The organism is Acidovorax sp. FG48, assembly GCF_057809085.1.
Genome location: NZ_JBMDJH010000007.1, coordinates 225,980 through 271,977 on the forward strand (window position 1 = coordinate 225,980; position 45,998 = coordinate 271,977).

The following is a 45,998-nucleotide window of genomic DNA, read 5'->3' on the forward strand; positions in this document are numbered from 1 at the left end:
GGCGGGGGCAATGGTGCCGCCCAGGTCTTCGTCTTCGGTGTTGAGCACCTGGTTGGCATAGGCCAGCGCACGCGCCACCACCTCCTCTTCACTCACTCCCTGGGTGGCCGCCAGATCCATGGCCACGCGGCGCATGGCGCGCTGCGACAGCATCCACATGGCACCGAATGAATCCCATGCGGCCGCCATCTCCTTGAACTTGTCGTGTTCGGCCAGGATGTCGTTGAGCGGCTTGGCCAGGATCTCCTGCAAGCCTTCCACCTGGGCCTTCAGGGCCTCGAACTGCGCTTCGCGCTGCAGGGCCTCAGCGGCCGCGTTGGCGGCGGCATCAGGCGCCTGGGGCACGGGCACGCTGCCGTCGGGGTTGAGCTGGGCAATGGTGAGATCAGACGATAGGGACATGGTGGCGGGACTATACGACCCTCGTCCTAAACTACACCGATGCAAATCTACATGGTGGGCGGCGCGGTCCGCGACAAGCTGCTGGGCCGGCCGGTGAATGACCACGACTGGGTGGTGGTGGGCGCCACGCCCGAGCAGATGCTGGCGCAGGGCTACCTGCCCGTGGGGCGCGACTTTCCCGTCTTTTTGCACCCCGAGACGCGCGAGGAATACGCCCTGGCCCGCACCGAGCGCAAGAGCGGGCGCGGCTACCGGGGTTTTGTGGTGCAGAGCTCGCCCGATGTGACGCTGGAGGAAGACCTCTCACGCCGCGATCTCACTATCAATTCAATAGCATCCAGCACAGATGAATCCGGCGCTACCCGCCTGTTTGATCCTTACCATGGCGAAAAAGACCTCCGTGCGCGGGTGCTGCGCCATGTCACGGATGCCTTCCGCGAAGACCCCGTGCGCATCCTGCGCGTGGCTCGGTTTGCGGCGCGCTTCACCGACTTCACGGTGGCGCCCGAGACGATGCAGCTGATGCGCGAGATGGTGGAGCACGGCGAGGTGGACCACCTGGTGCCCGAACGCGTATGGCAAGAGCTGGCGCGCGGGCTGATGGAAGAAAAGCCGTCCCGCATGTTCGAGGTGCTGCGCGAATGTGGCGCACTGCAGGTGCTGCTGCCCGAGGTGGCGCGCCTGTGGGGCGTGCCCCAGCGGGCCGACTACCACCCCGAGGTGGACACCGGCGTGCACCTGATGATGGTGCTGGACATGGCGGCGCGGCTGTCGGCGCCGCTCACCGTGCGCTTTGCCTGTCTGGCGCACGACCTGGGCAAGGGCACCACGCCCGCCGATGTGCTGCCGCGCCACATCGACCACGAAACCCGCAGCGCCGAGCTGCTGAAAGACGTGGCCGAGCGCCTGCGCGTGCCGGTGGACTGCCGCGAGACCGCCGATGTGGTGGCGCGTGAACATGGGCACATCCACCGCAGCCAGGACCTGTCGGCCGCCGCGCTGGTGCGCCTGCTGGAGCGCTGTGACGCCATCCGCAAGCCCGAGCGGTTTGCCGAGATCCTGCTGGCCTGCGAATGCGATGCGCGCGGGCGGCTGGGATTTGAAGAGTCTGCCTACCCGCAGCGCCCCCGCCTGCTGACCGTGCTGGCCGCCGTCCAGTCGGTCGTCACGCGCGAGATTGCTGCGCAGGCCGCCGCCAGGGGACAGAGCGGCCCGCAGGTGGGTGCGCTGATCCACCAGGCACGGGTCGAAGCCGTGGCACAGTGGCTGCAAACCCAGGCGCACGGCGCAACCACCTGACCCGGTGCGCTGCGTCGCAAAGATCGGTCCAACCCTCCCTACAATCCGCGTCCGCTCGCGCCCTGGGAAGGGTGCGCCTTTTGGCTATTTTGCGATCACGACGCCCCCATGACCTCTGTGCACATCCGCCCCGCCACCACGGCCGACGCCGACACCATCGCACCGCTGTTTGACGCCTACCGGCAGTTCTACGAGCAGGCGCCGGACCTGGCCGGAGCGCGGGCCTTCATCGCTGAGCGGTTGGAGCGGGAAGAGTCCGTGATCCTTCTGGCATTGGATGGGACGCAGACGGCCGTGGGCTTTTGCCAGCTCTACCCCACGTTCTGCTCGGTAGAGGCCGCGCCCATCTACACGCTGTACGACCTGTTCGTGGCGCCGTCCGCACGCAAGACAGGCGCCGGTCGCAGCTTGCTGCGGGCCGCAGAAGGCACCGCCCACGCCCACGGCAAGGTGCGCATGGACCTGACCACGGCCCACACCAACACCACGGCGCAAAAACTTTACGAGTCGCTGGGCTGGACGCTGGACACGGTGTTTCGCGCCTATAACAAACGCATCAGCGCCTGAACCGCCCTGCCCCTGGCTATCCCAATCGCTCTCACCAGCGCAGCAAGCGTGGCCCCAGCAGAGCCCCCAGCGCGGTCGGAATGGCCATGCCCACCACGTACCACACCGCCAAAAACGGGGTGGCCATCTCGGGGCAGTGCAGGGCGTACACCAATGCGCCCAGCGCACCTGCCAGCAAGCCAGCGCCCGCACCGGCCCACGCCAGTCGCGTCGGGGCGGCGCCCTTGAGCGCCCAGAAGCCCGCAACAAACGCCGGCACGGACAGTGCTGCGATATTGAACGGGCAAGTCCGCCAGGTGCTGCCCAAAATCAGCGGCACACGCTCGGCCGCAGGCACCTGCCACAGAGCGCCCAGCGCCATGGCCCACAGCACCAGCGGCGGCACCGCCAGCCACAGCACCGCATGGCCCAGCGGCATGCCCGGGCGGGCCATGCGGCGCAGCAGCGCCAGGCCGGCGGCTGCCAGCGCAGCGGCAAACACCAGCTTGCCCCAGAACATGGGCAGCGCCATGGTCGCCAGCAGATCAGGCCGCAGGCCGAACAGCGCTAGCATCAGGACCCCGGCGCCTGCAATGCCCGCAGCGCTGGCCACGGCAAACCGTTGCTCGATGGCGGTGCGCTGCACGGGCCGCTCATCCGCCGCCAGCAGGTGGATCAATTCATCGGTTTTCATGTCATTCCTCCTGGGACTTGCGCAAACCAGAATGCGACGCCGAGCCGCTGGATGGACCCGTCGATTTGTCTGAACCCTGTTTTGCGTAAGTCATGTCTCTGATCCTGGCAGCCAGGGCCTTGAGCCCCCGGTGTACGCCGACTTTGACGGCCGACTCCGACAGCCCCGTGAGGCGCGCCGTCTCGACCACCGACAAACCTTCCAGCTTCACATACTCAATCGGCAGGCGCTGCTTGTCCGGCAGGGTCTGCAGCAACTGCCCCAGATCGCGCCGCGCCTCTGCCGCCTCGCCGTCGCTGCTGGCGAACAGCTCGTCCGCATCGTCCAGCGGGTCGTTGCGCGCCTCCTTGGCGGCATGCGAGCGCAGCCAGTCGATGAGCTTGTAGCGCGCAATCGCATGCGCCCAGGCCGTCACCGGCATCTCGGGCCGGTACGTGTGGCGCTGGTTGTGCACGGCCAGCAGCGTCTCCTGCACCAAGTCTTCCACCTCGTCGGGCCGCTGCGCAAGGCGTCGGCGCAAGAAGGCGCGAAGGTGGGCGCTCAACTCCTTCAGGAAGCGCTGGTAGGCGGCTGCATCGGCATCCAGGCCCTGCAACAACAAGCCGCGCAAGCGCTCTTCCACTATCTCCATGGTGTCTCCCTGAAGGCAATTCGGATGCCGGGACGAATGGGTTACAGGCCGTGCAAAAAAATTTTGTGGTGCATGCCGCCCCATTTTTTTTGCGCAGCGCTGTAACCCGCTGGCTGCACAGCGCGAATTACAACGCAGATCGGGCCACGCAACGCAACTGCTGTGCTGTCACCCGGTCGGATTCAACCTTTATCAACCCTTGGAGAACCGCACCATGACCACCCGCACCCTCAGCCTCGGCGCCCTCGCCCTTGTGGCCCTGACCTCTGGCGCCGCCATGGCCCAAACCAGCGCCGCCCCCATGGACGGCGCCAAGCCCGCCATGGAGAAGTGCTACGGCGTCTCGATGGCCGGCAAGAACGACTGCGCCGCAGGCCCTGGCACCACCTGCGCAGGCACGTCCAAGATGGACTACCAGGGCAACGCCTGGAAGTTTGTGCCCGCAGGCACCTGCACCACGATCAAGACGCCCAAGGGCATGGGCATGCTGACGCCCATGAAGAGCTGACCATGGCACCCGCTCTCACCGCCGGCCTGGGCCTCAAGCCCCAGCACTACGACGAGGCGCTGCGGTGCACCGCCCCCGGCCTGTGGTGGGAGGTGCACCCCGAGAACTACCTAGCCTACGGCGGCCCGCGCCTGGCCTGGCTCGAGGCCATCCGCGCGCGCCACCCGGTGGCCCTGCACGGCGTGTCGCTGTCGCTCGCAGCCGATGCGCCGCCCGATACGGCCCACCTGGCGCGGCTGGCTGCCCTGGCAAGGCGGGTGGAGCCGGTCAACATCTCGGAGCACTTGGCATGGTCCACATGGCGCGGACAGTACCTGCCCGACCTGCTTCCGTTTCCGCGCACGCACGCGGCGCTGCAACGCATCGCAGACAACATCGCCCGCACGCAGGATGTGCTGCAACGCCCTATCGCCATCGAGAACCCCACGCACTATCTGCACATCGACGGCCACGACTGGCTAGAGACCGAATTTCTGGCCGAGCTGGTGCGGCGCACCGGCTGCGCACTGCTGCTGGACGTGAACAACGTGCACATCAGCGCCAACAACCTGGGCTTTGACGCACAGGCCTACCTCGACGCCTTCCCCCTGCACGCCGTGGCAGAGATCCACCTGGCGGGCCACCATGCGGACCCGGTGCATGGCGATACGCTGCTCATCGACAGCCACGATGCGCCCGTGGCGCCAGCCGTGTGGGCGCTCTACGCGCAGGTGATTGCACGCACCGGCCCTGTGCCCACCCTCATTGAGCGCGACGACCAGCTGCCCGCCTTCAGCGAACTGCTGGCAGAGCGCGACCAGGCCCACCGTGGGCTCACAGCCGTGCAGCCCGAGGAGGCCGCATGCAGCTGAGCGCCTTCCAGGACGGCTTCTCTGCCGCGCTGCTCGGCCCGGCGGCCGATGCGCCCTGGCTGTCTGCACTGGAGTCTCAACCGGGCTTTGCCGTGTACCGCAACACCGTGCTCAAGGGCTGCATTGATGCGCTGCAGGCCAACTACCCCACGGTGTGCCAACTGGTGGGTGACGACTGGTTCCGCGCCGCTGCAGCAGTGTTCGCCCGCACCCTGCCGCCGCGTGACGGCCTGCTGGTGAGCTATGGCGAAGGGTTTGCCGACTTTCTGGCCGGGTTTGCCCCGGCCGCCGAGCTGCCCTACCTGAGCGCCGTGGCGCGCCTGGACCGCTGCTGGACCGAATGCCACCTGGCGGAAGATGCCACCGCCGTGGACCGCCAATGGCTGACACAGCAAACCCCTGACACCTTGCCCCAAGCGTCACTGCGGCCCCACCCCGCTGCACGCTGGGCTTGGTGTGAAGAGCATCCGGCTTATGCCCTGTGGCAGAGCCACCGTGAAGGTCTGCATCCCAATGAGGCACTGGAGTGGACGGGCGATGGCGCCTTGCTGACCCGGCCGCATGCCGAGGTGGTGTGGCATCCCTTGTCGCGCGCAGGAGTGGTTTTTTTGGACGCCTGTGCCCAAGGCCATACGCTGGAAGCCGCCGCCACTTCGGCCCTGAATGCCGAACCCACCGCCGACTTCGCTGCCCTGATCAGCACCTTGCTGGACGCAGGCGCCCTGATACCCACCGATTTACCCACCGATTCACGCACAGGCTGAGGAGCCCTTCATGACCACCAGCACACACTTCCCCACGGCCCCTGCCAAAGGCCCACGCTTGCTCTTGGCGCGCCTGGCCGACTCCGCCACCTGGCTCACCCCGCACAGCCTGCTGGCCCTGGTCAACCGGGTGGCCATTGCAGGCATCTTCTGGCTGTCGGCACGCACCAAGGTCGAGGGCTGGTTCACCATCTCGGACAGCGCCTACGCGCTGTTCCGCGACGAATACAAGCTGCCCTTGCTGCCGCCCGAGCTGGCAGCGCAGATGGCTACCGTGGCCGAGCACCTATTCCCGGTGCTGCTGGTGCTCGGCCTGTTCACACGCCTGTCAGCCCTGGCGCTGCTGGGCATGACGCTGACGATTCAACTGTTTGTCTACCCGGACGCATGGCCCACCCATCTGTCGTGGGCGGGGTTGATGCTGTACCTGGTGGGGCGCGGTGCAGGCAACGTGTCGGTAGACCGCGTGCTGGGAATACGCTGACCGCAGCGCGTCAACCCACGGTGGTACGCACCCAGCGCACGATATCGGTCGCCCCCAGCGCGCCCGAAATACGCGCCACCTCACGCCCTTGCTGGAACAGGATCATGGTCGGGATGCTGCGGATGGCATAGCGCGCCGCGATGGCCTGTTGGTCTTCGGTATTGAGCTTGGCCAGGCGCACGCGGGGTTCCAGCTCGCGGGCAGCCTGCGCAAAGGCGGGCGCCATCTGGCGGCAAGGTCCACACCACGGGGCCCAGAAGTCCACCAGCACCGGGATGTGGCTGCGCGCCACATGCTTGTCAAAACTGGTCGCATCCAGCTCCAGCGGCGCCCCCGCAAACAGGGGCTGATGACATTGGCCGCAATCGGGCGCGCTGCCCAGGTCGGCGCTCTGCACGCGGTTGGTGGTGTGGCAATGGGGGCAGACGATGTGCAAGGCTTCGGTCATGGCGCGGCAAGGGTTGGAGGCAAAAAAGCTAGGGATGTCCTGCATAACCCTCGCGGGTCGGTGGTAGTGCGGATCGGGACAGGCCGCAAGGCGCCTTTTTGCATCCCATAGCGGGGCTATGGGCCAAAAAAGCAACGCAGCGGATGGCCCGAGACCGCGCCATCACAGACTGCAGGGAGTTATGCAGGACATTCCTTACTGATCACATGGCGCCGCAAGCGCTTCGTTTCAAGGCTCCGCGTTGCCATCTGGGGCCACCCCAGTTGCAATCGGTCGCAGACCTTGCGCGCGTTTACCAGCCCTGAATCCCCCTGGTGGCCGTGCCTGCATTGCAGCGTCTGCTATGGTTTCACGCATGCAGCTGCTCCCCACACTGACAACTGCCCATGCGCTTTTTCTGGATTTCGATGGCACGCTCACTGAGCTGGCGCCGCGCCCCGAAGCGGTGCGCATCGCATCGGGCCTGATTCCCACGCTGTCATCGCTGCACGCCCAGCTGGGTGGCGCGCTGGCCATCGTGACTGGCAGGCCCGAGGCCGACATCGACGGATTTCTGGCGCCACTGCGCCTGCCGCTGGCGAGCGAACATGGGGCCCAATACCGCCTCTTTGACACTTCGGTGCCCGCCACCGCAGCACCCGCCCTAGAGCCTGTCTTGCAGGTCGCACAGGCACTGGCCGCACGCCACCCCGGCCTGCTGGTGGAGACCAAACGCGTGAGCGTCGCCCTGCACTACCGCCTGGCGCCCCACCTCGAATCCCTGTGCCACGACACGTTGGTGTACGCCATGCGCGAGGTGGAAGGTGTGGAACTGCTGCGTGGCAAATGCGTCTTTGAAGTGAAACCCCGTGGCGTTCACAAGGGCCAGGCCATCATCGACTTCATGACGCAGCCCCCCTTTGAGGGCCGCACGCCGGTCTTTGTGGGCGATGACGTCACCGACGAAGCCGGCTTTGCCGCTGTGCAGTCGCTCGGCGGCTGGGGCATCAAGGTGGGCGAAGGGCCCACCATGGCACAACACCGCTGCATGACATCGGCCGCACTGCGGGGCTGGCTGTCGTCTGCACGCACAACGCTGGAGCGCGAACGATGAACTCCGCCGCCACCCACCCCCAAGCGGGCTCGCTCAACCTTGGGATGATCGGCAACTGCGCCATCAGCGCACTGATCGACGACCACGCCCGCATGGTGTGGTGCTGCCTGCCGCGCTTTGATGGCGACCCGGTGTTCAACGCCCTGCTGCAGCCCGGCGACGAGGGCAGCCACTTTGCGATCGAGCTGGAAGACCTGGCATCGGCCCACCAGTGGTACGAGCCCAACACCGCCATCCTGCGCACGCAGTTGTTCGACAAGGCGGGCCACGGCATCGAGATCACCGACTTTGCGCCACGCTTTTACAGCCGGTCACGCTACTTCCGGCCCATGACGCTGGTGCGCCGGGTGCGCCCCATCCAGGGCTCGCCGCGCATCCGGGTGGCGCTCAAGGTGCGCTACGACTGGGGCCAGACCACGCCCAAAATCACACGCGGCAGCAACCACATCCGCTATGTGGGCGAGAGCATGACGCTGCGCCTGTCCACCGATGCGCCGGTGTCGCATGTGCTCTCGGGCCAGGCGTTTGTGCTCACGCGCGAACACAACTTTCTGCTGGGCGCGGACGAGACGCTGGTGGACGGCATTGCCGACACCGCCCGCCACTTTGAGCAGGAGACCACGGCCTACTGGCGTAGCTGGAGCCGCGCGCTGGCCATTCCGCTGGAGTGGCAGGACGCAGTGATCCGCGCAGCCATCACGCTCAAGCTGTCGCTGTACGAAGAGACCGGCGCGATCGTGGCCGCCATGACTACCAGCATCCCCGAGTCCGCCCACAGCGGCCGCAACTGGGACTACCGCTACTGCTGGCTGCGCGATGCGTTTTTTGTGGTGCGCGCGCTCAACAGCATCTCCGAGGTGGGCACCATGGAGGACTACCTGCGCTGGCTGAGCAACGTGGTGGTCGAAGGCGGCGACGGCCACATCCAGCCGCTGTATGGCATCGGGCTGGAGAAAGACCTGCCCGAGAGTTTCGTACCCCAGCTGGCGGGCTACCGGGGCATGGGCCCGGTGCGCGTGGGCAACCAGGCGGCCGAGCATTTTCAGCACGACGTGTACGGCAACATCGTGCTGGGCGCGGCCCAGGCCTTCCACGACCACCGCCTGCTGCACCGCGCGGGCCTGGCCGAATTCAAACGGCTGGAACAGGTGGGCGACAACGCCGTGCGTGTGTATGGCCAGCCTGATGCGGGCATGTGGGAGCTGCGCACGCGCGCCCGGGTGCACACTTCGTCGGCCCTGATGAGCTGGGCCGCCTGCGACCGGCTGGCCAAGATCGCCGCCACGCTGCAGCTGGCCGACCGTGCCAGCCACTGGCAGCAACATGCCGACCGCATGCGCGCCGAGATCCTCGACAAGTCGTGGTGCGAAGAACGCCAGGCGTTCGCCGAGAGCTTTGGCGGACATGAGCTGGACGCCAGCGTGCTGCTGATGGCCGAGGTGGGCCTCATCGACCCGAAAGACCCGCGTTTTGTGAGCACCGTGGAGGCCATGGAAAAGAGCCTGTGCGATGGCCCCTACATGCGCCGCTACGAGGCGGCCGACGACTTCGGCAAGCCCGAGACGGCCTTCAACATCTGCACCTTCTGGCGCATTGACGCGCTGGCGCGCATTGGCCGCAAGGCCGAGGCGCGGGCCATCTTCGAGACCATGCTGGCCGCCCGCAACCCGCTGGGCCTGCTGTCGGAAGACACGCACCCCGACACCCGCGAGATGTGGGGCAACTTCCCGCAGACCTATTCGATGGTGGGCGTGATCAACGCCGCCGTGCGCCTGTCGGCGCCCTGGGACAGCGTGATTTGAGGCGCTGTCCGACAGCGGCCAGGGGCGGTCTGCACGGATGATTGCCCTCATGAGCCGTCTTGTCGTCATCTCCAACCGCCTTGCCGATCCCCGCAAACCCGCTGCAGGTGGCCTGGCCGTCGCCTTGGGCGAGGCCCTGAACCAGACCGGAGGACTCTGGTTTGGCTGGAGCGGTACCGTGGTCGAGGGCGGCACGCCCGGCGAGGGCGAACTGCACACCCGCCAGGCCGGCCCTGTCACCCTGGCCACCGTGGACCTGTGCCGCGAAGACCACGACAGCTACTACCACGGCTACAGCAACAGCGTGCTTTGGCCGGTGTTCCATTACCGGCTGGACCTGGCCGACTTCAATGCCAGCTACATCGCAGGCTACCGGCGCGTGAACCAGATGTTTGCGCGCAAGCTGCTGCCGCTGCTGCGCGACGACGATGTGATCTGGGTGCACGACTACCACCTGATCCCGCTGGCTGCCGAGCTGCGCGCCATGGGCTGCAAACAGCGCATCGGGTTCTTCCTGCACATCCCCATGCCGCCGCCGCTCATCATGGCGGCCATTCCGCAGCACGAGTGGCTGATGCGTTCGCTGTTTGCGTACGACCTGGTGGGACTGCAGAGCGAGGCCGATGTGGCGCATTTCACGCGCTATGTGCGCAACGAAGGCAGCGCCGAAGCGGTGGACGAAAAGCGCGTCCGCGCCTTCGGCGCCACGGTGGTGGTGCAGTCGTTTCCCATCGGCATCGACGTGGACGAGTTCACGCGCCTCACACACGCCCCCGACGCGGTGGAGACCTACGAGAACATGTGCGACGAGTATTCGCGCAGGCGCCTGCTGCTGGGCATTGACCGGCTCGACTACTCCAAGGGCATCCCGCACCGCGTGCGGGCCTTCCGCGAGCTGCTGGACCGCTACCCCGAAAACCGGGGCAGCGCGACGATGATCATGATTGCCTCGCCCAGCCGCGATGACGTGCACGCCTATGCTGACCTGCGCCAGGAGCTGGAGGGCCTGTGCGGCTCGGTCAACGGCGACTATGGTGAGCTGGACTGGATGCCCGTGCGCTATATCCACCGCATGGTGGCGCGCAAACGTGTGCCGGGCCTGTGCCGCGCCGCTGCCGTGGGGCTGGTCACACCGCTGCGCGACGGCATGAACCTGGTGGCCAAGGAATACGTGGTGGCGCAAGACCCAGACAACCCCGGCGTGCTGGTGCTGTCACGCTTTGCCGGTGCGGCAGAGCAGCTGAAAGAAGCGCTGCAGGTGAACCCCTACGACCCCCAGGGCATGGCCGACAGCATCCAGCAGGCGCTGCAGATGCCGCTGGCCGAGCGACAGGCGCGCCACCAGAAGCTCATGGCGCGCATCAAGGAGCACGACGTGCACTGGTGGCGCAAGGCGTTTCTGGATGCGCTGCAGACGGCGGGCTAACAGTCTTTAGATAGCAGGGTAGCAGCAGCTGCACTACAGCAGCTTGGTGATCAGGCTGACCACAAAGCTGAGCAGCAGCGTGGACGCCAGCGGCACGTCCCAGTCCCGCCCCAGCCACCGAAACCGAAAGTCCCCGGGCAACCGCCCAAAGCCCATGCGGCGCAGCAGCGGCGACAGCCAGCTGATGAACATCAGGGCCAGGAGGATGACGAGGAGCCAGCGAAACATGGGCAGAGCGGCAGAAGGCGGTCAGAGCCTGTGCGAACGGTCGCCGTGGCTGAACCCCAGCGGCTCCCACGGCTCGCCCGCACCCACGGCCAGCACCTTGAACAGCTCGCCCATCTCGTGTTCCATGATCAATTTGGCCGCTGTTGACCGCTGGGCTTGCGGCAACTGCTCCATTTTTGGAAGCAATCCACAGTTGATGAGGAAATGCGCCTGCGTGGTGTAGCCCAGCACGTTCAGGCCCGCCTCCTGCGCGGCCAGCGCCATGGCGGTGAAGTTGACGTGGGCGGTGATGTCCTTGCGGCCCACTTCGTCCAGCGGGTCGCCATCGGCCAGGTGGCCCTGGTGGCACATCACCGTGCCCATGTGGCGCTGGGGGTGGTAGTACTCGTCTTCGCCAAACCCATAGTCCAGCAAGAAAGCCGCGCCGCGCGTGAGCCGGTCGGCCAGCATGCGCATGAAGCCTTCGCCCTGCGCGTGAATTTCGGTCAGGTAGTCCTGCGGGCCTTCGATGGCGATGGGCGGGCGCAGGTCGGTGGGGCGGTCGGCCCAGGCAAAGCGACCGTCTTCGGCCACCACCACGCCGCGCTCATGCCACACACCGCCCTGCTGGCCGCCATGGCGCGCCAGCAGTTGCACGGGCATCGCGTCCAACACCTCGTTGCCCACCACCACGCCTTCGATGTGCTCGGGCAGCGCATCCACCCAGCGCAGCTTGGGCGCGTGGGCCACCAGCTTGGCCTGTTGGCGCGCGCGCAGGCTGCCCGACAGATCGACGATGGTGTAGCGCTGCACCTGGTCGCCCAGCGCATCCAGCAACTGCAGCGCCAGCGCACCCGAGCCTGCACCAAACTCCCATACCTCATCGGTCCCGGTATGCGCAAGCGCCTCGCCCACCTGCACGGCCAGCGCCTGGCCGAACAGGGGCGTGAGTTCAGGGGCGGTCACAAAGTCGCTGCCCGACTCGGGCATGGCACCGAATTTGGTGGAGTCGTTGGCGTAGTAGCCCAGGCCGGGCGTATACAACGCCAGGGCCATGAAGCGGTCAAAACCCAGCCATCCGCCCTCGGCGGCAATGGCCTGGGTGATGTGCTGGTGCAGGGCGGTCGTTAAACTGTCGGGTCTTTGGGTCACGGCCCGCATTGTCCCCCACATGTCCACCCCTTCCCTCCCCCATCGCCCCCGCACCGTGCTGGTGACCGGTGCCGCCAAGCGCCTGGGCCGCAGCGTTGCGCTGGCCCTGGCCGCCGGCGGCTGGCAGGTGGCGGTGCACTACCGCTCGTCAGCGCAAGACGCTATCAATACAGTAGCTGAATGCACAAGATTGACTAGTGCAAGCGCCCATTTTGAGGCCGATTTTGATGACGAGGCCTCCGTGCGCGGCCTGTTGCCCCGCGTGGTGGCGCACTTTGGCCGCGTGGACGCGGTGGTCAACAGCGCCTCGCTGTTCGAGCACGATGACGCCGCCACCTTCAGTTTTGCCGCACTCGAAAAGCACCTGCGCAGCAACACGGCGACGCCCGTGCTGCTGGCCCAGGCCCTGCACCAGCATGTGGCCGACCGTGTGGCGGCGGGAGAGGCCGACGCGCAGGGCGCCGTGGTCAACCTGCTGGACCAGAAGCTCTGGAACCAGAACCCCGACTTTGTGAGCTACACGCTGTCGAAAGCGGCACTGGAGGCCGCCGGCACCATGCTGGCCCTGGCCCTGGCGCCGCGAGTGCGCGTGGTGGGCGTGGCGCCCGGACTCACGCTGACCAGCCACATGCTGAGCGACGAAAAGTTCACCCAGCTGCACGCCTTGAGCCCCCTGGGCCGCTCGTCCACCCCCGAAGACGTGGCCGCCACGGTGAAGTTTGCGCTGGAGAACCGCTCGATCACCGGCACCACGCTGCTGGTCGATGGTGGGCAGCACCTGATGAAGTTTGACCGCGATTTCTCGCTGATGTGAGCCCAACGCCGGCGCACCCAACGAGCCCCCACCCCATGACACAGCCCCCTTCCCAGATGACTGGCACGCAGATCCTGACGCTCACCGGTTTGCGCTTTGATGCCAACCTGGGCATCCTCGACCACGAAAAGACCGACCCGCAGCCCATCCAGGTGGACGCCGAGCTGAGCCTGGGCGTGCAGCCGCTGGCCCCGCGCGACGACGACATCGGCCATGTGCTGGACTACCGCCGCGTGCGCCAGATCATCATCGACGAGTGCACCGCCGAGCACGTGAACTTGCTGGAGAGCCTGATCGGCAAGCTGGCCAACCGCCTGATGCAGCTGCCCGGCGTGCTGGGCGTGCGCGTGAAGATTGCCAAGCTGGAAATTTTTGACGACTGCGAAGTGGCGATTCGCATGGAAACGGGGCAGTGGTAAACCTATGAACGCAGTGATCAACAACCCCAATCCCACCCTCACCCAGGTACACACCGGCTGGACCGACGAGGCCGAAGCACCGCAAGAGCCCACGGCCAACGCAGCCCGCCTGAAAATCGAGCGCGAAACCCACAAGCTCGAAAAGCGCCTGTGCCGCGAGGTCGGCAAGGCCATTGTCGACTTCAACATGATTGAAGAAGGCGACAAGGTGATGGTGTGCATGTCCGGCGGCAAGGACAGCTACGCGCTGCTCGACATCCTGCTCAAGCTCAAGGCCCGCGCGCCCATCCACTTTGACCTGGTGGCGGTCAACCTGGACCAGAAGCAGCCTGGGTTCCCCGAGCATGTGCTGCCCGAATACCTGGCCAGCACCGGCGTGCCGTTCCACATCGAGAACGAAGACACCTACAGCATTGTCAAGAAGCTGATCCCCGAGGGCAAGACCACCTGCAGCCTGTGCAGCCGCCTGCGCCGGGGCATTCTGTACCGCGTGGCCGATGAGCTGGGCTGCACCAAGATCGCGCTGGGCCACCACCGCGACGACATCCTGCAGACGCTGCTGCTGAACATGTTCTTTGGCGGCAAGATGAAAAGCATGCCGCCGAAGCTGGTGAGCGACGACGGCAAGCATGTGGTGATCCGCCCGCTGGCCTACGTTGCCGAGAAGGACACCGCCCGCTGGGCCGCGCACCGCAACTTCCCCATCATCCCGTGCAACCTGTGCGGCAGCCAGGAGAACCTGCAGCGCAAGCAGGTGGGCGAGATGCTGCGCGAGTGGGAAAAGCGCTTTCCTGGCCGCGTGGAGAACATGTTCAACGCGCTGCAGAACGTGGTGCCCTCGCACCTGCTGGACGGCAGCCTGTACGACTTCAAGAACGCCAAGGCCACGGGCATCGCCAGCGAAGACGGCGACAAGGCGTTTGACAAGGAAGAGTTTGCGGCGCCATCGCCGTCGTTGCCGGGCGTGCAGGTGGTGCAGCTGTCGTGAACTGCCGGGGCCAGCGGCACTCTCATGGAGATCCTTGTTTCAGGACACTCTGACCATGACACAACGCCGATGGCTTCCCGCCCTGCTCCTGGGCCTCACCGTCACCCTGCTCGCAGGCTGCAGCACCACCCGCGTGGTCGAAGGCCAGGTGCAGAGCTTCTCAACGCTGGCGGCCATGCCCGCCCCTGCCACGTACCGGATTGAGCGCCTGCCCTCGCAGCAGGCCCCTTCGTTCGACCCCATTGCCACGCTGGCCGAGCAGGCCCTGGCCCGCGCAGGTCTGCAGCGCGACGATGCCGCGCCCCGCCTGCTGGTGCAGCTGGGTGTGCAGGCCGATGCCGTGCCGCGCTATGACCCCTTCCGCCCCTATGGCCCTTACGGGCCCGGCCCCTGGGGCATGGGCGGTTGGTATGGGCGGGGCTGGGGCGTGCATGGCGTGTGGCGCTTTGGCGAACCCACGCCCCTGCACCGCCGCGCAGTCAGCATCGTGATGCGCGACGCCAGCACCCAGGCCGTGGTGTACGAAACCTCGGCCGTGCACGAAGATGTGTGGGTGAGCGACCCGGCCGTCTATGGCGTGCTGTTCGATGCGGCCCTCAACGGCTTTCCCAAACCGCCCCAGGGGCCCCGCCAAGTGCGCATCCCCCTGGGACCTCCTGCCCCCTAGGGCGTCCCATCCTCAGTCACTCCGCCACTGCATGCAAGCCACCCGCATCGTTGCCATCCGCCACGGCGAAACCGCCTGGAACGTGGACACCCGCATCCAGGGCCACCTGGACATCCCGCTCAACGATACCGGCCTGTGGCAGGCCGCCCAGGTCGCCCAGGCCCTGGTGGGCGAGCCGATTGCCGCCATCTACTCCAGCGACCTGCAACGCGCGCATGCCACCGCCCAGGCCGTGGCCCGCACCACGGGCGCCCCGCTGAAGACCGAACCGGGCCTGCGCGAACGCAGCTTCGGGCACTTTCAGGGCCGCACGTTTGCCGAGATCGAGGCCGAGCTGCCCCAGGACGCCTTGCGCTGGCGCAAGCGCGACCCGCACTACACGCCCGAGGGCGGCGAGTCCCTCGTCACCTTGCGTGACCGCATCGAACGCACCGTGACCGCGCTCGCACAACAGCATGTGGGCGAGCAGGTGGTGATGGTGGCGCATGGCGGCGTGCTTGACGTGCTGTACCGCCTGGCCACGCGCCAGGACATCCAGGCGCCGCGCACCTGGCAACTCGCGAACGCCGCCATCAACCGCCTGCTGTGGACGCCTGACGGCCTCACCCTTGTCGGCTGGGCGGACACCCAACACCTTGACCAGATTGTCGTGCGCGATGAAAACCACGCCTGAAGCCTTGCAAACCACCGTCGGCCAACGCGTGGACCTGATCGACACGCCCGCCCTGGTGGTGGACCTGGACGCCATGGACCGCAACATCCAGCGCATGGCCGACTTCGCACGCAAGCACCAGGTGCGCTGGCGCCCCCATGCCAAGCTGCACAAAAGCGCCGAAATCGCGCTGCTGCAGCAACGCGCGGGTGCCCAGGGTGTGTGCGTGCAGAAGGTGGCCGAGGCCGAGGCGCTGGCTGCCGGTGGCGTCGATGACATCACCATCACCAACCAGGTCATCGCCATGCCCAAGCTGCACCGCGTGGCGCGGCTGGCCGCGCAGCTGGCGGCACGCGGCGGGCGCCTGGGTGTGGCGGTGGACCATGCCGATGGCATCGCCCGCCTGGCCGAAGCCATGGCCCAATCCGGCAGCGATGCGGGCATCGATGTGCTGGTCGAGATCGACGTGGGCCAGGGCCGCTGCGGCGTGCCACCGGGCGAGGCCGCCGTGCCCCTCGCACTGGCCGTGTCGCGCAGCCCCCGGCTGCGCTTTGCGGGCCTGCAGGCCTACCACGGCCGCGCGCAGCACCTGGCCAGTAGCGTGGGCCGCCGCGAGGCCATCGCCAAGGTGGTGGAGGCGGCCTATCACACGCGCCAACTCATTGAGGCCGAGGGCCTTGCCGTGCCCCTGATCACGGGCTCGGGCACTGGCACCCTGGTGCACGAGGCTGCCAGCGGCGTGTTTGGCGAGCTGCAGGCGGGCTCGTTCTTGTTCATGGACGCCGACTACGCCCGCAACGAACGCGACCCGGCCCAGCCAGCGTTTGAGCACGCGCTGTACGTCAAGACCCAGGTGGTGTCGGTGCGCGACACCCACGCGGTGTGCGACGCAGGCCACAAGAGCCATGCCATCGACTCGGGCCTGCCCACCGTGGCCCTGCTGCCCGCCGACCGCACCCTGCGCTACGCCAACGGGGGCGACGAACACGGTTTGCTTTACGCAGACGCTCCCGATGCCCGCCTGCCCAGTTTGGGGCACATGCTCTGGCTCATCCCCGGTCATTGCGATCCCACCGTCAACCTGTACGACTTTTTGATCGGCGTGCGCGGCGGGCTGATGGACGGGGTGGTGGAGCGGATCATCCGCGTGGATGCGCGGGGAGCGCTGACGTAGGCGCGGCCCTCTAAACACGGGCGCTATAGGGGTTCACCTGCCCCAGTGAGGGCTGGCTGCTGGACCACAATCCAGCAGCATGAGCCCCAGCCAGATCATCGTCCTTGCGACGCCCGTCTTCTTTGTGCTGATCGCCATTGAACTGGCCGTCGGCTTCAAGCGCCAACGCAACACCTACCGCCTGGCCGATGCGGTGAGCAGTATCAGCCTGGGCATGCTCAGCCAGACCAGCGCAGTCTTCACGCGCCTGCTGCGCATCGGCATCTACACCGCCCTGTTCGAGCATGTGGCACTGTGGCGCAACGATGCGTTCTGGACCAGCCTGCCCGGTTGGCTGCTGGCGTTGGTGTTCTACGACTTCTGCTACTACTGGCTGCACCGCATGGGGCACGAGTCGGCCGTGCTCTGGGCCGCGCACGCGGTGCACCACCAGAGCCAGGACTACAACCTCAGCACCGCGCTGCGCCAGACCAGTTCGGGCGCGCTGCTGGGCTGGATCTTTTACGTGCCCATGGCGCTGGCTGGCGTGCCGCCCCTGGTGTTCGGCGTGGTGGCGCTCATCGACCTGCTCTACCAGTTCTGGGTACACACCGAGCAGGTGGGGCGCCTGGGCTGGTTCGACCGCTGGTTCTGCAGCCCCAGCAACCACCGCGTGCACCATGCCGTCAACGACGCCTACCTGGACAAGAACTACGGCGGCATCCTGATCCTGTGGGACCGTATGTTCGGCACCTTCAAGGACGAAGACGCGCAGGAGAAATGTGTGTACGGCACGCGCGGCCTGCTCAACAGCTGGGATCCGCTGTGGGCCAACGCCCAGGTTTATGCGGGGCTGGCGCACGACAGCTGGCATGCGCGCAGCTGGGCAGACAAGCTCCGGGTGTGGATCAAGCCCCCAGGCTGGCGCCCGGCCGATGTGGCCGAGCGGTTTCCCAAGCCCGCGTTCAGCATGGCGCAGATGCAGCTCTATCACCCGCCCATGTCGCGCGCCGTGCAGTGGTTTGCGCTGGTGCAGTTTGCGCTGCTGCTCACGGGCGTGGCAGCCTTTTTGTGGCAGGCCGATGCAGCGCCGTTGGCGCACAACGCCATCTGGTTTGCCGTGCTGCTGACGGTGCAATGGTCGCTGGGCGCGGTGATGCAGGGGCGCATCGGCATGCTGATGGCGCTGATGCTGCAAAGCGCGGCGCTGGCCACGGCCACCAGTGCGCTGGGGCTCACGGCGTGGCATTGGCTGTTCAAGCCACTGACCATGGTAATCGCTATTATTTTGGTAGCTACCAGCGCATATTCGACTAGCGCAAGGGGCACACCGGGCTCCAATACGCCCTGGATCTTGCTGATGGCCGCCCTGGGCGGGTCCTTGGCGGGGGATGTGTTCCTCATGTTCCCGGGTTTCTTCATTCCCGGCCTGGTGAGCTTTCTGGTGGCGCACCTGTTCTATGTGACGCTGTTCAAAAGCGGGCAGACCTGGTTTCCGCACCGGGGTGCACTGGCGGCCACGCTGGGCATGGGCGTGGCGATGTATGCCTTTCTGTGGACAGGTGGCCTGCCGCCTGCACTGCGCGCGCCGGTCGCGGCCTATGTGCTGGTGATTGCGCTGATGGCGGCCCAGGCCATCGGCCGCGCCACCGTGCTGCGCGACGCCCCCTCGCTGTGGGTCGCCATCGGCGCCGGGTTCTTCATGCTCAGCGACTCGCTGCTGGCCACCAACCGGTTCGTGACACCCCTGCCCATGGCACAGATCTGGGTGCTGGCGACGTACTACGCGGCGCAGGCGATGATCGTGGCGGGCATGGTGCGGGGCGCAGCCCGCGCGGAGCCCAGCTCTGCCGCGCCCCTCACACCCCAAACAAATCTTGCCCGCTCGCCTTCGGCGGCGTAACCCCCAGGTGGCGGAACGCCGCCAGCGTGGCAATGCGCCCACGCGGCGTGCGCTGCAGGAAGCCCTGCTGGATCAGGTAGGGCTCGATCACATCCTCGATGGTGCCAGCCTCTTCCCCAATGCTGGCAGCGATGTTGTCGAGCCCCACGGGCCCGCCGTCAAAGCGGTGGATCACGGCTTCGAGCAGCTTGCGGTCCATCACATCAAAGCCCTGCGGGTCCACATCCAGCATGGCCAGCGCCTTGTCGGCAATGGACTTGGTGATGCGGCCATTGCCCTTGACCTCGGCATAGTCGCGCACCCGGCGCAACAGCCGGTTGGCAATGCGCGGTGTGCCACGCGAGCGCCGAGCGATCTCGAAGCCGCCGTCCTCGTCCATGGGCGCGTTGAGCAACCCGGCACTGCGCTGGACAATGCGCGCCAGCTCTTCGGCCGTATAGAACTCCAGCCGCGCCACGATGCCAAACCGGTCGCGCAGCGGGTTGGTCAGCATGCCCGCCCGGGTGGTCGCGCCCACCAGGGTGAAGGGCTGCAGGTCCAGCTTGATGCTGCGCGCCGCTGGGCCTTCGCCAATCATGATGTCGATCTGATAGTCCTCCAGCGCGGGGTAGAGGATTTCCTCCACCACGGGTGACAGGCGGTGGATTTCGTCGATGAAGAGAACGTCGTTCTTTTCCAGATTGGTCAGCAGCGCCGCCAGGTCCTTGGGTTTTTCCAGCACGGGTCCACTGGTCTGGCGCAGGTTCACCCCCAGCTCGGCCGCGATGATGTGCGAGAGCGTGGTCTTGCCCAGCCCAGGCGGGCCGAACAACAACACGTGATCCAGCGCCTCCTCACGCTTCCTCGCGGCGCCGATGAATATCTCCAGCTGCTCCCGCGCCTTGGCCTGGCCCACGTATTCCTGCAGGAGCTTGGGGCGCAGGGCGCGTTCGATGGCCTCCTCTTGGAGAGAGGCGGGGGCGGCAGAGATGACGCGTTTGGCGGGGGCGGGGGAGAAGTCGTCGGTCTGGATGGTCACGGCAGTTATGTCTGGGCGGCGAATGCCATGCTGGCATGCAATCTGCCACTATATCGCCCAAGCATTCCCCGGGGGTCAAGTAAGCGGGAACAGCGCCGATAGATGAACCAGACCATGACCAAGACGATGCCTGCGCCCCCTTGCCTAACCCGGCCACTTTTCCTCCACCAGCTGTCTGTGTTGGTTGCCTGTGGCGCTACCGCCCTCGCTGCGACCGGTCAGACTCCCCCACCCTCACCCGCCCGGTCCGCCAGCGGCTCCATCCGTATTGAGAACCCGCAGGAAAAGGCCGACTTGGCCACTCGGATCGACGAAGCCATCCAGCGCGCTAAAACGAAGAACGCGCCCACCACGTCGGCAGGTGCGCGTCGGCGGGCCGAGCCTATCCCCAGCGTGGAGGTGCGTATCCCGACCGAGCGCCCCAGCAAACCAGCCAAGACCATGGCCATCCCACAGGCCCCGGCCCGCCCTGCCGTTCAGGACCCTGAAGCCAGCCGGCGCTATATCCAGACACGGGCAGCGGAACTGGCGGCAGTTGCGCCACCTCCACCGCCCCCAGACCCACGCACGGTGCGCTGGGACTACGACAGTGGAGACCGGGGTCCCCAGGCCTGGGGCAGCCTGCACCCGGACTTTGCAACCTGCAGCAGGGGCATGCGGCAGTCGCCGATCCATATCAAAGCCCAAGACGTGGAGGTCGGTCCGGCGCCCCCTCTGCCCTTCAACCACCAGTTCTTCGGAGGCACGGTGTTGCACAGCGGGCATGGCTTGGAACTGAAAGTGGAAGGCGACAGCATCCTGACGCTGCGCGGAATGCCCTGGCGCCTGGTGCGCCTGCAGTTTCGCCACCCTGCTGAAGAGCGCGTGCATCAGCACAACTACCCGATGGCAACCGATCTGGTGTACCAGGGACCTGACGGTCAAACAGCGGTGGTGAGCGTGCCCATGCAGTTGGGAAGCACCAACGCCTTCATCACCCGCATCTGGACCCATATGCCCCTGGATGTGCAAGACAGCGTGCGTCTGCCGCAGCCGGTGCTTTCCGTGGACGAGCTGCTACCGCAGGACCGGCGCTATTACCAGTACGCAGGCTCCATCACCCAGCCGCCCTGCACCGAGGGCGTACTGCGCATTGTGATGAAGACCCCGGTCAATGTAGGGCCCGCACAGCTGCGCATGCTGCAGCGTGTATCGCCACCCAACGCACGTCCTGTGCAGGCCTCTAACGGACGCCTGGTTCGCGAGGCCCAATAAGCGCTTCACTTCGCCAGCGACTTGAGCGCCAGCTTGATCCCCTCACTCACCCCCACCTCCGCTGGCAGCGCCTTGAGCGCCGCAGCCGCCTCCTTGTCGCTGTAGCCCAAAGCCAACAGCGCCTGCAAAATGTCGGCTTGCGCATCGCTGTTGGCGGCGCCGCGCACAGCACCGATGTCAGCGCCCAGCTTGCCCTTGAGTTCCAGCAGCAAGCGCTCGGCTGTCTTCTTTCCGATGCCGGGCACCTTGACCAGCCGCCCCGCCTCCTGCAGCGAAATCGCCTGCGCCAGATCGCTCACGCCCATGCCACTCAGGATGGACAACGCCGTGCGCGGCCCCACGCCAGAAATCTTGATCAGCTCGCGAAACGCCTGGCGCTCGGAGGCGGTCGCAAAGCCGTACAGCAGCTGTGCATCCTCGCGCACGATGAACTGGGTCAGCAGGCTCACGCGCTCGCCCACGGCGGGCAGGTTGTAGAACGTGCTCATGGGCACATTCACCTCGTAGCCCACGCCGTGGCAGTCCAGCAGCACCTCGGGGGGATTCTTCTCCAGCAGGGTGCCGGTCAATTTGCCTATCATTGATGTCCTTTGGCGACGCGGGCATGACATGCCGCGCCGCCGTTCTTGCTGTTTTCCGTTGCCTGACTGGAATTATCCGCGTGATCCTGCGCCACACCTTCACCCCCCACAACAACACCCGGCTCACCCACCTGTGTGGCCCGGCCGATGCGCACCTGCGCACCATCGAGGTGGCCTTGCAGGTGAGCATTGCGCACCGGCACGAGCAATTCAAGGTCGACGGCCCCAAGGCCAAGGCCACGCAGGCGATGGAGCTGCTGCAGGCCCTGTATGAAATGGCCGAGCGGCCCATCGGCGAGGACTATATCCAGCTGATGCTCGCGGGCGACAGCGAGCTGCTGGAGGCCCCGGACGACGCCATCATCCTCAATACCCGCCGTGCCGACCTGCGCGGGCGCACCCCCACGCAGAACCTGTACCTGCAGAACATCGCCACGCACGACATTACCTTCGGCATCGGCCCTGCAGGCACCGGGAAGACGTATCTCGCCGTGGCCAGTGCGGTGGATGCGCTGGAGCGCAGCAGCGTACAGCGCATCGTGCTGACCCGCCCGGCGGTGGAGGCGGGCGAGCGCCTGGGTTTTCTGCCTGGCGACCTGGCGCAGAAGGTGGACCCGTACCTGCGCCCGCTGTACGACGCGCTGTACGAGCTGATGGGGCATGACAAGGTGCAAAAGGCGTTCGAGCGCAACGCCATCGAGATCGCGCCGCTGGCTTTCATGCGCGGGCGCACGCTGAACAATGCCTTTGTGATTTTGGACGAAGCGCAGAACACCACGCCCGAGCAGATGAAGATGTTCCTCACCCGCATTGGCTTTGGCGCCAAGGCCGTGGTGACGGGCGACGTGAGCCAGATCGATCTGCCCAAAGGGACGCTGAGCGGCCTGATCGATGCCGAACGGGTGTTGAGGCGCGTGAAGGGTATCTCGGTCACCCACTTCACCAGCGCCGACGTGGTGCGCCACCCGCTGGTCGCCCGCATCGTGGACGCCTACGACGCCCCCCGCCGCGCGGCCACTGCGCGTGCACGCGACTGAACTTCTAATTTGATAGCTGCTTGCGCTCACGCATCAAGCGCTAAATGCCAAAAGCAATACAAATGCCATTGAACCAACTCTCCCTGTCGCTGCAGTTCGGCACCTTTGACGGCGTGGCCGCCCACCGCGCCGTGCTGCCCCGCCACAAGGTCACACGCTGGATTCGCCACGCCCTGGCCACCGACGCCGAGATCACCGTGCGCATCGTGGGCGCCGAAGAGGGCCAGCAGCTCAACCGCGAGTACCGCAAGAAGGACTACGCCACCAACGTGCTCACCTTCGACTACACGCAAGAGCCCGTGGTGACCGCCGACCTGGTGCTCTGCGCCCCCGTGATTGAGCGGGAGGCCAAGGAGCAGAACAAGAGCCTGGAAGAGCACTACGCCCACATGCTGGTGCATGGCACGCTGCATGCCCAGGGCTGGGACCATGAAACGAGCGAGGCCGACGCCGAGGAGATGGAGGCGTACGAGACCGACATCCTGCAAGAGCTGGGCTTTGAAGACCCCTACGCCACCGAATAGCGCCCCCAAGAAGCGTCAAACACACAGAGCGCCTTGGACTTAGGGCAACACTGAAAAAGTCCCTGCTGGACGTGGTGACTGGGTAAATTAGTTGGTCATGAAGCAGCAAACTCTTGCCATGGCGGCCGACGCACAGTCGGGCTTTGAACAACACCGCAAACCCACGCGGCGCGACGAATTCCTCAAGACCATGGATGCGCTGCTGCCGTGGGCGGCGCTGTGCGATGAAATCGCACAGCACTACCCCAAGGCGGGCAATGGGCGTCCACCCATCGGACTGGAGCGCATGCTGCGCATCCATTTCATTCAGCACTGGTTCAATCTGGCCGACCTAGCCTGCGAGGAAGCCCTGTACGACAGTGCCAGCCTGCGTCGTTTCGTCGGCATCGACCTGGGTTGCGAGCCCGTGCCAGACGCCACCACCATGCTCAGGTTTCGCCGGCTGCTCAACGACAACCAGTTAGGTGAAGCCTTGTTCGCCCGTGTGGGCAAGGAACTGCAGGCGCGCGGCATCAGGGTCAATACCGGCACCATCGTGGACGCCACCATCATCGGCGCACCCAGCTCGACCAAGAACGCTGACAAAGCCAGAGACCCCGAGATGCACCAGACTCGCAAAGGGCAGCAGTGGTACTTCGGCATGAAGCTACACATTGGCGTGGACAGCCAAACGGGGCTGAGCCATAGCGCGGTTGTCACGGCGGCCAACGTGCATGACAAGCTCCCATTGCCTGATTTGCTGCACGGCAATGAGCAACGGGTCTATGGCGACTCGGCCTATGCCAGCCAGAAAGCGCTGATAGCGAGCAAGGCTCCAAAGGCCAAGGACTTCACCAACCAGCGCACGCGCTGCGCAGGCGAGGTAGACGAAGTGCAACGGGCCGAGAACCGCAACAAGTCGCGGGCGCGTGCTCGGGCCGAACACGTCTTTGCGGTGGTCAAGCGGCTGTGGGGATTTACCAAGGTTCGATACCGAGGCCTGCAGAAGAACGCCACGCGTGCGTTCACTGCGCTGGCATTGGCCAACATCTACCTGTGCCGAGGGCATCTTCAGGCAAAGGTGCGCCCGTAAGGGCACAGATTGGGCCTCAAGGCCCCGCAAATAGCCCAAAGGGCGCGGCTAAAGACCGCAAAACTGTGTCATCCCTCAGCGTATGAACGATTGCGGTGACTTATTCAGCGTTGCCTTAGCGCTGCACACCGGCCCTTCGCGGGCCACACGGCTCATTCCCTGCCCACAACGCTTCTCAAAGAGATCTGGAAACAAATCGTATCTCTTGATATTTCTTTTTTTACCAGATGGTATAAAAGTCCGATCTAGGAGAGGCCCAACGGATCACGCTCGGGATGTGCGTTTGCAGCGCCGCTTGGCCTCGGCTTCAGCACATCGGGGCACACCTCTGGCGGCGCTCCGTGGCATATCTGCCACTCCGTCATACCCGTCTTTATAGGCTCTTCTTCCACTTCACCGAACCTTGCCCATGGCCCGACACTCCACAACTCGCAGGACACTTCCTCCCTTGAGAACAGCTCGTCTGGCGCAAGCACTGCTAATGGCTACCCCTTTGGTTCTGACGGCCTGCGGCGGGTCAGGCTCGGACGCGCCGGCTCCAGGCATTGCAGCCCCGTCTGGTTTCGCCGTGGGCTATGGCATCAAGGGGTACACCTTCACGTGGACTGCCAGCGCGGGCGCCTCTCGTTATGAGCTGCTGGAAGACCCGGACGGCCCCGCCGGCCCCCTGCCTGAGGTGATCGCGGGCGGCACCAACGACGGCTCCCTCACCACATTCACCCACCAAGTGACATCAGCGCTGCTGCATGAGCGCGTGAACGCCACCTACCGTCTGCAGGCCTGCGACACTAGTGGCTGCGGAGCGCCTACAGCCGCCATCACACCCGATGTGACCCAGGCCATCGGCTACTTCAAGGCCAGCAACAGCGGACAGGGAGACACGTTTGGCAATGCTGTGGCGCTGTCATCCGATGGAATGACCATGGCCGTGGGGGCGCCTGCAGAGCGCAGCAAGGCAACGTGTATCACGGTCATCATCGACAACTCCGTTTGCGATCAAAGCGACGACAGCATCGCCAACGCAGGTGCGGTCTATGTCTTCAGCCGCGACAACAGGTTCAAGACCTGGGTACAGACAGCCTACCTCAAAGCCAGCAACAATCGTGCGTTCAACGTACCCACCTACATTGACAATGGCCCGCGCTTCGGCGCCAGCCTCGCCTTGTCAGCCGATGGAACCTTGCTGGTAGTCGGCGCCCCTGGTGAGACCAGCAGCGCCCGGGGCGTCAATGGCGATGCCACCGACACCCGTACCCAGGGCGCCGGTGCGGTGTATGTGTTCAAGAGCGTTTCAAGCGTGCCCAACAGGTTGTGGAAGCAAGAGGCCTACATCAAGGCCAGTAATACCCGACCCCAGGCCGAGTACAACGTGGACATCATCGGCTACTACGTGAACTACCCTCAGAACTTCGGCGCCACCGTGGCCCTGTCTGCCGACGGCAGCATGCTGGCCGTGAGCGCCCCGGGAGAAAGAAGCAAGGCCGCTGGCGTCAATGGCGATCAAAGCGACCATTCCATGCCCCAGGCGGGAGCGGTGTACACCTACACCCGCACCAACAATGGTGACGCCACGCCAGCCACTTGGGCTCACCAGGCCTACATCAAAGCAAGCAACCCCGCCGCCAGCGCACAGTTTGGCGCATCGCTGGCCATGGCTGCAGATGGCAGGACCCTGGCCGTTGGCGCATGGGGAGAGCGCAGCGCTTCAACTGGCATCAATGGAGACGCCACCGATACATCGCTGCCGAGTGCGGGCGCTGCCTATGTGTTCTCCCTGAATGGCTCGGGCCAATGGAGCCAGCAGGCCTACGTCAAAGCCAGCGCGCCAGGAAATCTCGACCGGTTTGGCCACGCTGTTGCGCTGTCCGCCGATGGCAACACCCTGGCCGTGGGGGCTATCGGAGAGTCGAGTGAGGCCACTGGCGTCACTAACACGGCCGGGGCCCGCTCGCTGGACCGCGCAGGCGCGGCCTATCTGTTCACCCGCAGCAACGCCACGTGGAGCCAGCAGGCCTACATCAAGCCCAGCAACACCCAAGCCAATGCGTGGTTCGGATGGAGTCTGGCTCTCTCTGCCGATGGCAGCACACTGGCTGTAGGGGCCATGGCAGAAGCCGGCAACGGCCGCGGATTCAACGCCAACCAGGCCGACCGCTCAGCGGGCGGCGCAGGCGCCGCATACCTGTTCCAGCGCAGCGGCAGCACCTGGGCCCAGAAGGCCTACCTAAAGGCTCCTAACGCCGATGCAGGCGATCTCTTCGGTGCCAGCATGGCTTTGTCTGGCGACGGAAAAACCCTCGCGATCGGAGCCACAGCCGAGAACAGCCTGGCGACAGGGCTGCAAGGCAATCAGGCCGACAACAGCGCACTTCCGGGAGTTCCTTCATACGGCGTTCCAACGGGCGTCGGGGCTGTGTACTTGTACTGACCATCGATCCCGGGGACTGCGGACCATTCCGCTCACCTCACCACGAACCCTCCAAGATCCACAACCATGCCCATCCGACACCTGAAACCCTTGCTCACTGCCGCACCACTGCTGTCAATGCTGATGCTGACAGCCTGTGGGGGAGGCTCCGAGAGCGCCGCCCTGTCAGCACCTTCGAATTTTGCTGTGGGCTATGCGGTCAAGGGCTACACCTTCAGCTGGGACGCCCGCGCTGGCGCCACCCGCTATGAACTGCTCGAAGACCCTGACGGACCGATAGGCCCACTGCCCGAAGCGCCGATCGGAGGCGCACTGAATGGCACCTCCTACGCGCGCAGCCTGGCTCCCCGGCTGCTGCATGAACGGGTGAATGCCACCTATCGGCTGCGCGCCTGCGACGCTAACAGCTGTGGAGCATGGACTGCAGCCCTGGTGCCCGACCTGGGCAAGGCCATCGGCTATTTCAAGGCCAGCAATACCGGTGCTGGTGACACATTTGGTAGCGCCGTAGCCCTTTCAGCCGATGGCCAGGTCATGGCTGTGGGCGCCAGTGGCGAACGCAGCAATGCCACGTGCGCCGACAATGCATCGCAGGGTGTTGTGTGCAATCAGGCGGACGACTCCGTGGAAGGGGCAGGCGCGGTTTACGTCTTTGCGCGCGATGTCTCCCGATGGAAGCAGGTGGCCTACATCAAGGCCAGCAACAACCGCGCCTCTCCGTTCACAGAATATGCCTACTCTGGAGGCCCAGCCTTTGGTACCAGTGTGGCGCTGTCTGCCGATGGCACGACACTGGCCGTGGGCGCTCCCAAAGAAACGAGCAACGCCCGGGGCGTCAATGGCGACCAGTCCAACACGTCGACGCCGGGCGCCGGTGCGGTCTACGTGTTCAAGAGCATCACCTCTGCGACAGGCACGCAGGGCTACGACAGCTGGCAGCAGGAGGCTTACATCAAGGCCACCAACACGCGGGCTGGGAAAGACAACACAAGCACGATCCCCGCTGTGGAATATCGGCGCAACAGCGCTCACTTTGGGCACAACGTGGCGCTGTCTGGCGATGGCAACCTACTCGCGGTGAGCGCGCCGGGTGAAACCAGCAATGCCACCGGCGTCAACGGAAACCAGGACGACAATTCCATCCCGTACGCAGGGGCCGTGTATACCTACACGCGCAGCGGCGATGCCCCCGGTGGCGGGGGTGTCTGGGCAGCACAGGCTTACCTGAAAGCCAGCAATACGCGCAGCCCCACGCTAGAAGGTCTCGATGAGCCCCGGTTTGGCGAAGGTCTGGCACTATCGAGTGACGGCACCACCTTGGCTGTGGGCGCACCTTATGAGAGCAGTGGCGCCAGAGGGATCAACGGAAACCAGCAGGACGACTCTGTGTGGGGGTCAGGCGCTGTGTATGTATTTACCCAAGGTGGTGGTGCCTGGAGCCAGCAGGCCTACGTCAAGGCCCACAACACGGCCGGTGGGCCCATGGTCAAGGCCGTTCAGTTCGGAGGGAATCTTGCGCTGTCGGCCGATGGCAACACCTTGGCAGTGGGGGCCCGTAGCGAGGACAACACGGGCGCCGGCATCAATCCGCCCGCAACCGAGCGTTCATTGTCCTTTTCCAGCGCAGGGGCTGCCTACGTTTTCGCACGCAGCAACGGCACCTGGAGCCAGCAGGTCTACCTGAAGGCCAGCAACGCGCGTCAAAACCAGAACTACGGCTCCAGCCTGGCCCTTTCAGCCGATGGCAATACGCTGGCGATTGGAGCGCTCAACGACACGGATGGCGGCGCCTCTGGCATGCCCGTGATCAGCACGGTCAATCCGAAGGGTTCCGTGCATCTTTACCAGCGCAGCACAACCACATGGAGCCAGCGTGCCTACCTCAAGACCCAGATCAACTGGAACCGCGGCATCGCTTTGTCAGGTGACGGCGCCACACTGGCGGTGGGCGCACCTGACGAACGCAGCCAATCCACTGGCATACAGGGCGATCCTGACTACCCCTCCGGGAATTACGGCCCTTTCAACGTCCCACCGACCTTTGGCGCTGTTTACCTGTTCTGACACACAGCGCGCAAAACACCTGCACCTGCCAGCGGTCCAATGGGCCGCACTGCAGCCCTTAGGATCGGACGCTGGAGTGCACCATGTTCGATACCACCTTGCTACTGACCGCCGCCTTTGTGGCGGGCGCCCTCAATGCCGTCGCGGGAGGCGGCAGCTTTCTGACATTGCCCGCGCTGGTGTTTACCGGTGTACCCCCCGTGGTGGCCAACGCCACGGGCACTGTAGCGCTGCTGCCCGGCTACATGGCCGGGGCGTGGGGGTTCCGCGAAGACACGGCACCGCCCCCCGGGCTGTCAATGCGGTTGCTGGTGGTGCTCTCGCTCATCGGTGGTGCGGCAGGCGCGGCGCTGCTGCTGGTCACGCCCGACGCCACCTTCCGCCGCGTGGTTCCCTGGCTGCTGCTGGCGGCCACGGCGCTGTTTGCATTCGGGCCGCAGCTGCGCCGGATGCTGGCGGGCGGCAAACCCTCCACCGCCAAGGCCACGGTGGGCGTGCTGGCGGTGGCTGCCTATGGCGGCTATTTCAACGGCGGGCTGGGCATCCTTCTGCTGGCGCTGTTCGGCCTGCTGGGGCAGACGAACCTGAACGCTATGAACGGCCTCAAGAACTGGGTGTCGGCCCTGCTTACCGCCATTGCCGTGCTCATCTATGCGGCAGGCGGCGTGGTGCTGTGGCCGCAGGCGCTGATGATGATGGTGGCCGCCACCGCAGGGGGCTACGGAGGGGCACGCTTGGCCCGCAAGCTGCCCCCGGCGGTGTTACGCTTGGGAGTCGTAGCCACCGGCCTGGCGATGTCGCTGGTTTTTTTTGCGCGGCAGTAAAAGTCGGACGTCCGCGCGGCAACGTGGTTGCTGCTGCCTCTACCGAGGCGCGAGCGGGGGCTCGTCAACACGGGCTTGCGCCGCACCGCCCCTTCAACGATGCATCCATCCGCCCAGGCAGTTATCCGCCCACTGAGGAGATCTCATGTCTAACGTCACACCTTTGCTCAGTTCCGTCACCGCCAACGCGGCCCTGCGCAGCCTCGGTGGCCTTGCCACGCCACGCTGGCGCGCGGCAGGCATCAGCACCAGCCTGATGTTGTCGCTGCTTCTTTCCGCCTGTGGCGGCGGCAGTGGAGACAACGCCAGCGAACCACCACCGCCTGCCCCTACACCTACCTCCGTGCCGGTTCCCGGGACGCCCAACGGAGCATTCGACACCATCGGCACAGCGGAATTCAGCCTGCGCTACGGGGTGGAGCGCTACGACTTCGTCTGGAGCCCCTCGGCCCCAGCCACGCACTACGAGCTCTGGGAGGACCCGGACGGCCTGGGTCCGCTGCCCGAGGCGCAGGCCGGCTCCGCGATCACCGGCACACGGCACACCTTTGAAATCAAGCAGCTGCACCAACGGGTAAACGCCACCTACCGGCTGCGCGAGTGCAATGGCACCAGCTGCTCCTTCCGGGCCACCACGCTCGCACCGGACGCGCTGCGCGCGCACTTCCTCTTTGACCGCCAAGGCAGCAGCGTGCTGGCGCCGTTCAACGCCACCGCTGGCACTCCGGTGCTCGTCTCGGCGGACCTCAAGACGCTGGTGATCGGAGCGCCCGACCCGGTGAGCACCACCACCTTGCCCCGGCCAACGCCCGCCGTTGACGACAGCGCCGTTCACATCCTCGTGCGCAGCGCCGTGGGCGTGGCCTGGCAGCCGCAGGCCCGACTGCAGGCGAGCAATCGGCGTGCGCCAGCCTGCAACAACGCAGCCCAGGATTACTGCCACTCTTCGTCCTTCGGAGCGGGGCTGGCGCTGTCCGCCGATGGGAACACGCTGGCGGTCAGCGCTACCGGAGAGACCAGCAACGCCCGGGGCGTCAACGGCGATCAGGCCAACACCGACAGCCTGGCCGCGGGCGCGGTGTATGTCTTCGCCCGCACTGGCGGCAGCTGGAGCCAGCAGGCCTATGTCAAGGCCAGCAACACGCCGGCACGCAACAACACCTGGTGCAACCTTTCTTATTGGGCCACACAGCCCTGCGACGGGCAGAACTTCGGCGCCAGCGTGGCCCTGTCCGCCGACGGCAGCCTGCTGGCTGTGGGTGCCACCGGTGACGACAGCAAGTCCACCGGCGTCAACGGCGATGCGAACGACACCTCTGCGGCCTTCGCGGGCGCGGTTCACACCTATGTCCGCACCGGCTCCACCTGGGCGCCCCAGGCTTACCTCAAGGCCAGCAACACGGATGCTGGCGACGGGTTCGGTACGTCGGTGTCCCTTTCGGCCGATGGCTCGACCCTGGCCGTCGGCGCCATCTTCGAGCGCAGCAGCGCCACCGGCGTCGGTGGCAATCAATCAGACAACGCGCAATCGCCCTTTGGAGCCGTCTATGTCTTCAGCCAGGACCGCGGCAGCTGGAGCCAGCAGGCCTATGTGAAGGCCCCCGTGAACACGGTCGTCGGCGGCACCGAGCCCATGAGCTACTTCGGCGGACGCACAGCCCTGTCCGCCCATGGCGACACCCTGGCGGTGGGCTCTGTGCGGGGCATGGCTTTCGTTTATGCACGTGCACAGAACACGTGGCAAGCCCAGGCCCACATGTTCCCGGCCGGCCCCAACGTCATTCGATTCGGAGAGGCGGTGGGTGTGTCGGCGGACGGAAACAGCGTGGTCACTGCGGCGCAGGATGTGGGTAGCGAAGTCTCCGCATTTAACCTCTACTTCTTCAGCCGCACCGGCGGCACCTGGAGCCAGTAGGTACCACGGAGTCAGGCGGCGCCACGCCCCAGCAACGGCGACCGCGGCAAGAAGCGAAACGCGGTCGAGGCCGCTGCCAGCATGCACGCGATACTGACCATGACCGCCTGGTAGGGCTCGTGGCCATGGCGCTGCGCCCACGCGGCCAACAGCCCCGTGAGCGATTGCATCAGTGCCACGCCCAGGAACATGGACATGGTGTACAGCGACAGCGCGCGGCCCGTCATTTCAGCGGGGTAGGACGAACGCACGTCCGCGTACTGCAACACGCCGTAGCCCGACAGCAGGCCCATGAGGAAGATCAGCGCCACGTTGGCAGTGGCGTGGTGCCAGAAGGCCAGCAGCAGGAACAGGCTGCCCATGAGCAGGGAAAAGTGGGTGATCCAGCGCCGCCGCCGTGTGGGCCCGGGGTCCATGCGGCCAAACGCGGCGGGCACGAACAGCGCGAGCATCGACAGCACCAGGGCCACGTTGCCGCTGTCGATGAGCGAAAACCCATACCGCCCCATCAGCAGGGGTCCAAGCCACAAGCCGCGCAAGGTCAGGAAGGCGGCGTAGCAGTTCATGCCCAGGATCAGGATGCCCCAGGTGTGGGGCACCTTGAGCAAGCTGCCAAACCGGCCCGCCGCCTGCGCCCACGACTCGCGCGGACCCTGGGGTGCTTGCGCCAATGCGGGCTCGTGCACACGCAGAAAAATCAGCAGCCACGACAGAAGCGACAACACCGCCAGCACCGCGAACCCCGCGCGCCAGCCCCCGTGCTGCACCATCCAGGCCAGCGGTGTGCCGGTGAACAACAGCCCCAGCCCGCCCACCCCCATTCCCACGCCCGAGAAAAAGGCGAAGCGTTGCGCAGGAAAGTGGCGCGCAACGAAGACGGTACAAGCCAGGAAGGCGGGAGAGCAGCCCACACCGATCAGCAGCTGACCCACCATCAGCCAGCCATAGCCAGGCGCGAGGGCTGATACCGCGGCCCCCAGCCCCGCCAACGGGAAAGCCACCAGCACCGTGCGGCGCAGGCCGTACAAGTCCATGCCGATGCCCATCAGGAGCTGGGTCACGCCAAACGACAGGCCAAACAGGCCGGCAAACGCGCCCAGCGAGTCCGGCGAAATGCCAAAGTCCGCCTGCAGCCCTGCGGCGATGATGCTGGTCACGGTGCGGTAAGCCTGGCTGAGCGCAAAGGCCGACAGCAGGCACAGGTACATCACCCAAAGGGCGCGGCGTGGCGAGGGCGGATCAGGCAGGACAGCGGGGGCGGCTTGGGTCACGGGTGAAGCAGGGCTGGCAGTGGGCGCGCGGCAGGTGGACGGCGGAGTGCGCGCCGCATCACAAGAACAGGAGAACGGAACGCGCGTGCCCGAGCCTACAGAATTTGCAGCCCGCGCGTCGTCGCCGTGCGGACAACCCCACGGCCAGCTGCGGGCCGAGGCCAGCCCACGCGTTCAGCCAGCCGCCGCTGTCGCCAGCGCAGGCGCCATCCGCAGCGGGATGGTCACCGGGCCGTCATTGATGAGATGCACCTGCATATCGGCGGCAAACTGGCCCGTGGTCACCTCGGGGTGCACCTTGCGCGCCTGGGCAACCACATAGTCGTACAGCCGCCGCCCCTCATCGGGTGCCGCCGCTTGGGTGAAGCTGGGGCGGTTGCCGCCGGTGGTGTCTGCCGCCAGCGTGAACTGGCTGACCAACAGCAGGCCTCCACCAATATCCTGCACGCTCTGGTTCATCCTGCCCGCAGCGTCCGAAAAAATCCGCAGCTTGAGGATCTTGGCCAGCAGCCTGTCGGCCTCCACCTCGGTGTCGCCGCGTTCGGCACACACCAGCACGAGCAGGCCCGCGCCGATGGCGCCCACGGTCTGCCCGTCCACATCCACACGCGCTTCGCGCACACGTTGCAATACGCTGATCACTTCACGGCATCCTTCACATCGTCACGGGGGTCGTCGAAATGCGCTTCCACATCGGTGGGCAGCAGTTCGATGGTGGCACGCAGGCCGGGCACGGCGGTCATCAGTGCGCGCTCGACCTGGCCGCGCAGCTCGGCGGCGTGGCGCAAGGTCCAGTCGGCGGGCATGTGCAGGTGCATGTCCACAAACTGGCGCTGGCCCGCGCGGCGGGTGGAGACATGGTCGAAGCGCACAGCGCACGGCGCCTGGGCCGCCACAAACTGCTGCAGCGTGGCGTCGATGGTGGACTGCACCTCGGGCTCCACCGCTGAATCCATGAGGCCCTGGGACGACCGCCAGACCAGCTCGACGCCCTCTTTCAGAATGTTCAACGCCACCGCAATCGCCGCCACCGCATCCAGCCACAGCCATCCGGTGAGGGCCGCGCCCGCAATGCCCACCAGCACACCCGCCGAGGTCCACACGTCGGTGACCAGGTGGCGGGCATCGGCCTCCAGCGCGATGGAGCGGTGCTCGCGCGCCGAGCGGAACATCACCCAGGCCAGCAACCCGTTCAGGGCCGAGCTGAGCACCGACAGGCCCAGGCCCCAGCCCACCTGCTCGATGGGCTGCGGGTCGAACAAGCGGTGCCCGGCTGCCCACAGGATGCCTGCCGACACGCCCATGATGAGGATGCCCTCGAACCCCGACGAAAAGTATTCGGCCTTGTGGTGGCCGTAGGGGTGGTCGTCATCGGCCGGGCGTTGCGCCACCGTCACCATGGCCAGCGCAAACATGGCGCTGGCCAGGTTCACAAACGACTCCATCGCGTCCGACAGCAAACCCACCGAGCCCGTGACCACCCAGGCCAGCGTCTTGAGCGCGATGGTGACCACCGCCACGGCCACCGAGGCCCACAGCAGGTTGCGGGGTGAAAGCCAGGGGTGGGATGCGGAAGATGGTGCGGACATGGTGAATGAGCGAGGGAGCCGAAACAATGGCGAACAGGCGAGTCAGAAATTACACCAGAGCCACCTTAAGCTCCGTTTAACAGAGCGCCCAGGGTGCGCACCCAGCGTTGATGCAACGCAGCCCCATGCCAGAATCCGCGCATGCCCCCCGCCTGGCGCCGCCTTCTGCCCCGACACGCCCTGCACCTGCCCAGCCTGCTGCTGTGGGTGGTGGTGGCCTGCATCGGTTGCGGCTGGCTGGTGGTGGACCGCCTGCAGCAACTGCACGCAGCGTTCGAGACCGACGCACGCATCGTGCATCGGCTGCTGAGCCAGCGCGTGGTGCAGCACGACGCCATCATGGCCACGCTGGCGCTGCTGCAGCCAGACGCTGCGGCGGACAGCCTGCACAACGCGGCATCACCCCTGCCCCGCCTCCCGTCGGTGTACCCGCAAATCCTGGCCGTGCTGCAGCGCTCGACCCACAGCGACTGGCCGCCCGCGCTGCAGGCCGAGCTGGCAGCGGCTGAGGCCACCTCACGGCGCACCGGCCACGCCGCGATGGCGGGGCTGAACCTGCCCGCAGGCCGTTACTACCTGGTGCTGGCAGGCACGCCCGCCAGCTACGCGCTGCACATCGACGTGCGCACCACCATCCCCACCGATGAGTGGCCCATGGACCCGGCCACGAGCCCGGTGCGGGTGACGCTGGAGCACGGCGGCACAGCCTTTGTGGTGCAGCCCGGCCAGGTCGCTCCGAACAGCGGCATTCGCACCTACGACTTTCACAAACTGCTGGCCGCACCCAGCCAGCCGCTGGACGTGGTGGCCCGCCGCAGCGTGGGCCTGCACGAACTGCCCTGGTGGCGCATGCTGGGCTGGTGCCTGCTGACCGCAGCGCTGTGGGCCGCAGGCCGCGCACTGTGGCGCCAGCGCGTGGCGCGCCAGCGGGCCGAAGAGCTGCTGCGCCTGGGCCAGGTGGCGCGGCTGAACACGCTGGGCGAGCTGGCTGCGGGCATGGCGCACGAGCTGAACCAGCCGCTCACGGCACTGCTCTCCAGCACGCAGGCCGCCCAGCGCCTGCTGGCCGATGACCCGCCTGACCTCGACACCGCACAGACCGCCATGGCCCGCGCCGTGGAGCAGGCGCGCCGCGCATCCACCGTGGTGGGCCGCCTGCGCCGCCTGGTGGAGCGGCCCGACCTGGCGGGCCAGGCCCAGCCCCTGGCACTGCCCACCGCCGTACAAGACGTTCTGCACCTGCTGGAGCCCGAGCTGGCGCAGCGCGGCGTGGTGCCCGAGGTGTCTGCCGCCGCAGACCTGCCCCCGGTGCTGGCCGAACCCGTGGCCCTGCAGCAGATCATCCACAACCTGCTGATGAATGCGCTGCAGGCGCTAGAGCAGGTGCCGCCCGCAGAGCGCCAGCTGCGCCTGAGCATGGCGCGCGCGGAAAGTGGGCGGGTGACCCTGTCGGTGCGCGACCACGGCCCCGGCATCCCGCCCGAAGCACGCCAGCACCTGTTCGAGCCCTTCTACACCACACGCAACGGCGGCCTGGGCCTGGGTCTCACGCTGTGCGAGAGCCTGGCGCAGGCCATGGGCGCGCAGCTGAGCCTGGCGCCCGAAGCCACGCACCCATCCGCCGCCCACCGGGGGGCAGAGTTTGTGCTGACCCTCAACGTCGCACCACCCACCGATGACCGATAGCGCCCCCTCCCTCTCGCCCCTGATCCACCTGGTGGACGACGATGCTGCCGTGCGCGAGGGCCTTGCCCTGCTCATCGGCACCGTGGGCCTGCGCGTGCAGACCTGGGCCGACCCGCAGTCCTTCATGGCCGGGTTTGACCGCGCCAGCATCGGCGCCATCGTGCTGGATGTGCGCATGCCGGGCATCAGCGGCCTCACGGTGCTGGAGCAACTGCTGGCGCAGGGCGTGGACCAGCCCGTGATCCTGCTCACCGGCCACGGCACGGTGGAGATGTGCCGCCGCGCCTTCAAGACTGGCGCGGCCGAGTTTCTGGAAAAACCGGTGGACGACGAAGTGCTGATCGAAGCCCTGCAAAACGCCGTGCGCCAGCATGTGCGCTCGCGCGAACGCCACCAGGCCGACCAGCAGGCGCGCGAGCGTTTTGCGCAGCTCTCGGCCCGCGAGCGCGAGGTGCTGGGACTGATCGTGGAGGGTCTGACCAACAAGGAAATCGGCCGGGCGCTCGAACTCTCGCCCCGCACGGTGGAAACACACCGCGCCAACCTGTTTGCCAAGCTGGGGGCCGAGTCGCTGGCGCAGCTGATCCGGCGCTACGCGGCGCTGGTGGACGCGGCCGCGTGAGCTGCCCTTTGGCGGGCTTTCCGTAGTTCTACGGAGGCCCGCGCGTAGCCGCCCGAATGGCCGAAAACGGCGGCCATTTCTACAGTTCTCCCACGGCGCCACAACGGGTGGCACCGACCCAGAAACACCGGAGAACACCATGCAAAACCGCCTCGCCACCGTCGCCGCCCTCACCCTGTCCCTGATCGCCACCGCCGCCAGCGCCGAAGGCGTGCGCACCGAAAAGAACATGTCGCTGGACCTGGCCACGCAGATCGCCGCGCAAACCGTGGCCACCTGCACCGCCAACGGCTACGCCGTCACGGCCACCGTGGTGGACCGCGCAGGCACCGTGCGCGCGGTGCAGCGCGCCGACAACGCCGGCCCCCACACGCTGGAAGCCAGCCGCCTCAAGGCCTACACCTCGGCATCGGCCAAGAACACCACGCTGGCCATGATGGAAGGCGCGCAGAAGAACCCCGCTGCGGCCAACCTGGTGAACATCCCCGGCTACCTGCTGCTGGGCGGCGGCGTGCCGGTGAAGGTGGGCAACGAGGTGATCGGCGCTGTGGGCGTGGGCGGTGCACCCGGCGGCCACCTGGACGAGCAGTGCGCGGTGGCGGGCATCGCCAAGGTGCAGGACTTGCTGAAGTAAGCCAGCCCCACCACAGGCAACTGAGCATTCAACGGAGGCCCCCATGAAGCCGTGGAATCTTGTTTTCGCCCTGGCCGCCGCACTGGCCTGTGCCACCCCGGCCCAGGCCCAGGTGCCACCCACGGCGGCAGAAACAGCGGCCTACCAGGGCCTGCATGCCGCTGCGGCGCGGGGCGATGTGCCCAGGCTCACCCAGCTGATCGCAGCGCGGGCCGACGTGAATGCCCGCGATGGCTACGGCCGCACGCCGCTGCATGTGGCCACCTTTGCCCGGCAGGCCGATGCCATCCGCGCCCTGGCCCAGGCTGGAGCCGACCTGAATGCGCTGGAGAACGACCGCTACGACGCCGTGACCATCGCCGCCGTGGCCGACGACGAGGCCACGCTGCGCGTACTGCTGCAGCTGGGCGCCAGCGCCAAGCAGGTGACCAGCCGCTACGACGGCACGGCCCTGATCGCTGCTGCCCACCTGGGGCATGACGGCGTGGTGCGTCAGTTGATCGCCGCCGGGGCGCCGCTGGACCATGTGAACAACCTGCACTGGACGGCGCTCATCGAGTCCATCGTGCTGGGCAACGGCGGTCTGCGCCACCAGGCCACGCTGCAGGCACTGCTCAAGGCCGGCGCCAGCCAGGCCCTGACCGACCGCCAAGGAACCACGCCCCTGCAGCTGGCGCGCCAGCGGGGCTATGGCGAGATGGTGCAGATGCTGGAAGCGGCCGCAGCCCGGCGCTGAATCTGCCAAACGCAGAGACCCCAACGCTATTAATTCAATAGCTACCAGCGCATGATGCACTAGCGCATCCGGCACTTTTCATTCAAATTCCTGGTTTCCAGTCACCAGACGGGCCTTTACGCTCTTGCCCTTGACGCGCCCACTGTTGAGCCGCTGCACGGCCTGGGCGCCAATCGCGCGGTCCACGGCCACATAGGTCGAGAAGTCGTTCACGTTGATCTTGCCCACCTGCTCGCGGGTGTAGCCCATATCGCCAGTCAGCGCGCCCAGCACATCGCCCGCGCGGATCTTCTCCTTGCGGCCGCCGATGATCTGGAGGGTGACCATGGGCGGCACCAGCGGGCCACTGCCCGTGGGCGTCAGGTCCGCCAGCGGGAACCAGCGCGACTCGCGGCCCTGCAGCTGCTCGATCTTGCCCACGCTGCCCATCTCGTCCAGACTGGCTAGATTCAGCGCCAGGCCCTCGGCGTCGCCCCGGCCGGTGCGGCCGATGCGGTGGATGTGCACCTCGGGGTCGGGCGTCACGTCCACGTTGATCACGGCGGCCAGGTTGGCAATGTCCAGCCCGCGCGCGGCCACGTCGGTGGCCACCAGCACCGAGCAGCTCTTGTTGGCAAACTGCACCAGCACCTGGTCGCGCTCGCGCTGCTCCAGCTCGCCAAACAGCGCCAGCGCGCTGAAGCCCTGGGCCTGCAACACGGCCACGAGGTCGCGGCATTGCTGCTTGGTGTTGCAGAACGCAATCGACGAATCGGGCCGGAAATGGTTGAGCAGCTGAGACACCACATGCAGGCGCTCGCTGTTCTTCACCTCGTACCAGCGCTGCTCGATCTTGCCTTCGGCATGCTGGGCCTGCACCGTGATCTGCTCGGGCGACTTCATGAACTGGGCGCTGAGCTTGGCGATGCCATCCGGGTAAGTGGCCGAGAACAGCAGGGTCTGGCGCTCTTTGGGGCACTGGCGCGCCACGGTCACGATGTCGTCGAAGAAGCCCATGTCCAGCATGCGGTCGGCTTCGTCGAGTACCAGGGTGTTGAGCGCTTCCAGCGTGAGGTGCTGGCGCTCCAGGTGGTCCATCACGCGGCCGGGCGTGCCCACCACGATGTGCGCGCCATGCTCCAGGCTCAGCATCTGGCCACGCAGCGGCACGCCGCCGCACAGGGTCACAACCTTGATGTTTTCTTCGGCGCGCGCCAGGCGGCGGATCTCGGTGGTCACCTGGTCGGCCAGCTCGCGCGTGGGGCACAGCACCAGGGCCTGCACGGCAAAGCGGCGGGGGTTGAGGTTGGCCAGCAGGGCCAGGGCGAACGCGGCGGTCTTGCCGCTGCCGGTGCTGGCCTGGGCGATGATGTCCTTGCCCAGCAGGGCGGGCGGCAGGCTGGCCGCCTGGATGGGGGTCATCGTGGTGTAGCCCAGCTGCTGCAGGTTGGCAAGCATGGCGGGGCTGAGGGCCAGCGCACTGAAATCAGTGCGGGCTTGGTTTTCTTTGGAGGTCATGGGCCGATTATCCGGCCCGCCCTCCAAAGGCCGCTATGCCTGCAGGGCCAGCACCCCCACAAAGGCCAGGGTGTGTGCCAACACGCCCGGCGCCACCGCCAGGGCGTAGCGCCAGCCCCCGCTGGCCAGTGCCACCACACATTTGCTGCCCGCATGCACCAGCAGCGCGGCCATCAGGGCTTGCGCGATGGCGGGCGCGAACGCGCTGTCCGGACCGCCGCGCACCAGCACAGCGGCGGTGGCGGCGTGCACGTCGGCCAGCGCCGCCAGCAACGCGCCAGCCAGCATGCCTGCATCGCCCTGCCAAGCGGTGAGCGCCTGCACGCCGACCTGGATGCCCGTGAGCAGGGCTGCGATCAGCAAGGCATCGCGCAGCTTGAACATGGGGGTATCTGGTGGGACCGCCAAAGCCCCGTCCACCCCGGCATCTGCCACCGCGGCCGTACGGCGCCCCGCGCCCCGCCCACCCCACCAGCCCACAGCCGCCGCCACGCACCCGCCTGCCAGCGCGGGCAGCCACAGCCGCGCCAGCCACTGGGGCTGCACCGTGGCGGCCACCACCAATATCTGTGCCATGGTGGCCACACACGACAGCACCGCAGCCCCTGCGTTGGCGCGCGCCGTGGCCCCGCCCGCGCGCACCTCCATGCCCAGGCTGCCGATCGTGGCAGTGCTCGACACAAAGCCGGACGCCAGTGCCGACAACGCCACCGCATGGCGCGCCTGCATCAGACGCTTGGCCAGGTGCGCCAGCGACTGGATCACCAGCAGCACGATGACCAGGCGCACCACCACCTGGGGGTTCAGCACGCCTTGCCACAGGGGCGTGTTGGGGGCCAGCGGGTACACCAGCAAGGCCAGCGCGGCCAGAATGAGCCCGCTGCGCACCTCGCCGGGCTGCAGCCACTGGTTGGAGAACTGGTGCAGCGCGTCCCGCAGCGCCAGCAGCCCCGTCACCACCACCGCCAGGGCGGCGGCCAGCAACTGGTCGCGCGGGCAGGTCACCCCGATCACATAGGCCAGCAGCAGGGCGATCTCGGTGGTCACACCCGGGTCGCCGGACCGGTCGCGCGCATAGGCCACCACGGCCAGTGCTGCCACCAGGGCAGCCCCCACCGCCACCAGCGCAGGCGCGGCCGTGAGCGCCGCCGCCGCGCCCGCCAGGGAGGCCAGCGTGAACGACCGCACCCCGGCCAGCGCACGGTCGGGCCCAGCGCCCTTGCGGCGCTCGCGCTCGATGCCCATGAGCAAACCACAGCCCGCCGCGCTCGCCAATACGGCCAGCGCGCTGGAAAACCCGCCAAACTCCTGCATGGGACGCCCACACCTTTCCTGTTGATCGTGATTGCGGCAACGCAGCATGGTGACAGAAAGACCGGCCGCAGAGCGCCTCCGGTCAGCGAACATGCGGAATTGCCCCAAGGCTGGAGTCAGGTGGATCGGCTATAACGAATCCCACAAGCGCCAGCCCATGCAAGACAGCCCCCACGCAGCCCCCGCCCCTGGCCCCAGCGACTCCAGCGATGCATTGCTGCGCCTGATTGCCGACTCGGTGCCAGCCCTGATGGCCTACTACGACCTGCCGGGCCTGCGATGCCAATTCGCCAACCAGGGCTACGCCGCCTACAACGGCCACAGCACCGAATCCATCCTGGGCCTCACCGTGCAGGAGGCGATTGGCGACAAGGCCTGGCAGGCCATCCAGCCCCACGTGGATCGTTGCTCGCACGGTGAGCGCGTGAAATACACCCGCGAGCAGACCCTGCCCAATGGCGAGGTGCGGATGATCGAGGTCAATCTGATTCCGCACTTTGATGGCGCGGGGCAGCAGCTGGGCTCCTTCGTGCTGATCACCGACATCACCGAGCGCTGGCGCGCCGAGCGCGAGGTGCGCCAGAGCGAAGAGCGCATGCGCAAGTTCACCGAGGCCACGGACGAAGCCATCGTGTTCCACCGCGACGGCCTCATCACCGACGGCAACGAGGCGCTCACCCGGCTCACGGGCTACAGCCTGCAGGAAGTCACCGGCCTGTCGATCTTCAACTTCATCAGCCCCGAGTGGCGCGCCACGGCGCTGGAGTACACCCGCAGCGGACGGGAGGACCCTTACGAGGTCACCATCTGCCACAGGGATGGGCACGCCATCCCCGTCGAAGTGGTGGGCAAGACCATGCCCCTGCACCACGCCGACTACCGCATCGTGGTGGTGCGCGACATCACCGCACGCAAGCAGGCCCAGGAGCGCGAGGCCTTCATCGCGCTGCACGACACCCTCACGCAGCTGCCCAATCGGCACTTCCTGATGGAGCAGCTGTCGCAGGTGCTGTCGCTGGCCCGCAGGCGCCACGGCCGTGTGGCCGTGCTGTTCATGAACCTGGACCATTTCAAGACCGTGAACGACTCGCTGGGCCACCACGCGGGCGACCAGCTGCTGCGCAACGTGGCCGAGCGCCTGCGCCAGGGCGTGCGCGATGCCGACGTAGTGGCGAGACTGGGTGGCGACGAGTTTGTGGTGGTGCTGACCGATGTGCAGAGCCAGAACGACGTGGCCATGGTGGCCGACAAGCTGCTGGCCTCCATGCACGGCGTGTTCACGGTGGACCAGCTGCCGCTCACCATTTCGCCCTCCATCGGCATCAGCCTGTTCCCGGACCATGGCGGCAGCGCCGATGTGCTGCTGCGCTGCGCCGATGCGGCCATGCACCACGCCAAGGAAAGCGGGCGCGGCAATCGCCAGTTCTATGTCTCCAGCATGGACGCCAGCGCACTGGACGTGCTGCAGCAGGAGCGCCAGCTGCGCGAGGCCATTGCCCACAACGACTTCGAGCTGCACTACCAACCACAAATACGCCTGGCCGACGGCACGCTGCAAGGCCTGGAAGCGCTGGTGCGCTGGCGCCACCCCGAGCGGGGACTGGTCGGGCCGGATGAGTTCATCACCTTCTCTGAATCGCGCGGCCTCATCACGCCCATCGGCCGCTGGGTCATGCGCGAGGCCTGTCGCCAGCTCAAGGCCTGGCAAGACGAGGGCCTGGCCCCGGTGCCCGTGGCCGTCAACCTCTCGGCCCTCGAATTCCGCCAACGGGACGTAGCCGCCGAGATCGCCGCCGTGCTGCTCGAAACCGGCCTCGCCCCGCAGTACCTGGAGATCGAGCTGACGGAGTCCGTGCTCATGCACCAGACCGGCCAGGTGCTGGACACCCTCAACGCGATCAAGGCCCTGGGCGTGGGCATCTCCATCGACGACTTCGGCACGGGGTATTCATCGCTGGCCTACCTCAAGCGCTACCCCATCGACAAGCTCAAGATCGACCGATCCTTTGTGGCCGACACCCCAGAGAACACCGACGACGTGGCCATCGTCACCGCCATCATCCAGATGGGCCGCAGCCTCCAGCTCCAAACCGTGGCCGAAGGGGTGGAAACGCAGGCGCAAATCGACCTGCTGGCGGGACTGGGGTGTGATTTGATCCAGGGGTTTGCGGTGTCAGCCCCTTTGGACGCAGAGGCAACAGAGCGCTGGTTGCGCGGGTAACACATTCCTTGCCTTCCCGGCCTTCTGGCTTGTGGACAATAGGGGAATGCCCATCATCCCCGACTTCATCGCCCCCACCCGCCACACCGACCCGGCCGACGCCCTGGCCCAGGTGCAGCGTATTTACCAACAACAAATCGGCCACCTGCGCGACGCCATGCAGCGTTTTGTGGCGGGCGAGACGCCCGAGGGCCCGGTGCGCGCGTTCTACCCTTTTGTGCGGGTGCACACCACCACCGTGGCGCGGGCCGAGACCAAGCTGGCCTATGGTTTTGTGGAAGGCCCCGGGCGCTATGAGACGACACTGACCCGACCCGACCTGTTTGCCAACTACTACGCCGAGCAGTTCCGCCTGCTGCGCGCGGCGCACAACGTGGAACTGGAAGTGGGCACCAGCACCCACCCGATTCCCATCCATTTCTCGTTTGCGGAGCACGACCACATCGAGGGCACGCTGACCCAGGCCCGCCGCATGCTGATGCGCGACGTGTTCGACTTGCCCGACCTGGCCGCCATGGACGACGGCATCGCCAACGGCACGTGGCAGGCTGCACCCGGCGAGGCGCAGCCGCTGTCGCTGTTCACCGCGCCGCGCGTGGACTACTCGCTGCACCGCCTGCGCCACTACACCGGCACGGCGCCCGAGTGGTTCCAGAACTTTGTGCTGTTCACCAACTACCAGTTCTACATCGACGAATTCGTGCGCCTGGGCCATGCCGAGATGGCCAAGCCTGACAGCGAATACATCGCCTTCATCGAGCCCGGCAACGTGGTCACGCGCCGCGTGGGCCTGAGTGCCGAGGCGGGCGACGAGCTGGGCGCCGCCCCGCCCCGCCTGCCGCAGATGCCCGCCTACCACCTGGTGCGCAAGGACGCGAGCGGCATCACCATGGTCAACATCGGCGTGGGCCCGGCCAACGCCAAGACCATCACCGACCACATCGCCGTGCTGCGCCCCCATGCCTGGATGATGCTGGGCCACTGCGCGGGCCTGCGCAACAGCCAGCAGCTGGGCGACTACGTGCTGGCGCATGCCTACGTGCGCGAGGACCATGTGCTGGACGAAGACTTGCCGCTGTGGGTGCCCATCCCGGCGCTGGCCGAAATCCAGCTGGCGCTGCAGCAGGCGGTGGCCGATGTCACGCAGATCAGCGGCGCAGACCTGAAGCGCGTGATGCGCACCGGCACCGTGGCCAGCACCGACAACCGCAACTGGGAGCTGCTGCCGGACAACACGCCGCAGCGCCGCTTCAGCCAGAGCCGCGCCGTGGCGCTGGACATGGAAAGCGCCACCATCGCCGCCAACGGCTTCCGCTTCCGCGTGCCCTATGGCACCTTGCTGTGTGTAAGCGACAAACCCCTGCATGGCGAGATCAAGCTGCCCGGCATGGCCAACCACTTCTACCGCGAGCGCGTGGACCAGCACCTGCGCATCGGCATGCGCGCCATCGAGATCCTGCGCAACGGCGGCGTGGACCGCCTGCACAGCCGCAAGCTGCGCAGCTTTGCCGAGGTCGCCTTCCAGTAACCGACAGGCCCGGGGCCGCAGCGCATGCCACTGGATTTCCTCACCCTCATGACGGTCATGGCGGCCAACCTGTTCATGATCTCGGCCGCGCTGCCGCTGATCATGGGCCGGGACGTGAGCCGCGCGGCCCGCAACATGCAGGCCAGCATGCTGCTGCAGGCGGTGGCCTGGGCGGCCATCATCGCCTCAGCCACCCTGTGGGACCAAGCCCTCTCCACCCTGTCGATTGCCTGCAACGCAGCCGCTCAGTGGATGCTGTACCGGGCGCTGGAGGAATGGCTGGGCCCCCGCCCCTTGCGCCGCGTGCTGCTGGTGCTGGTGATTGCCGCCCCACTGGGCTACACCCTGGGTTTTGGGCACTACGCCTGGCGCGTAGGCTGGGCCAACTTTTTGATGGCCACCATTTTGTGCATCGTTGCGCGCGCCACCCTGGCGCCCGTGGTGGAGGCCAACCTGCGCTGGCGCAGCCTGCTGATGGGCTGCCTGCTGACATCGGCCGCTTTCACGCTGGCGCGGGGCATGCTGGGCGCCTTCACCGACCAGTACCCGAGCTTTCGCACGCCCCATCCCGTCAACCTGGCAGCTGCTGTAGCCACCAATGTGAGCCTGGTGCTGGGCACCGTCGCCCTGCTGGTGGCGTGGCGGTCGGAGGCAGAACACAAGCTGCGCACGCTGGCGATGACCGATGGCCTCACCGGCGTGCTCAACCGGCGAGGCTTCACCACCCAAGGCAGCAGCCTGCTGGCACACGCCGCACGTCACCAGCTGCCCATGACGGCAATGATGCTGGACCTGGACCACTTCAAGCAGGTCAACGACACCCACGGCCACGAGGCCGGAGACCGTGCCCTGCAGCTGTTTGCCCGTCTGCTGGGCGACACCTGCCGCAGCGGCGACCTGGTAGGGCGCCTGGGGGGCGAGGAGTTTGGCGTGCTGCTGCTGCACAACAGTGCGCCTGCCGGCCTGGCGCTGGACCGGCGGTTGCGCAAGCGCCTGCATGCCGCCAGCGTGGCAGAGCTGGGCTTTGCGCTGGACTACAGCGCCGGGATGGCCGTCCTGCAGCCCGGTGAGGCGGACTTGGCAGAACTGATGGCCCGTGCCGATGGCGCACTCTACGCAGCCAAGACGGCGGGCCGGGGGCGGCTGGTCGCGGCAGAATAAGTCGATCAGTCCTTTTTTGATAGCATCCGGCGCAATATCCACTAGCGCCTGCGGCAGATTCTGGGGCGGTTTCAACAACGAAGTGCGCCAGTCCCCAGTGTAAGTGGGGTCACTTTGTA

The 45,998-nt window shown here is 66.6% G+C and carries 44 protein-coding genes (1 of these 44 cut by a window edge); 31 read left to right on the forward strand and 13 right to left on the reverse strand.

Annotation, left to right across the window (positions count from 1 at the left end; translation table 11 throughout):
* On the reverse strand, window positions 1-402 hold the 5' portion of the coding sequence (locus ACODSU_RS12745; protein WP_488804615.1) for a hypothetical protein. It extends 54 nt beyond the left edge of the window; only the first 402 of its 456 coding nucleotides appear in the window; the start codon lies at window positions 400-402; its stop codon lies beyond the left edge, outside the window.
* A 39-nt stretch (window positions 403-441) separates the two neighbouring features.
* Here ACODSU_RS12745 and ACODSU_RS12750 point away from each other — a divergent pair, with 39 nt between their 5' ends.
* Entirely contained in the window at window positions 442-1,701 is a 1,260-nt protein-coding gene (locus ACODSU_RS12750; protein ID WP_488842570.1) for a multifunctional CCA addition/repair protein, read from the forward strand.
* Window positions 1,702-1,809: 108 nt separating this feature from the next.
* A complete protein-coding gene (locus ACODSU_RS12755) occupies window positions 1,810-2,268 on the forward strand; it encodes a GNAT family N-acetyltransferase (protein ID WP_488842571.1) in 459 nt (152 codons plus the stop codon).
* A gap of 31 nt (window positions 2,269-2,299) precedes the next feature.
* Here ACODSU_RS12755 and ACODSU_RS12760 read toward each other — a convergent pair whose 3' ends face one another.
* Together ACODSU_RS12760 and ACODSU_RS12765 are read right to left on the reverse strand one after the other, a co-directional pair.
* The gene (locus ACODSU_RS12760) at window positions 2,300-2,941 is read right to left on the reverse strand and encodes an NrsF family protein (RefSeq protein WP_488842572.1); all 642 of its coding nucleotides are present in this window, start codon (window positions 2,939-2,941) and stop codon (window positions 2,300-2,302) included.
* A 1-nt stretch (window position 2,942) separates the two neighbouring features.
* Complete coding sequence (locus tag ACODSU_RS12765; protein ID WP_488842573.1) at window positions 2,943-3,572, reverse strand: sigma-70 family RNA polymerase sigma factor; 630 nt, start codon at window positions 3,570-3,572, stop codon at window positions 2,943-2,945.
* Between the two features lie 214 nt (window positions 3,573-3,786).
* On the opposite strand from ACODSU_RS12765, the gene ACODSU_RS12770 reads away from it, so the two are divergent.
* From ACODSU_RS12770 to ACODSU_RS12785, 4 genes are read left to right on the forward strand one after another with little or no spacing between them, the layout of a single operon-like run.
* Window positions 3,787-4,080: a BufA1 family periplasmic bufferin-type metallophore gene (locus ACODSU_RS12770; RefSeq protein ID WP_015015875.1), complete on the forward strand. Its 294-nt coding sequence runs from the start codon at window positions 3,787-3,789 to the stop codon at window positions 4,078-4,080.
* A 2-nt stretch (window positions 4,081-4,082) separates the two neighbouring features.
* Entirely contained in the window at window positions 4,083-4,931 is an 849-nt protein-coding gene (bufB, locus tag ACODSU_RS12775; protein ID WP_488842574.1) for an MNIO family bufferin maturase, read from the forward strand.
* Entirely contained in the window at window positions 4,922-5,695 is a 774-nt protein-coding gene (locus ACODSU_RS12780) for an HvfC/BufC family peptide modification chaperone (RefSeq protein WP_488842575.1), read from the forward strand. The genes bufB and ACODSU_RS12780 overlap by 10 nt, the downstream gene beginning before the upstream one ends.
* Before the next feature lie 10 nt (window positions 5,696-5,705).
* A complete protein-coding gene (locus tag ACODSU_RS12785; RefSeq protein ID WP_488842576.1) occupies window positions 5,706-6,179 on the forward strand; it encodes a DoxX family protein in 474 nt (157 codons plus the stop codon).
* Window positions 6,180-6,189: 10 nt separating this feature from the next.
* Here the strand turns inward: ACODSU_RS12785 and trxC are convergent, their stop codons facing one another.
* Window positions 6,190-6,627 (reverse strand): thioredoxin TrxC, encoded by a 438-nt coding sequence (gene trxC / locus ACODSU_RS12790; protein ID WP_488842577.1) that lies wholly within the window; start codon window positions 6,625-6,627, stop codon window positions 6,190-6,192.
* A 355-nt stretch (window positions 6,628-6,982) separates the two neighbouring features.
* On the opposite strand from trxC, the gene otsB reads away from it, so the two are divergent.
* The 3 genes from otsB to otsA are packed head-to-tail and all read left to right on the forward strand — an operon-like array spanning window position 6,983 to window position 10,948.
* Window positions 6,983-7,720 (forward strand): trehalose-phosphatase, encoded by a 738-nt coding sequence (gene otsB / locus ACODSU_RS12795; protein WP_488842578.1) that lies wholly within the window; start codon window positions 6,983-6,985, stop codon window positions 7,718-7,720.
* Window positions 7,717-9,522, forward strand: coding sequence for a glycoside hydrolase family 15 protein (locus ACODSU_RS12800; protein ID WP_488842579.1), 1,806 nt, complete (start codon window positions 7,717-7,719; stop codon window positions 9,520-9,522). The genes otsB and ACODSU_RS12800 overlap by 4 nt, the downstream gene beginning before the upstream one ends.
* Before the next feature lie 49 nt (window positions 9,523-9,571).
* Window positions 9,572-10,948 (forward strand): alpha,alpha-trehalose-phosphate synthase (UDP-forming), encoded by a 1,377-nt coding sequence (otsA, locus tag ACODSU_RS12805; RefSeq protein WP_488842580.1) that lies wholly within the window; start codon window positions 9,572-9,574, stop codon window positions 10,946-10,948.
* A 33-nt stretch (window positions 10,949-10,981) separates the two neighbouring features.
* Here otsA and ACODSU_RS12810 read toward each other — a convergent pair whose 3' ends face one another.
* Both ACODSU_RS12810 and ACODSU_RS12815 read right to left on the reverse strand, forming a co-directional pair.
* Window positions 10,982-11,176: a DUF2905 domain-containing protein gene (locus ACODSU_RS12810; RefSeq protein ID WP_056745516.1), complete on the reverse strand. Its 195-nt coding sequence runs from the start codon at window positions 11,174-11,176 to the stop codon at window positions 10,982-10,984.
* A gap of 21 nt (window positions 11,177-11,197) precedes the next feature.
* Window positions 11,198-12,316 (reverse strand): class I SAM-dependent methyltransferase, encoded by a 1,119-nt coding sequence (locus ACODSU_RS12815; RefSeq protein ID WP_488842611.1) that lies wholly within the window; start codon window positions 12,314-12,316, stop codon window positions 11,198-11,200.
* A 10-nt stretch (window positions 12,317-12,326) separates the two neighbouring features.
* Here ACODSU_RS12815 and ACODSU_RS12820 point away from each other — a divergent pair, with 10 nt between their 5' ends.
* The 7 genes from ACODSU_RS12820 to ACODSU_RS12850 all read left to right on the forward strand — a co-directional run bounded on the left by ACODSU_RS12820 (window position 12,327) and on the right by ACODSU_RS12850 (window position 18,903).
* Entirely contained in the window at window positions 12,327-13,121 is a 795-nt protein-coding gene (locus ACODSU_RS12820) for an SDR family oxidoreductase (RefSeq protein WP_488842581.1), read from the forward strand.
* 35 nt (window positions 13,122-13,156) lie between these two features.
* Complete coding sequence (locus ACODSU_RS12825) at window positions 13,157-13,540, forward strand: dihydroneopterin aldolase (protein WP_488842582.1); 384 nt, start codon at window positions 13,157-13,159, stop codon at window positions 13,538-13,540.
* 4 nt (window positions 13,541-13,544) lie between these two features.
* Window positions 13,545-14,528, forward strand: coding sequence for a tRNA 2-thiocytidine(32) synthetase TtcA (gene ttcA, locus ACODSU_RS12830; RefSeq protein ID WP_291442253.1), 984 nt, complete (start codon window positions 13,545-13,547; stop codon window positions 14,526-14,528).
* A 55-nt stretch (window positions 14,529-14,583) separates the two neighbouring features.
* The gene (locus ACODSU_RS12835; RefSeq protein ID WP_488842583.1) at window positions 14,584-15,195 is read left to right on the forward strand and encodes a DUF4136 domain-containing protein; all 612 of its coding nucleotides are present in this window, start codon (window positions 14,584-14,586) and stop codon (window positions 15,193-15,195) included.
* A gap of 31 nt (window positions 15,196-15,226) precedes the next feature.
* Entirely contained in the window at window positions 15,227-15,868 is a 642-nt protein-coding gene (locus ACODSU_RS12840; RefSeq protein WP_488842584.1) for a histidine phosphatase family protein, read from the forward strand.
* Entirely contained in the window at window positions 15,852-17,021 is a 1,170-nt protein-coding gene (locus ACODSU_RS12845) for a DSD1 family PLP-dependent enzyme (protein WP_060985411.1), read from the forward strand. Before ACODSU_RS12840 ends, ACODSU_RS12845 begins: the two co-directional genes overlap by 17 nt.
* A 79-nt stretch (window positions 17,022-17,100) precedes the next feature.
* Window positions 17,101-18,903 (forward strand): lysoplasmalogenase family protein, encoded by a 1,803-nt coding sequence (locus ACODSU_RS12850; protein ID WP_488842585.1) that lies wholly within the window; start codon window positions 17,101-17,103, stop codon window positions 18,901-18,903.
* Here the strand turns inward: ACODSU_RS12850 and ruvB are convergent.
* Window positions 18,860-19,921, reverse strand: a complete 1,062-nt coding sequence (gene ruvB / locus ACODSU_RS12855) for a Holliday junction branch migration DNA helicase RuvB (protein WP_488842586.1) — start codon at window positions 19,919-19,921, stop codon at window positions 18,860-18,862. The genes ACODSU_RS12850 and ruvB overlap by 44 nt on opposite strands.
* Window positions 19,922-20,215: 294 nt before the next feature.
* Here ruvB and ACODSU_RS12860 point away from each other — a divergent pair, with 294 nt between their 5' ends.
* Window positions 20,216-21,175 (forward strand): carbonic anhydrase, encoded by a 960-nt coding sequence (locus tag ACODSU_RS12860; RefSeq protein ID WP_488842587.1) that lies wholly within the window; start codon window positions 20,216-20,218, stop codon window positions 21,173-21,175.
* Window positions 21,176-21,180: 5 nt separating this feature from the next.
* Here the strand turns inward: ACODSU_RS12860 and ruvA are convergent, their stop codons facing one another.
* Window positions 21,181-21,756, reverse strand: a complete 576-nt coding sequence (gene ruvA / locus ACODSU_RS12865) for a Holliday junction branch migration protein RuvA (protein ID WP_488842588.1) — start codon at window positions 21,754-21,756, stop codon at window positions 21,181-21,183.
* An 80-nt stretch (window positions 21,757-21,836) separates the two neighbouring features.
* Between ruvA and ACODSU_RS12870 the strand changes: the two genes are divergently transcribed.
* The 7 genes from ACODSU_RS12870 to ACODSU_RS12900 all read left to right on the forward strand — a co-directional run bounded on the left by ACODSU_RS12870 (window position 21,837) and on the right by ACODSU_RS12900 (window position 31,620).
* The gene (locus ACODSU_RS12870) at window positions 21,837-22,793 is read left to right on the forward strand and encodes a PhoH family protein (RefSeq protein WP_488842589.1); all 957 of its coding nucleotides are present in this window, start codon (window positions 21,837-21,839) and stop codon (window positions 22,791-22,793) included.
* Window positions 22,794-22,855: 62 nt separating this feature from the next.
* Window positions 22,856-23,317, forward strand: a complete 462-nt coding sequence (gene ybeY, locus ACODSU_RS12875) for an rRNA maturation RNase YbeY (RefSeq protein WP_488842590.1) — start codon at window positions 22,856-22,858, stop codon at window positions 23,315-23,317.
* Between the two features lie 97 nt (window positions 23,318-23,414).
* Entirely contained in the window at window positions 23,415-24,389 is a 975-nt protein-coding gene (locus ACODSU_RS12880; RefSeq protein ID WP_488842591.1) for an IS5 family transposase, read from the forward strand.
* A gap of 481 nt (window positions 24,390-24,870) precedes the next feature.
* The gene (locus ACODSU_RS12885) at window positions 24,871-26,817 is read left to right on the forward strand and encodes an FG-GAP repeat protein (protein ID WP_488842592.1); all 1,947 of its coding nucleotides are present in this window, start codon (window positions 24,871-24,873) and stop codon (window positions 26,815-26,817) included.
* A gap of 66 nt (window positions 26,818-26,883) precedes the next feature.
* Window positions 26,884-28,881: an FG-GAP repeat protein gene (locus ACODSU_RS12890; protein ID WP_488842593.1), complete on the forward strand. Its 1,998-nt coding sequence runs from the start codon at window positions 26,884-26,886 to the stop codon at window positions 28,879-28,881.
* 83 nt (window positions 28,882-28,964) lie between these two features.
* Window positions 28,965-29,705 carry a sulfite exporter TauE/SafE family protein gene (locus tag ACODSU_RS12895; protein ID WP_488842594.1) on the forward strand — a complete coding sequence of 247 codons (741 nt, stop codon included), beginning with the start codon at window positions 28,965-28,967 and terminating at the stop codon, window positions 29,703-29,705.
* A gap of 145 nt (window positions 29,706-29,850) precedes the next feature.
* On the forward strand, window positions 29,851-31,620 hold the full coding sequence (locus ACODSU_RS12900; RefSeq protein ID WP_488842595.1) for an FG-GAP repeat protein: 1,770 nt from the start codon (window positions 29,851-29,853) through the stop codon (window positions 31,618-31,620).
* A gap of 11 nt (window positions 31,621-31,631) precedes the next feature.
* On the opposite strand, the gene ACODSU_RS12905 is transcribed toward ACODSU_RS12900, so the two are convergent.
* The 3 genes from ACODSU_RS12905 to ACODSU_RS12915 form a co-directional block, all read right to left on the reverse strand.
* A complete protein-coding gene (locus tag ACODSU_RS12905) occupies window positions 31,632-32,891 on the reverse strand; it encodes an MFS transporter (RefSeq protein WP_488842596.1) in 1,260 nt (419 codons plus the stop codon).
* 174 nt (window positions 32,892-33,065) lie between these two features.
* A complete protein-coding gene (dtd, locus tag ACODSU_RS12910; RefSeq protein ID WP_488842597.1) occupies window positions 33,066-33,533 on the reverse strand; it encodes a D-aminoacyl-tRNA deacylase in 468 nt (155 codons plus the stop codon).
* A complete protein-coding gene (locus tag ACODSU_RS12915) occupies window positions 33,530-34,480 on the reverse strand; it encodes a cation diffusion facilitator family transporter (RefSeq protein ID WP_488842598.1) in 951 nt (316 codons plus the stop codon). The genes dtd and ACODSU_RS12915 overlap by 4 nt, the downstream gene beginning before the upstream one ends.
* 141 nt (window positions 34,481-34,621) lie before the next feature.
* Here ACODSU_RS12915 and ACODSU_RS12920 point away from each other — a divergent pair, with 141 nt between their 5' ends.
* The 4 genes from ACODSU_RS12920 to ACODSU_RS12935 all read left to right on the forward strand — a co-directional run bounded on the left by ACODSU_RS12920 (window position 34,622) and on the right by ACODSU_RS12935 (window position 38,158).
* Window positions 34,622-36,166, forward strand: coding sequence for a sensor histidine kinase (locus ACODSU_RS12920; RefSeq protein ID WP_488842599.1), 1,545 nt, complete (start codon window positions 34,622-34,624; stop codon window positions 36,164-36,166).
* Window positions 36,156-36,788, forward strand: a complete 633-nt coding sequence (locus tag ACODSU_RS12925; RefSeq protein WP_488842600.1) for a response regulator transcription factor — start codon at window positions 36,156-36,158, stop codon at window positions 36,786-36,788. The genes ACODSU_RS12920 and ACODSU_RS12925 overlap by 11 nt, the downstream gene beginning before the upstream one ends.
* A gap of 139 nt (window positions 36,789-36,927) precedes the next feature.
* Window positions 36,928-37,422, forward strand: coding sequence for a GlcG/HbpS family heme-binding protein (locus ACODSU_RS12930; RefSeq protein ID WP_056745563.1), 495 nt, complete (start codon window positions 36,928-36,930; stop codon window positions 37,420-37,422).
* 43 nt (window positions 37,423-37,465) lie between these two features.
* Window positions 37,466-38,158, forward strand: a complete 693-nt coding sequence (locus ACODSU_RS12935) for an ankyrin repeat domain-containing protein (protein ID WP_488842601.1) — start codon at window positions 37,466-37,468, stop codon at window positions 38,156-38,158.
* A gap of 78 nt (window positions 38,159-38,236) precedes the next feature.
* On the opposite strand, the gene dbpA is transcribed toward ACODSU_RS12935, so the two are convergent.
* Window positions 38,237-39,655 carry an ATP-dependent RNA helicase DbpA gene (gene dbpA, locus ACODSU_RS12940; protein WP_488842602.1) on the reverse strand — a complete coding sequence of 473 codons (1,419 nt, stop codon included), beginning with the start codon at window positions 39,653-39,655 and terminating at the stop codon, window positions 38,237-38,239.
* Window positions 39,656-39,688: 33 nt separating this feature from the next.
* Window positions 39,689-40,969, reverse strand: coding sequence for a DUF4010 domain-containing protein (locus ACODSU_RS12945; RefSeq protein WP_488842603.1), 1,281 nt, complete (start codon window positions 40,967-40,969; stop codon window positions 39,689-39,691).
* 157 nt (window positions 40,970-41,126) lie between these two features.
* Here ACODSU_RS12945 and ACODSU_RS12950 point away from each other — a divergent pair, with 157 nt between their 5' ends.
* From ACODSU_RS12950 to ACODSU_RS12960, 3 genes are read left to right on the forward strand one after another with little or no spacing between them, the layout of a single operon-like run.
* Window positions 41,127-43,190: a putative bifunctional diguanylate cyclase/phosphodiesterase gene (locus ACODSU_RS12950; protein WP_488842604.1), complete on the forward strand. Its 2,064-nt coding sequence runs from the start codon at window positions 41,127-41,129 to the stop codon at window positions 43,188-43,190.
* A 46-nt stretch (window positions 43,191-43,236) separates the two neighbouring features.
* The gene (locus ACODSU_RS12955; RefSeq protein ID WP_488842605.1) at window positions 43,237-44,718 is read left to right on the forward strand and encodes an AMP nucleosidase; all 1,482 of its coding nucleotides are present in this window, start codon (window positions 43,237-43,239) and stop codon (window positions 44,716-44,718) included.
* A gap of 24 nt (window positions 44,719-44,742) precedes the next feature.
* A complete protein-coding gene (locus tag ACODSU_RS12960) occupies window positions 44,743-45,879 on the forward strand; it encodes a GGDEF domain-containing protein (protein ID WP_488842606.1) in 1,137 nt (378 codons plus the stop codon).
* Window positions 45,880-45,998 lie beyond the last annotated feature (119 nt).

What these genes read in the sequence shown, in the direction of transcription:
- ACODSU_RS12850 (WP_488842585.1), top strand. Translation starts at nt 17,101, where the DNA reads ATGAGCCCCAGCCAGATCATCGTCCTTGCGACGCCCGTCTTCTTTGTG.
- ttcA (WP_291442253.1), top strand. Translation starts at nt 13,545, where the DNA reads ATGAACGCAGTGATCAACAACCCCAATCCCACCCTCACCCAGGTACAC.
- ACODSU_RS12920 (WP_488842599.1), top strand. Translation starts at nt 34,622, where the DNA reads ATGCCCCCCGCCTGGCGCCGCCTTCTGCCCCGACACGCCCTGCACCTG.
- ACODSU_RS12930 (WP_056745563.1), top strand. Translation starts at nt 36,928, where the DNA reads ATGCAAAACCGCCTCGCCACCGTCGCCGCCCTCACCCTGTCCCTGATC.
- ruvA (WP_488842588.1), bottom strand. Translation starts at nt 21,756, where the DNA reads ATGATAGGCAAATTGACCGGCACCCTGCTGGAGAAGAATCCCCCCGAG.
- ACODSU_RS12880 (WP_488842591.1), top strand. Translation starts at nt 23,415, where the DNA reads ATGAAGCAGCAAACTCTTGCCATGGCGGCCGACGCACAGTCGGGCTTT.
- ACODSU_RS12840 (WP_488842584.1), top strand. Translation starts at nt 15,227, where the DNA reads ATGCAAGCCACCCGCATCGTTGCCATCCGCCACGGCGAAACCGCCTGG.
- trxC (WP_488842577.1), bottom strand. Translation starts at nt 6,627, where the DNA reads ATGACCGAAGCCTTGCACATCGTCTGCCCCCATTGCCACACCACCAAC.
- ACODSU_RS12900 (WP_488842595.1), top strand. Translation starts at nt 29,851, where the DNA reads ATGTCTAACGTCACACCTTTGCTCAGTTCCGTCACCGCCAACGCGGCC.
- ACODSU_RS12780 (WP_488842575.1), top strand. Translation starts at nt 4,922, where the DNA reads ATGCAGCTGAGCGCCTTCCAGGACGGCTTCTCTGCCGCGCTGCTCGGC.
- ACODSU_RS12765 (WP_488842573.1), bottom strand. Translation starts at nt 3,572, where the DNA reads ATGGAGATAGTGGAAGAGCGCTTGCGCGGCTTGTTGTTGCAGGGCCTG.
- ACODSU_RS12820 (WP_488842581.1), top strand. Translation starts at nt 12,327, where the DNA reads ATGTCCACCCCTTCCCTCCCCCATCGCCCCCGCACCGTGCTGGTGACC.
- ACODSU_RS12890 (WP_488842593.1), top strand. Translation starts at nt 26,884, where the DNA reads ATGCCCATCCGACACCTGAAACCCTTGCTCACTGCCGCACCACTGCTG.
- dbpA (WP_488842602.1), bottom strand. Translation starts at nt 39,655, where the DNA reads ATGACCTCCAAAGAAAACCAAGCCCGCACTGATTTCAGTGCGCTGGCC.
- ACODSU_RS12945 (WP_488842603.1), bottom strand. Translation starts at nt 40,969, where the DNA reads ATGCAGGAGTTTGGCGGGTTTTCCAGCGCGCTGGCCGTATTGGCGAGC.
- ACODSU_RS12755 (WP_488842571.1), top strand. Translation starts at nt 1,810, where the DNA reads ATGACCTCTGTGCACATCCGCCCCGCCACCACGGCCGACGCCGACACC.
- ACODSU_RS12750 (WP_488842570.1), top strand. Translation starts at nt 442, where the DNA reads ATGCAAATCTACATGGTGGGCGGCGCGGTCCGCGACAAGCTGCTGGGC.
- otsB (WP_488842578.1), top strand. Translation starts at nt 6,983, where the DNA reads ATGCAGCTGCTCCCCACACTGACAACTGCCCATGCGCTTTTTCTGGAT.
- ACODSU_RS12800 (WP_488842579.1), top strand. Translation starts at nt 7,717, where the DNA reads ATGAACTCCGCCGCCACCCACCCCCAAGCGGGCTCGCTCAACCTTGGG.
- ACODSU_RS12925 (WP_488842600.1), top strand. Translation starts at nt 36,156, where the DNA reads ATGACCGATAGCGCCCCCTCCCTCTCGCCCCTGATCCACCTGGTGGAC.
- ACODSU_RS12810 (WP_056745516.1), bottom strand. Translation starts at nt 11,176, where the DNA reads ATGTTTCGCTGGCTCCTCGTCATCCTCCTGGCCCTGATGTTCATCAGC.
- ACODSU_RS12935 (WP_488842601.1), top strand. Translation starts at nt 37,466, where the DNA reads ATGAAGCCGTGGAATCTTGTTTTCGCCCTGGCCGCCGCACTGGCCTGT.
- ACODSU_RS12770 (WP_015015875.1), top strand. Translation starts at nt 3,787, where the DNA reads ATGACCACCCGCACCCTCAGCCTCGGCGCCCTCGCCCTTGTGGCCCTG.
- ACODSU_RS12915 (WP_488842598.1), bottom strand. Translation starts at nt 34,480, where the DNA reads ATGTCCGCACCATCTTCCGCATCCCACCCCTGGCTTTCACCCCGCAAC.
- ACODSU_RS12885 (WP_488842592.1), top strand. Translation starts at nt 24,871, where the DNA reads ATGGCTACCCCTTTGGTTCTGACGGCCTGCGGCGGGTCAGGCTCGGAC.
- ACODSU_RS12835 (WP_488842583.1), top strand. Translation starts at nt 14,584, where the DNA reads ATGACACAACGCCGATGGCTTCCCGCCCTGCTCCTGGGCCTCACCGTC.
- ACODSU_RS12960 (WP_488842606.1), top strand. Translation starts at nt 44,743, where the DNA reads ATGCCACTGGATTTCCTCACCCTCATGACGGTCATGGCGGCCAACCTG.
- ACODSU_RS12785 (WP_488842576.1), top strand. Translation starts at nt 5,706, where the DNA reads ATGACCACCAGCACACACTTCCCCACGGCCCCTGCCAAAGGCCCACGC.
- ACODSU_RS12825 (WP_488842582.1), top strand. Translation starts at nt 13,157, where the DNA reads ATGACACAGCCCCCTTCCCAGATGACTGGCACGCAGATCCTGACGCTC.
- otsA (WP_488842580.1), top strand. Translation starts at nt 9,572, where the DNA reads ATGAGCCGTCTTGTCGTCATCTCCAACCGCCTTGCCGATCCCCGCAAA.
- ybeY (WP_488842590.1), top strand. Translation starts at nt 22,856, where the DNA reads ATGCCATTGAACCAACTCTCCCTGTCGCTGCAGTTCGGCACCTTTGAC.
- ACODSU_RS12845 (WP_060985411.1), top strand. Translation starts at nt 15,852, where the DNA reads ATGAAAACCACGCCTGAAGCCTTGCAAACCACCGTCGGCCAACGCGTG.
- ACODSU_RS12815 (WP_488842611.1), bottom strand. Translation starts at nt 12,316, where the DNA reads ATGCGGGCCGTGACCCAAAGACCCGACAGTTTAACGACCGCCCTGCAC.
- ACODSU_RS12760 (WP_488842572.1), bottom strand. Translation starts at nt 2,941, where the DNA reads ATGAAAACCGATGAATTGATCCACCTGCTGGCGGCGGATGAGCGGCCC.
- ACODSU_RS12955 (WP_488842605.1), top strand. Translation starts at nt 43,237, where the DNA reads ATGCCCATCATCCCCGACTTCATCGCCCCCACCCGCCACACCGACCCG.
- ACODSU_RS12950 (WP_488842604.1), top strand. Translation starts at nt 41,127, where the DNA reads ATGCAAGACAGCCCCCACGCAGCCCCCGCCCCTGGCCCCAGCGACTCC.
- bufB (WP_488842574.1), top strand. Translation starts at nt 4,083, where the DNA reads ATGGCACCCGCTCTCACCGCCGGCCTGGGCCTCAAGCCCCAGCACTAC.
- ACODSU_RS12895 (WP_488842594.1), top strand. Translation starts at nt 28,965, where the DNA reads ATGTTCGATACCACCTTGCTACTGACCGCCGCCTTTGTGGCGGGCGCC.